General features: G+C 63.0%; 49 protein-coding genes. 7 read left to right on the plus strand and 42 right to left on the minus strand.

What is annotated here, in order from left to right; translation table 11 throughout:
• Window positions 1-158: 158 nt before the first annotated feature.
• From QOL68_RS18320 to QOL68_RS18380, 13 genes are all read right to left on the minus strand, one after another.
• Complete coding sequence (locus QOL68_RS18320; protein WP_051035681.1) at window positions 159-392, minus strand: helix-turn-helix domain-containing protein; 234 nt, start codon at window positions 390-392, stop codon at window positions 159-161.
• Window positions 393-396: 4 nt separating this feature from the next.
• On the minus strand, window positions 397-609 hold the full coding sequence (locus tag QOL68_RS18325; RefSeq protein WP_017499928.1) for a DUF2274 domain-containing protein: 213 nt from the start codon (window positions 607-609) through the stop codon (window positions 397-399).
• Window positions 602-1,840, minus strand: coding sequence for a TraB/TrbI/VirB10 family type IV secretion system protein (locus tag QOL68_RS18330; RefSeq protein WP_017499929.1), 1,239 nt, complete (start codon window positions 1,838-1,840; stop codon window positions 602-604). The genes QOL68_RS18325 and QOL68_RS18330 overlap by 8 nt, the downstream gene beginning before the upstream one ends.
• Window positions 1,837-2,688, minus strand: a complete 852-nt coding sequence (gene trbG / locus QOL68_RS18335; RefSeq protein WP_006635655.1) for a P-type conjugative transfer protein TrbG — start codon at window positions 2,686-2,688, stop codon at window positions 1,837-1,839. Before trbG ends, QOL68_RS18330 begins: the two co-directional genes overlap by 4 nt.
• Window positions 2,685-3,527, minus strand: coding sequence for a conjugal transfer protein TrbF (gene trbF, locus QOL68_RS18340; protein WP_026108910.1), 843 nt, complete (start codon window positions 3,525-3,527; stop codon window positions 2,685-2,687). Before trbF ends, trbG begins: the two co-directional genes overlap by 4 nt.
• Before the next feature lie 3 nt (window positions 3,528-3,530).
• On the minus strand, window positions 3,531-4,838 hold the full coding sequence (gene trbL / locus QOL68_RS18345; RefSeq protein ID WP_017499931.1) for a P-type conjugative transfer protein TrbL: 1,308 nt from the start codon (window positions 4,836-4,838) through the stop codon (window positions 3,531-3,533).
• A 136-nt stretch (window positions 4,839-4,974) separates the two neighbouring features.
• Window positions 4,975-5,727 (minus strand): P-type conjugative transfer protein TrbJ, encoded by a 753-nt coding sequence (gene trbJ / locus QOL68_RS18350; RefSeq protein ID WP_017499932.1) that lies wholly within the window; start codon window positions 5,725-5,727, stop codon window positions 4,975-4,977.
• Between the two features lie 6 nt (window positions 5,728-5,733).
• On the minus strand, window positions 5,734-8,202 hold the full coding sequence (trbE, locus tag QOL68_RS18355; protein ID WP_017499933.1) for a conjugal transfer protein TrbE: 2,469 nt from the start codon (window positions 8,200-8,202) through the stop codon (window positions 5,734-5,736).
• Window positions 8,196-8,426, minus strand: a complete 231-nt coding sequence (locus QOL68_RS18360; RefSeq protein WP_051035683.1) for a VirB3 family type IV secretion system protein — start codon at window positions 8,424-8,426, stop codon at window positions 8,196-8,198. The genes trbE and QOL68_RS18360 overlap by 7 nt, the downstream gene beginning before the upstream one ends.
• A gap of 50 nt (window positions 8,427-8,476) precedes the next feature.
• Complete coding sequence (locus QOL68_RS18365; protein ID WP_017499935.1) at window positions 8,477-8,830, minus strand: TrbC/VirB2 family type IV secretion system protein; 354 nt, start codon at window positions 8,828-8,830, stop codon at window positions 8,477-8,479.
• The gene (trbB, locus tag QOL68_RS18370) at window positions 8,827-9,849 is read right to left on the minus strand and encodes a P-type conjugative transfer ATPase TrbB (RefSeq protein WP_017499936.1); all 1,023 of its coding nucleotides are present in this window, start codon (window positions 9,847-9,849) and stop codon (window positions 8,827-8,829) included. Before trbB ends, QOL68_RS18365 begins: the two co-directional genes overlap by 4 nt.
• Window positions 9,846-10,271 carry a YlcI/YnfO family protein gene (locus QOL68_RS18375; RefSeq protein WP_017499937.1) on the minus strand — a complete coding sequence of 142 codons (426 nt, stop codon included), beginning with the start codon at window positions 10,269-10,271 and terminating at the stop codon, window positions 9,846-9,848. The genes trbB and QOL68_RS18375 overlap by 4 nt, the downstream gene beginning before the upstream one ends.
• A 2-nt stretch (window positions 10,272-10,273) precedes the next feature.
• On the minus strand, window positions 10,274-12,301 hold the full coding sequence (locus tag QOL68_RS18380) for a conjugal transfer protein TraG (RefSeq protein WP_038292469.1): 2,028 nt from the start codon (window positions 12,299-12,301) through the stop codon (window positions 10,274-10,276).
• A 342-nt stretch (window positions 12,302-12,643) separates the two neighbouring features.
• Here QOL68_RS18380 and QOL68_RS18385 point away from each other — a divergent pair, with 342 nt between their 5' ends.
• The 5 genes from QOL68_RS18385 to QOL68_RS18405 are packed head-to-tail and all read left to right on the plus strand — an operon-like array spanning window position 12,644 to window position 15,805.
• A complete protein-coding gene (locus tag QOL68_RS18385) occupies window positions 12,644-12,982 on the plus strand; it encodes a hypothetical protein (RefSeq protein ID WP_017499939.1) in 339 nt (112 codons plus the stop codon).
• On the plus strand, window positions 12,979-13,353 hold the full coding sequence (locus QOL68_RS18390; protein WP_017499940.1) for a helix-turn-helix domain-containing protein: 375 nt from the start codon (window positions 12,979-12,981) through the stop codon (window positions 13,351-13,353). Before QOL68_RS18385 ends, QOL68_RS18390 begins: the two co-directional genes overlap by 4 nt.
• Window positions 13,354-13,356: 3 nt before the next feature.
• A complete protein-coding gene (locus tag QOL68_RS18395) occupies window positions 13,357-14,367 on the plus strand; it encodes an ImmA/IrrE family metallo-endopeptidase (RefSeq protein WP_017499941.1) in 1,011 nt (336 codons plus the stop codon).
• A 6-nt stretch (window positions 14,368-14,373) separates the two neighbouring features.
• A complete protein-coding gene (locus tag QOL68_RS18400) occupies window positions 14,374-15,054 on the plus strand; it encodes a C1 family peptidase (protein WP_017499942.1) in 681 nt (226 codons plus the stop codon).
• Window positions 15,026-15,805 carry a thymidylate synthase family protein gene (locus tag QOL68_RS18405; RefSeq protein ID WP_017499943.1) on the plus strand — a complete coding sequence of 260 codons (780 nt, stop codon included), beginning with the start codon at window positions 15,026-15,028 and terminating at the stop codon, window positions 15,803-15,805. The genes QOL68_RS18400 and QOL68_RS18405 overlap by 29 nt, the downstream gene beginning before the upstream one ends.
• Here QOL68_RS18405 and QOL68_RS18410 read toward each other — a convergent pair.
• The 5 genes from QOL68_RS18410 to QOL68_RS18430 all read right to left on the minus strand — a co-directional run bounded on the left by QOL68_RS18410 (window position 15,772) and on the right by QOL68_RS18430 (window position 21,025).
• Window positions 15,772-16,476 carry a uracil-DNA glycosylase gene (locus QOL68_RS18410; RefSeq protein ID WP_017499944.1) on the minus strand — a complete coding sequence of 235 codons (705 nt, stop codon included), beginning with the start codon at window positions 16,474-16,476 and terminating at the stop codon, window positions 15,772-15,774. The two genes, QOL68_RS18405 and QOL68_RS18410, sit on opposite strands and share 34 nt — an antisense overlap.
• Window positions 16,473-17,651, minus strand: a complete 1,179-nt coding sequence (locus QOL68_RS18415) for a nucleoside triphosphate pyrophosphohydrolase family protein (protein WP_017499945.1) — start codon at window positions 17,649-17,651, stop codon at window positions 16,473-16,475. The genes QOL68_RS18410 and QOL68_RS18415 overlap by 4 nt, the downstream gene beginning before the upstream one ends.
• Window positions 17,648-17,848, minus strand: a complete 201-nt coding sequence (locus tag QOL68_RS18420) for a hypothetical protein (protein ID WP_017499946.1) — start codon at window positions 17,846-17,848, stop codon at window positions 17,648-17,650. Before QOL68_RS18420 ends, QOL68_RS18415 begins: the two co-directional genes overlap by 4 nt.
• 51 nt (window positions 17,849-17,899) lie before the next feature.
• Window positions 17,900-19,864 (minus strand): relaxase/mobilization nuclease RlxS, encoded by a 1,965-nt coding sequence (rlxS, locus tag QOL68_RS18425; protein ID WP_017499947.1) that lies wholly within the window; start codon window positions 19,862-19,864, stop codon window positions 17,900-17,902.
• A gap of 840 nt (window positions 19,865-20,704) precedes the next feature.
• Window positions 20,705-21,025, minus strand: coding sequence for a DUF736 domain-containing protein (locus QOL68_RS18430; protein WP_017499949.1), 321 nt, complete (start codon window positions 21,023-21,025; stop codon window positions 20,705-20,707).
• A gap of 360 nt (window positions 21,026-21,385) precedes the next feature.
• Here QOL68_RS18430 and QOL68_RS18435 point away from each other — a divergent pair, with 360 nt between their 5' ends.
• Entirely contained in the window at window positions 21,386-21,613 is a 228-nt protein-coding gene (locus tag QOL68_RS18435) for a hypothetical protein (protein ID WP_017499950.1), read from the plus strand.
• Window positions 21,614-21,666: 53 nt separating this feature from the next.
• Here the strand turns inward: QOL68_RS18435 and QOL68_RS18440 are convergent, their stop codons facing one another.
• The 14 genes from QOL68_RS18440 to QOL68_RS18505 form a co-directional block, all read right to left on the minus strand.
• Window positions 21,667-22,170, minus strand: a complete 504-nt coding sequence (locus tag QOL68_RS18440; protein WP_017499951.1) for a hypothetical protein — start codon at window positions 22,168-22,170, stop codon at window positions 21,667-21,669.
• On the minus strand, window positions 22,163-22,630 hold the full coding sequence (locus QOL68_RS18445; RefSeq protein WP_017499952.1) for a hypothetical protein: 468 nt from the start codon (window positions 22,628-22,630) through the stop codon (window positions 22,163-22,165). Before QOL68_RS18445 ends, QOL68_RS18440 begins: the two co-directional genes overlap by 8 nt.
• Before the next feature lie 110 nt (window positions 22,631-22,740).
• Window positions 22,741-24,552, minus strand: coding sequence for a ParB/RepB/Spo0J family partition protein (locus QOL68_RS18450; RefSeq protein WP_017499953.1), 1,812 nt, complete (start codon window positions 24,550-24,552; stop codon window positions 22,741-22,743).
• Window positions 24,553-24,637: 85 nt separating this feature from the next.
• Window positions 24,638-25,072: a DUF2958 domain-containing protein gene (locus tag QOL68_RS18455; protein ID WP_017499954.1), complete on the minus strand. Its 435-nt coding sequence runs from the start codon at window positions 25,070-25,072 to the stop codon at window positions 24,638-24,640.
• Window positions 25,069-26,040: an ArdC family protein gene (locus QOL68_RS18460; protein WP_017499955.1), complete on the minus strand. Its 972-nt coding sequence runs from the start codon at window positions 26,038-26,040 to the stop codon at window positions 25,069-25,071. The genes QOL68_RS18455 and QOL68_RS18460 overlap by 4 nt, the downstream gene beginning before the upstream one ends.
• Window positions 26,041-26,555: 515 nt before the next feature.
• Window positions 26,556-26,999 carry a hypothetical protein gene (locus QOL68_RS18465; protein ID WP_136175471.1) on the minus strand — a complete coding sequence of 148 codons (444 nt, stop codon included), beginning with the start codon at window positions 26,997-26,999 and terminating at the stop codon, window positions 26,556-26,558.
• A 66-nt stretch (window positions 27,000-27,065) separates the two neighbouring features.
• Window positions 27,066-27,707: a lytic transglycosylase domain-containing protein gene (locus QOL68_RS18470; protein ID WP_017499957.1), complete on the minus strand. Its 642-nt coding sequence runs from the start codon at window positions 27,705-27,707 to the stop codon at window positions 27,066-27,068.
• Window positions 27,695-28,216: a S26 family signal peptidase gene (locus tag QOL68_RS18475; protein WP_017499958.1), complete on the minus strand. Its 522-nt coding sequence runs from the start codon at window positions 28,214-28,216 to the stop codon at window positions 27,695-27,697. The genes QOL68_RS18470 and QOL68_RS18475 overlap by 13 nt, the downstream gene beginning before the upstream one ends.
• Window positions 28,209-28,520: a helix-turn-helix domain-containing protein gene (locus QOL68_RS18480; protein ID WP_081095412.1), complete on the minus strand. Its 312-nt coding sequence runs from the start codon at window positions 28,518-28,520 to the stop codon at window positions 28,209-28,211. The genes QOL68_RS18475 and QOL68_RS18480 overlap by 8 nt, the downstream gene beginning before the upstream one ends.
• A gap of 30 nt (window positions 28,521-28,550) precedes the next feature.
• Entirely contained in the window at window positions 28,551-29,432 is an 882-nt protein-coding gene (locus QOL68_RS18485) for a phytanoyl-CoA dioxygenase family protein (RefSeq protein WP_017499960.1), read from the minus strand.
• 5 nt (window positions 29,433-29,437) lie between these two features.
• Window positions 29,438-30,052, minus strand: a complete 615-nt coding sequence (locus QOL68_RS18490) for an acyl-homoserine-lactone synthase (RefSeq protein WP_017499961.1) — start codon at window positions 30,050-30,052, stop codon at window positions 29,438-29,440.
• Between the two features lie 92 nt (window positions 30,053-30,144).
• Window positions 30,145-30,891 (minus strand): LuxR family transcriptional regulator, encoded by a 747-nt coding sequence (locus QOL68_RS18495; protein ID WP_017499962.1) that lies wholly within the window; start codon window positions 30,889-30,891, stop codon window positions 30,145-30,147.
• Window positions 30,892-30,977: 86 nt separating this feature from the next.
• On the minus strand, window positions 30,978-31,304 hold the full coding sequence (locus QOL68_RS18500) for a helix-turn-helix domain-containing protein (protein WP_017499963.1): 327 nt from the start codon (window positions 31,302-31,304) through the stop codon (window positions 30,978-30,980).
• 487 nt (window positions 31,305-31,791) lie between these two features.
• Window positions 31,792-32,937, minus strand: coding sequence for a CaiB/BaiF CoA transferase family protein (locus QOL68_RS18505; protein WP_026108913.1), 1,146 nt, complete (start codon window positions 32,935-32,937; stop codon window positions 31,792-31,794).
• Between the two features lie 80 nt (window positions 32,938-33,017).
• Here QOL68_RS18505 and QOL68_RS18510 point away from each other — a divergent pair, with 80 nt between their 5' ends.
• Window positions 33,018-34,019, plus strand: a complete 1,002-nt coding sequence (locus QOL68_RS18510; protein WP_017499965.1) for a LysR family transcriptional regulator — start codon at window positions 33,018-33,020, stop codon at window positions 34,017-34,019.
• A 164-nt stretch (window positions 34,020-34,183) separates the two neighbouring features.
• Here the strand turns inward: QOL68_RS18510 and QOL68_RS18515 are convergent, their stop codons facing one another.
• The 10 genes from QOL68_RS18515 to QOL68_RS18560 form a co-directional block, all read right to left on the minus strand.
• Window positions 34,184-36,331, minus strand: a complete 2,148-nt coding sequence (locus QOL68_RS18515) for a TonB-dependent receptor (protein ID WP_208598043.1) — start codon at window positions 36,329-36,331, stop codon at window positions 34,184-34,186.
• Between the two features lie 197 nt (window positions 36,332-36,528).
• On the minus strand, window positions 36,529-37,431 hold the full coding sequence (locus QOL68_RS18520; RefSeq protein WP_011415065.1) for an SDR family oxidoreductase: 903 nt from the start codon (window positions 37,429-37,431) through the stop codon (window positions 36,529-36,531).
• 105 nt (window positions 37,432-37,536) lie between these two features.
• Entirely contained in the window at window positions 37,537-38,682 is a 1,146-nt protein-coding gene (locus QOL68_RS18525) for an acyl-CoA dehydrogenase family protein (RefSeq protein ID WP_017499968.1), read from the minus strand.
• Between the two features lie 37 nt (window positions 38,683-38,719).
• On the minus strand, window positions 38,720-39,958 hold the full coding sequence (locus QOL68_RS18530) for a thiolase family protein (RefSeq protein WP_011415063.1): 1,239 nt from the start codon (window positions 39,956-39,958) through the stop codon (window positions 38,720-38,722).
• Between the two features lie 43 nt (window positions 39,959-40,001).
• Window positions 40,002-40,796, minus strand: a complete 795-nt coding sequence (locus tag QOL68_RS18535) for an enoyl-CoA hydratase/isomerase family protein (protein WP_011415062.1) — start codon at window positions 40,794-40,796, stop codon at window positions 40,002-40,004.
• Between the two features lie 66 nt (window positions 40,797-40,862).
• On the minus strand, window positions 40,863-42,407 hold the full coding sequence (locus QOL68_RS18540) for a class I adenylate-forming enzyme family protein (RefSeq protein ID WP_026108915.1): 1,545 nt from the start codon (window positions 42,405-42,407) through the stop codon (window positions 40,863-40,865).
• Window positions 42,408-42,536: 129 nt separating this feature from the next.
• On the minus strand, window positions 42,537-44,171 hold the full coding sequence (locus tag QOL68_RS18545; RefSeq protein WP_282950428.1) for a GMC family oxidoreductase: 1,635 nt from the start codon (window positions 44,169-44,171) through the stop codon (window positions 42,537-42,539).
• A 76-nt stretch (window positions 44,172-44,247) separates the two neighbouring features.
• Window positions 44,248-45,672, minus strand: a complete 1,425-nt coding sequence (locus tag QOL68_RS18550) for an aldehyde dehydrogenase family protein (RefSeq protein ID WP_157228455.1) — start codon at window positions 45,670-45,672, stop codon at window positions 44,248-44,250.
• Between the two features lie 231 nt (window positions 45,673-45,903).
• Window positions 45,904-48,579: a TonB-dependent receptor gene (locus QOL68_RS18555; RefSeq protein ID WP_208597935.1), complete on the minus strand. Its 2,676-nt coding sequence runs from the start codon at window positions 48,577-48,579 to the stop codon at window positions 45,904-45,906.
• Between the two features lie 372 nt (window positions 48,580-48,951).
• Entirely contained in the window at window positions 48,952-50,277 is a 1,326-nt protein-coding gene (locus tag QOL68_RS18560; RefSeq protein ID WP_081095415.1) for a tyrosine-type recombinase/integrase, read from the minus strand.
• Between the last annotated feature and the right edge of the window lie 236 nt (window positions 50,278-50,513).

Raw genomic sequence — 50,513 nt, forward strand, 5'->3', positions numbered from 1 at the left:
TGGTAGCGGAGGAGGGATTCACACGAAAAACATAAGATACTGATTTATAACAACGTTCTTGATCGTCGTGCCGATAATTCCGCTCAATCCACCCCCAATTTTACCCCTTCGCGACAGGCCGTGCCGAAATATCGACAGGCCGACATGCGCGATCCCTGCTACGCCCGAGAACGCGGCTGTTTACAGTGTGATCGCAGAAAGGACCGCAGACTATCGACAAACACCACGGTTGCACGGCCGACCTTGGCTGCCTCGATGTCGCCGGAAGCGATGAGCTGGTAGATCTTGGATTTGCTGAGCCCCGTCATCCGTACTGCGTCGGGAATGCGAACGCTTATCGGCCCAATCGGGGGCGCGTCGTCGCCATTCGTTGCAGGCTGCCGGGCCGACATCGGACTATTTCTTACGTGCCCGGCTGAACGAGCGGTCGCTCGCCAGGAAGCCGCTAAGCATGAATGGAATGAGGTCCGGTACGGACTCGCGTCGGCCGTAGGCCGCCTCATAGGCCTCGGCGTAGTCGTTCAGCGCTTCGATGAGATCCGGCATGACGTTGATCGTGATCTTAGCCGGCGTCCGATCGGGCAGCCTTGGCAGCTTCAAATCAGCCATGACGGCCTCCCCAGGGTCCGGGCAATATGATGTCTTTGTGCACGACCACCCGTAGCGGCCAGCCGGGACGCACGCGCAAGGTCGGCTGGATATTGAGATTGCGCGTGACGAGCTGATCGCCGGCGCGCGCGCCGCTCTGCTGCGCTGACTCGCGGATCGCCCGGACAAGGTCGCTTTCGGTGCTGCCGAAGCTCAATTCAGTGCCGACGCCCAGCAGTGTCGACAGGGCGACGCCCTTCAGAAGTTGCCAAGTATGCCGGTCGATCCGGTCGGACAGACCCGCATAGCCCTGCGTATCGGTCGCCGGCACATTGTCGATACGAATCGACGAGCCGTCGGGCAGGATAATCCGCTGCCAGACGACCAGCGCACGGCTCTGCCCAAACGCTACAACGCTGTCGTAGCTGCCGATCAGCCGCGATCCTTGCGGAATGAGCAGACCGCGCCCGGTCACACTGTCATAGACGTTCTCCGTGATCTGCGCGGTGACGAGCCCGGGAAGATCCGAGTTGAGCCCGGTTATGAGGCTCGCGGCAATGATGCTGCCGGCCTGCAAGGTCCAAGGCGATACGGACTGCGCCAGCGCGTGCGGATTGATGTCGTCGTCGCGATTGGCGTGGCCGACCAATTCGTTCTTGCGCCCCTGGGCGTTAGGATCTCGGTCAGGGTCGAGGAGCGGCTTGGCAGTCTCGGCCGATGCTGGCGGAACACTTGCATCGGTAGTCACCGGTGCAGGGGCGGCGGCGCGACCGCCGCCCGCCAATTGCAGCATGACGCCAGACTCGCGTGCGGCCTTCTGCTCAGCGGCGATGCGCTGGCGCTCGGCTTCGGCTTCCTGCGCGGCCCGGCTCACCGCATCGGCAGCGGGGTCAGGGGGAACCATCCCGCCAAGCTGCCGCTGGCGCTCGAGGATCGGCCGCCCGAGATCACCGGGAAGCGGTAGCCCGAGCTTCGGCACGTCGCCATAGCTCGTCGGCGCGCCCGCGAGCGCATCAGGCGGCGCCTTCGCGCCAACCAGCTTTTCATCGCTTCGTGCGATCAGGCTCAGGGTCGCGGGCTTGAGCGCCAGCCAGGCGACGCCGATGATCGCGGTCGAGCCGGCGGCAGCGATGGCGACGATCGCACCGCGGCGAAAACGGGTGACGCGGCCCGGCGCCGCGCGCAGAACGAGCGTTTCGGGGTCGGCTTTGGGCGCCGCGATCGGCGCGGAAGAAGCGGTTGGATCGGTCACGCGCCCCTCCCGGCCTTGCGCTGCCGGCTCTTCGGCTGGGCGGCGGTGATACGGACAATCTGCTGTTTCTTGCCGCCAAGGCGCAGCTCGGCGACACCGAACAGGCGGTCGACCACATAATAGCGGCCGGCGACGCGATAGTTGACGAGCTGGGCCTCGCCATCCTCGCCAATCACGAACAGCGGGGGCGCCTCACCCACGGCGATCGCAGGCGAGAACTCGATGTAGGTCTGCCGCCCATCGTCGAACGCGCGCAGCGGCCGCCAGGCCGGCTTGTCGCCCGAGATCGCATAGTTGAAGTTGAGGCTTTCGACCGAGAGGCCCGACGCGATCGGCGTCGCCGCCACGGCTGCATCGCGCTGACGCCGGAGCGCGATCAGCTCGTCATGTGGATAGGTCCAGGAGATCGCCGCCATCGCGGTCGCGGGCGTGCTTTCGAGCTGGAGATGGTAGGTCCGGCGATCGGTAGCAATGACAAGGTTTGTGCGTAGGCCCGCCGAAAACGGCTTGACGAGGATGTGCACGCGCTTGCTTTCGCCGATGCCGCTGGTGGTATCGCCGACAGTCCAGCGCACGGTGTCGCCGGCGGCGACGGACACAATCGTTTCGCCCGGCTGCAAGGCAATGTCGGTGATGCGCTCGGGCGCGGCATAGAGCCGGTAGAGCACGCCTTCCGCCCAGGGATAGACCTGGACGGCATATATATATCCCGCGCTCGACGGCTCGCGCAGTGCCGCCCGGTTGGCGGCAGTGACGCGCGCGGTGGGTGACGCGGGTTCGCGGCTCTGCGCAGCGACGCCCATGGCAAGCGCCATCGCGCTCGCCGCCAGGATGAGGGCACGGATCATTGGTCGGTCCTTTCGGGGGATGGTGCGGCTGCGGGTTGAGCAAGGGTCGGATCGAGCGGCGAGCCCAGCGGAATGTCGGTGGGCGGCGCGACCGGGAGTGATTGTGCGGGATCGGGCACGGCCGATGGTTGCGGCGAAGGCGGCCGGTCCTGAGGCGTTTCCAGTTCGCGGCTCCAGTCGATCGCGTCAACATAGAGACCGAGCGGGTTTTTTCGGAGCACATCGGCCAAGCGCGGCGGCTTGATCTTCACCGTGAGCATCGCCGTCCAGCGTGACGTGCTGGCGAGGCTTCCCCGCTCATATTGCTGCTCGGTCCATTTGACCTGGAAGCTCGTATCCGACGCGCGGACGACGCTCGTCACCTGCACCGAAACCGTCTTGCGCCCGACATCGGCGAACGGATTGGAGGTGCGGGCATATTCGCCGAGGAACAGTGACGCACGTTCGGTCGCGAAATCATAGGCTGATAGCCAGTTTTCACGCATCAATACCGGATCGAGCGAGCGCGCTCGAACGCCGGTGATGAACCGGCCGAGGAACCATGCGATCTGCGGATCGGTCGGCCGATAGTCCTTGGCGGCAGGCGCGACGGCCTGTGCTTGCCCGAGTGCATCGACCTCGACCACATAGGGCACGACGCGGCTTTGCATCGATTGCCAGACCAGCGCGCCCGACAGACCAGTGGTCAGGAACAGGCCGCCGAAGGCCATCAGCCGCCAGTTCTTCGCCTGTGCGCGAGCCGAGCCGATACGCTCATCCCAAAGCTGGCCCGCTCGTTGGTAGGGTGTCTCGGGTTCGGGCGTTCGCCCATAGCGCTGCAATGCGCGTCGAAATTTCATCGCTCAGTCCCTTTCCTTGATGTCTGGAGTGGCGCCAGCGCCGCCGCGGTCGCCGCCCTGGATTGCGTGGATCGCCATCTGGCGGCGGTGGCGAGCATTCTGGCTGGCATGAAGCTTCTGCGCCCAGGCGGGTGTTCCTTCAGCTGCGCCTATCGGCGCGGCTGCGGGGGCGGCGCCGCCGGCACGGGTGCTTCCTGCTTCCCATGCGGCGCGCTGCCCACGATCGGCGGCAGCGCTAACGCCGAGACCGCCGCTCATCCGGTTGGCAGCCGCGCCGCGCATGGCGGTCGCAACGCCGCCGAGGCCCGCGCCGACGCTGGTCGAGCCCGAGGTTTCCTGCCCGAGCTTGTAGGCAGTGGATGCGGCAGACCCCATCGATGTACCGGCGCGGATCGCGCCGAGACCGGCCCCCGCGAGACCGCGTGCCGCGCCGACGGCGCCAGCGCCTGCCATCGCAAGACCTCCGCCGGCAAGCACGGTAGTGGCGATCACCGATCCGGCGCCGAGCTGCGGCGCGCCGGCGACGAGGCCGGATGCGATTCCCGGGCCGAAGATGGAGAGGCCAAAGATCGCGAGGCTCGCGAGCATCAGCGACACGGCCTGTTCGATCGACACCTCGTCGCCGGTGATCGCACTGGTGAAGTCGGCGAAATAGTTAGAGCCGATGCCGACGATGACCGCGAGCACCATGACCTTGATGCCCGAACTGACGACGTTCCCGAGCACCCGTTCGGCGAGGAACGACGTGCGGTTCCACAGCGCAAAGGGCACGAGCACGAAGCCGGCGAGCGAAGTAAGCTTGAATTCGAGGATTGTGATGAAAAGCTGGATCGCGAGGATGAAAAAGGCGGCGATGACGACGACCCAGGCGATCACCAGCACGGCGATCTCGATGAAATTGTCGAAGAAGGCGATCGGGCCAACCAACTCCTTCGCCTGCTCGAGGAGCGGCCATGCTGCCTCGAAGCCGGTCCCGGCCAGCTTGCCGGGTCGCAATAAATCGTCAGCCGTAATCGCGCTGCCCCCTGCGGTGAGGCCGAGGCCGGCGAAGCTGCGAAAGATGATATCGGACAGTGTCGAGAAGCTGTTGAGGATCAGGGCGAAGACGCCGACATAGAGGATCTTTTTGAGGAACTTGGCGATGACGTCGTCTTCGCCGCCGAGCGCCCAGAACAGCCCGGCGAGCGTGATGTCGATGCCGATCAGGATCGTGGTCAGGAAACCGACGTCACCGCCCAACAGGCCGAACCCGCTGTCGATGTAGGAGGCGAAGGCCTCCATGAACTGATCGATGACATTCAGGTCATCCATATGGGCGGGTTCCTGCTTGAAGTTGAAAGGTGTCGCGGGGACCGGCGGCCATGAGAGGGGCAAGCCCTACGGCCCCCGCGACGAGACAGGTTCGGACCCGGGGGGAGCTGGGGGCGCGGTCCTCGCCTGCCTCAGCTCATTGGCGTGGCGTGTAAGCCTTGCCGTCGCCGAGGAAGCGGCGCGTCGACTCGCGTGCCTCGCGCGCGATCTGGCCCCGCTGCGCCTGCTCGACCGATTCCGCCCGGAACTGCGCCGCCATCATTTGCTGAAGCTGGAGCTGCTGCTTGGCGGTGAGCGCGAGAAGCTGGTTCGTGGCCTGCTGCGCCTGAAGCGAGCCTTCCGCGCCCTGGCTGCGCGCGACGATGTCGGCGAGCGCCTGCGTGTCGCTCCGTACGTTGTCGACGATGCGGTTCTGGACCCCCATCGTCTGGCGAAACGCGGACATCGCGGTATCGAGTTGATCGCGTGCGCGAGCCACACGCTGATCGCGGCGGAACACCTGATCGAACTCCTGCGGGTAGAGCTGGCGGAAGCGCTCGTCGAGCTGATCGATGCGGAAGTCGACGCCCTGCGCCTGGCCCATGAGCTGGTCGATCTGCTGGAGGCGCTGGCGAAGCTCCTGAAGTTGCGGGAAATCGATCCGGGACAGGTTCTTGCCCTGGTTGATCAGCATCTGCGCTTCGTTCTGGAGACTCTGGATCTGGTTGTTGATCTGGGCAAGCGTGCGCGCGGCGGTGAGCAGGTTTTGCGAATAGTTCGATGGATCGAACACACTGAGCTGGGCCGCGACGGGCGTCGAGGTCAACGCGATGCCGATACCGAGCGAGCCGACGGCGCCGAGCGCGAGAGCGGAGAGGCACGCATATTTGCGGATAGGGATACGGGGCACGGGAAATTACTCCTTGTCTTCTGGGGGGCGGGCGGCAGGGTGACGCCCAAGCAGGTCGGCCGCCCAATCGAGGCCGGCTTGGGAGAGAAAGGTCGCGGCGAAGTCGGCCTGGCCCTTTTCGGCCAGCACCGCGTCTATGCGCTTCTGGCTGTCGGGATCGGACGCGCCGCACAACGCCAGCGCGATCGGGCCTAGCCCAAGCTCGAACAGCCGGTTGCCGCGCGCTGATTGCAGATAATATTGCCGCTTGGGCGTCGCGCGGCTGACCAGTTCGATCTGGCGCGCGTTGAGACCGAAGCGGACGTAGACCGTCTGGCCCTGCGGCTCGATCGCCCGATCATTGGGCAGCAAGATGCGCTGCGGACAGCTTTCGATGATGGCCGGCGCGATCGTGCTGTCGGCGATATCGGCTAGGCTCTGTGTCGCGAACACGACGCTGACGTTCTTCTTGCGCAGCACCTTCAGCCACTCACGGATGCGCGCGGCGAACAGCGGGTGGTCGAGGAACACCCAGGCTTCATCCAGTACGAGAAGCGTCGGCCGCCCGGTGAAGCGCTCCTCGAGACGATGGAACAGGTAGGTCAGCACGGGCGCAACGACGCCCGCCTGCCCCATCAGCGCTTCAGTCTCGAAGCACTGCACGTCGGCGATCGCTAGATCGTCTTCGGCGGCGTCGAGCAGGCGGCCGAACGATCCTTCGAGCGTATAGGGCGCGAGCGCCGATCGCAGCGGTGCCGATTGCAGCAGCAGCGACAGGCCGGTGAGCGTGCGTTCCTCGATCGGGGCGGTCGCGAGATTGGTGAGCGCCGACCAGACGGCCTCCTTGATCTCGGGTGTGACCAGTACTTTCTCATGGGCGAGCAGCGCGCCGATCCATTCGGTCGCCCAGGCGCGTGCGTTGGAGCGATCGATGTGGCGCAGCGGCTGGAAGGCGATCGTTCGCCCGCCCACGTCATCGGCATGACCGCTCTCACCGCCAAGCCCGAGCGCGTGATGCGCGCCGCCCATCGCCAGCACGGCCGCGCGCGCCGAAAATCCCTTGTCGAAGACATAGACCTGGGAGTCTGGATATCGCCGGAACTGAAGCGCGAGCATTGCGAGCAGCACCGACTTTCCGGCCCCGGTGGGTCCGACGATCAGCATATGACCGACGTCGCCGACATGCGTGCTGAGACGGAACGGCGTCGAGCCGCTGGTTTCCGCATAAAGCAGCGGCGGACCGTCGAGGTGCGGATTACGCGCCGGTCCTGCCCATACCGAGGACAGCGGCATGAGATGCGCGAGATTCAGGGTGTGGACGATCGGTTGCCGGACGTTCGCATAGACATGGCCCGGCAGGCTCGACAGCCACGCCTCGACCACATTCATGCCCTCGCGGATGCAGGTGAAGCCGAGCCCGTTGACGATGCGCTCGACCGCGCGGACCTTTTCCTCGACGCGGGCGCGGTCGATATCGGCAACGGTGATCGTCGTCGTCAGATAGCCGAACGCGACATGATCGCCGCCGAGCGCCTGCAAGGCGAGGTCGGCATCGACCACCTTGTTGTCGGCATCGCTGTCGAGAAGCTGGACCGGCTGGTTGTAGATGACTTCGCGCAGCAGCGCGGTGATCGACTTGCGCTTGTTGAACCACTGCCGCCGCAGGCGAGTGAGCGCTTTGGTTGCGTCGGTCTTGTCGAGCGCAATGAAGCGCGTCACCCAGCGATAGCCAAAATCCTCATGGTTGAGTCCGTCGAGGATGCCGGGACGGCTCGCGTTCGGAAATCCGAGGATGGTGAGCGTCCGCAGATGCTCGTCGCCGAGCATCGGTTCGAGCCCGCCGGTCAGCGGCGTGTCGGCGAGCAGCCCGTCCAGATAGATGGGCGTTTCGGGCACGGCGACGACATGGCGGCGCGCGGAGATCGCACCGTGGAGAAAGGTCAGCATTTCGCTGTCGCCGAGCGCGCGCACCTCGGGCATGAAGCCTCTGAACAGGTCAAGCGCACGATCCGTCTCGGCGATGAAGCCGGCAAGCGCTTGTCGCCAGTCGCGGCCCTTCGCGTCGTCGCTGCGCTCGATCAGCGCTCGGCCCGCCGTGTCCGCCTGATCGGGCGGAGGCAGGAGGGTGAGCGTCAGATAATAGCGGCTCTCGAAATGCGCGCCCGCGCTTTCGAACGCCGCGCGCCGTTCCTCATCGACCAGCCACGACGCCGCATCGGGAAAGCTGCTGTCGGGATAACCCAGCGCTTCGCGCCGCTCGGCCTCGAAATGGAGTGCCCAGCCCGAGCCGAAGCGCTTCAGGACATTGTTCGCCCGCGCGCAGGCGGCGACAAGCTCGGCTTCGGTGGCGGATTCTAGATCGGGGCCGCGGAACCTGAGGACGCGCAAAAAGCTGCCGTCCTTGTTGAGCACCACGCCGGGCGCGACAAGCGCCGCCCATGGAAGATGATCGGCGAGCCGGTCGGCCTTCTGACGGTATTCGCGCAGATTCAGCATGACAGATGCCCCTTCTGGCGAAGGTGGCGGACAAGGACCGGGGCGAAGTCGGGATCGCGCTTGGCGGCGAACACCGCGAGAGTGTGCCCGAACGCCCACATGGCCAGCCCGGCGATCCACTGCTGGAGACCGAGTCCGAGCGCGGCCGCGATCGTACCATTGACGATCGCGATCGCTCGCGGCGCCCCGCCAAGCAGGATCGGCTCGGCAAGCGCGCGGTGCATCGGCGCCTCGAACCCCTCGATATGGCTGGCGCCATAGGAATTTGGCGCGTTCACGAGATGAGCGCCCCGCCGCCGAAGCTGAAGAAGCTGAGGAAGAAGCTCGACGCCGCAAACGCGATCGACAGGCCGAAGATGATCTGGATGAGGCGCCGGAACCCGCCTGCCGTCTCGCCGAACGCGAGCGTCAAACCGGTGACGATGATGATGATCACCGCGACGATCTTGGCGACAGGACCCTGGACCGATTCGAGGACCTGCTGAAGCGGTTCCTCCCACGGCATGCCCGAGCCGGCGGCCTGCGCGGTGGCGGCGAGCGCAAGCCCGAGGCCGATGGCGGCGCCGGTGAGGAAGATGCTCCGACGATCGGGAATACGGGCAGGAATACGGGACAAGCGCATGGTCATTCTCCTTGGGGTTCGAGGGCGTGGTCGGGAGTAAGGTCGAGGACGGCGTAGCCGCCGTCGGGATCGAGGCCGGCGACGCGCGCGATCGTGTCGACGCGGCGCGCGAGGCCGCGCCCGGCGATGAACACGATCATGTCGATGGCGTCGGCGATCAGCCGGCGCGGAACGGTGACGACGCTTTCCTGCACGAGCTGCTCGAGCCGGTAGAGCGCCGACACTGCCGAATTGGCGTGGACGGTTGCGATGCCGCCCGGATGCCCGGTGTTCCAGGCTTTGAGCATGTCGAGCGCTTCGCGCCCGCGCACCTCGCCAACGACGATGCGATCGGGGCGGAGCCGCAATGTCGAGCGGACAAGATCAGCCATCGTGACGCCGCCGGCTCCGGCAGTGCCAATCGTACGCGTGCGCAGCCCCACCACGTCGGGCGCGGCGCATTGCAACTCACGCGTGTCTTCAATGATGATGACGCGTTCGTCGAGGTGCGCCATCTCGGCGAGCAGCGCGTTGGCAAGCGTCGTCTTGCCCGAACTGGTGCCACCCGCGACCAGGATGTTCTTGCGCTCGACCACGGCCATCGACAGCAGTCGCGCCGTGTCGGCGGGCATGATGCCGTCCCGCACATAGTCGAGCAAAGTGTAGATGCGCGCCGCGGGCTTGCGGATCGAGAAGCACGGCGCGAGGCTGACCGGCGGCAGGATACCCTCGAACCGCTCGCCCGCGCCTTCGCCGTGCGGTGGCAGCTCGGCTGACACGATCGGCGCATTGCCATGAACCTCTGTCCGTGCGTGGCTGGCAACCAGGCGGATGATCCGCTCGACCTGCGCGGGCTCATATTTGGTGCCGGTATCGATCCGGCCTTCGCCGAGTCGATCAAGGCGCAACACGCCGTCCGGGTTCACCATGATCTCGATGACCACCGGATCGGCCAGCGCTGCGGCGATGGTCGGCCCCATCGCGGTGCGCAGCATCGCGCGCCGACGCCCTGCGGAATTATCGGAGCCGAAAAGCGTGTCGCTCATCGCCCACCTCCATTGTCTTTCGCGGAGGCAGCAAGCGTGCGCTGGCCGCTGGCGAGCGCTTCGCCGACGCGGGCAATGAACGCCTCGAAGCGGTCTCGGCCGATCGCACGCGCCGCTTCGTCGGCTTCGGCCAAAGGGGCCTGCACCATCAGTTCATAGCGGATGAACAGCGCCAGGCTCTCGAGCAGCACATGCCCGTCACGCTCGACACGCCCCAGCGCGAGCGACATGCGATCGAGCCGCTGGCTGAACTTGTTCTCCAGCTCGCTCGCCGCCTGCCGGTTGAGCCAGGCGGTGAGCGCGTCGGTGAGGATCGCCGATTTGGACGCGCCGGGCTGGCTCGCCAGCGCCTCGAAGCGGTGGCTCAGATCTTCGGGCAGGAAGAGCTGGTAGCGGACGCGGTTGGGTTTGATCGCGGCCATTGTCAGAAGTCCGGCAGCATGTCGGCGCTGCGACCCTGATTGATCGCGTGAGCGCGGATCAGCGTGCCGGTGGCGCCGGCGCGGTCCATCGCGTGCTTGTCGGCGATCGTGTCGGTGTCGTCGCTGTCCAGGCCGAGCAGGTCGAGCTGCTTTGGCGGCTCGGGTTTTTTGGCGGGTTCTTCGCCGAGGCCGGGGTGGCGCTGCTGTTGCAAGCCGCCGTCCTCATCCGCCTTCGCATCGTCATCGGGCTTGCCGAGCCGGGTATCGGGCGCGCGGACCAGTCCGCTCCAGTCGTTGGGGCGTGCCTGCGGCCGGTCGGGATAGTCTCCGGGCGCGGGCTGCGGCGGCGGTGCGATCCGCTCGCGGAAATTGCGGTCCTCGTAATAGCGCAGCTTCCTCGCGCGGATCGGGGCCATGCCGGAGACAAGGACAAGCTCATCCTTGGGCGGGAGCTGCATCACCTCGCCGGTGGTCAGGAGTGGCCGGGCGGTCTCCTGCCGGCTGACCATGACGTGCGCCAGCCAGGGCGCGAGCCGGTGGCCGGCATAGTTGCGCATCGCGCGCTGTTCGGTGGCGATGCCGAGCGCGTCCGAAATCCGCCGCGCCGTGCGCTCGTCGTTGGTCGCAAACGCGACGCGGACATGGCAGTTGTCGAGGATCGAGTTGTGCTCGCCATAAGCCTTCTCGATCTGGTTCAAGGACTGCGCGATCAGGAAGGCGCGCACTCCATAGCCCGCGAGAAAGGCAAGACTGGTCTCGAAGAAGTCGAGCCGCCCCAATGCCGGGAACTCGTCGAGCATCATCAGGAGCTTGTGCTTGCCCGCCCTGGCGGGATCGGCATCGAGCTTTTCGGTGAGGCGGCGGCCGATCTGGTTGAGCACCAACCGCACCAGCGGCTTGGTGCGGCTGATGTCCGATGGCGGGATGACAAGGTAGAGCGAGACCGGATGGCCGGCCTCGACGAGATCGGCGATCCGCCAGTCGCAGCGCGATGTCACCGCGGCGACGGTCGGGTCGCGATAGAGCCCGAGAAACGACATTGCGGTGGAGAGGACGCCGCTGCGCTCGTTCTCGCTCTTGTTGAGCACCTCGCGCGCCGCCGAGGCGACGACGGGATGGATCTGCGGCGCATCCTTCGTGCCGAGGTGATTGGTGGTCATCATCCGCCGGAGCGTGGCGGTGAACGGCCGCTGCGGGTCCGACAGGAATGTGGCTACCCGTGCGAGCGTCTTTTCTTCCTCCGCATAAAGGACGTGGAGGATCGCGCCGACCAGGAGCGAATGGGAGGTTTTCTCCCAGTGGTTGCGCCGTTCGAGCGCGCCTTCGGGATCGACCAGGATGTCGGCGATGTTCTGGACGTCGCGGACCTCATGCTCGCCGCGCCGGACCTCCAGCAGCGGGTTGTATTTGGCGGAAGCGGGATCGGTCGGATTGAACAGCAGGACGTGGGAGAAGCGCGCGCGCCAGCCGGCGGTGAGCTGCCAGTTCTCGCCCTTGATGTCGTGAACCACGGCGCTGCCGGTCCAGCCAAGCAGTGTCGGTATGACCAGCCCGACGCCCTTGCCCGAACGGGTTGGCGCGAACGCCATGATATGTTCGGGGCCGTCATGCCGGAGATAGCGGCCGCGCGAGCGGCCCAGGAATACGCCGGCATCACCGTAAAGGCCGGCCCGCTCGATCTCGTTCGGCCTGGCCCAGCGCGCCGAACCATAGGTGGTGACGTGACGCGACTGCCGCGCGCGCCAGAGCGAGCCTGCGATCGCCGCGCCGCAGCCGATGAAACCGCTCGCGCCGGCGAGCGCGCCGGCCTTGTCGAAAACATGCGGCGCATAGGCATCGTAGTGATACCACCAGGGGAAGAGCGCCCAGGGACGATAGACCGGCGTGCTTCCAGCCATGAACCAGGCCGGACCAAGTTCGGGCTGGTAGGCGAGCATCGCCGCCGCCCATTGGGTCGCCGCCCAGAGGCCCGCGATCACGATTGCGAACACGACAAGGATCTGGCCGATGAGCAATTTGGTCGGGGTCACGTTGAAGCTCCCGCCCATACCGCCGGATGCGGTCGGGGCGCGGCTTCAAGACTCGGCTATGGGCCGCCCGAAATGAACGGAGCCGCTGGGGGCTGGTGGGTGACCGAAGGAGATCACTCGTCGGCGACTGACTCAATATTCCAGCTCTGTTCTTTTGATCGAGCTATGACCCGAGTTGATGATTCTGCCCTGTCGTTGTCCCTCGAGGTGGCACTGACCACCACACCGCACCGCCGATGACCCGCTACACCCTGCAAAAATCCGAGCTGCAAATTCGGGCTTGCGTGTCGGATTATCAGACATTATATCGCATTTAATGTAGTGAAATCGTGCGAGGCATGCATGGCGACAATCGCTCCTCCGCAGCCCGCGGCAACCGCGTTTCCCAAAGCCGACGCCATTAGGGCGTTGGTCGACGAACTGCTGCAAGTGGCCAGGGCTGAGGCACAGGTGCGCGGAATTGCCCTGCCTCCGGAAAACCCGAAGATCATCCAGGCGCCCGTGCCACTCGACTCCTTGTCCGTGGTCGACACGCTTTGCGCGGTGGAGCAGGTCCTCGACATCGAGCTTCGCGACAGCATCGTCCGCACCGGCGGCTACAATTCGATCGAGAAGGCGATTGACGACCTCCTCCCTAAGATCGAACGCGTCTGGGTTAAGAAGAAAGGGTCGAAGCCATGACCAATCTCGCACTCCGCCAGGAAGGCGACGAGCAGGAGCGGCGGCGCTTGGGCGACCGTCTGCGCGAAGCACGGAAATATCTCGGCCTCAAGCAGGAAGAAGTTGCTGCCTATCTCAAGATTCCCCGGACCGCGCTTACCGATATCGAGAATGGCCAGCGCCGCGTTGAAGCGATCGAACTGACGCGGCTTGCCCGTCTTTACCGCCAGTCGGTGGCCTATTTTACCGGCGAAGACGAGGCCTCCGCGAGCCTTCCCGCCGATGTCGCCCATCTGGCGCGACGCGTTGCGGCCTTGTCGACTGAGGACCGGGCCGAGCTGAGCCGGTTTGCCGAATATCTCCGCTCGCGGTCTGGCGGCGAACGGAGCTGATCGATGGCGTCGGATTATGCGAGCGCGGTTCGCGCTGGTACGATGGCAGCGGGCCGCCTGCATCGCGAACTCGATACGCGCGCACTGATCGAGACCCAAGGCGGCAGCGTCGATGTCTTCGGCGCGATCCATGCCGTGGGTCTACCCTTGCTGCTTCGTCCTCTGAAAGGCCTGCTCGGCGCCTATCTCAGCGCACCTGCTCCTGGCGTTCTCGTCACGACGGAACGACCGATGAGCATCCAGCGCTTCACGGCCGCGCACGAACTCGGGCATTTTTCGATGCGACACGAGCCGAGCCTCGACGATGAGAGCATCCTGCGCCGGATGCCGATGTCGCCCGAACCGGGAAACAACTTCGAGGAAACCGAAGCCGACGCCTTTGCGATCGCCTTCATGATGCCGAAATGGCTGGTGCTCGCGCACAGCGCGCGACAAGGATGGCAGATCGATCATTTCCGGCGCCCCAATGTCGTCTATCAGCTCTCGCTGCGGATCGGCGCCAGCTATGAGGCGACGTGCCGCACCCTGGTTCGCTACAATCTGATTTCGCCATCGGTGATGACCGACCTGCTCCGGACGCAGCCGCGCAGCCTGAAGGTCGATCTCCTCAAGGACTATCGGCCCGACAACTATCGCGGCGACGTCTGGCTGCTGACCGAGCGCGATGCCGGCTCGCGGATCGATGGCAGTCGCAATGATCTTTTCGTGCTGCAGCTCGAAGAACATAGCGGCGGTGGGTATCTCTGGGATCTCGACCAACTGATCGCCAGCGGCTTCGCCGTCGTTCGAGACGAGCGTGAGGCAATCGACGGCGATGGCATCGGTGGTCCCGTTGTCCGCCGTGTCACCGCGGCGCCCGATGCGCCGCGGCGCGGCCGCATGTCGCTCGACGAGCGGCGGCCGTGGCAGCCTGCGCCGGCCCTCACCAGCCTGACGCTCGATTTCGACCTCACCGGCCCGGAACAGACGGGCCTGTCGCGCGCCGAACGGCGGCACCTGCTCGAGGCCGCCTGACGCCCCATGATCGATATCGTCCGTGACCTTCGGCCGCTGTTCGGGCCTGCGCGCGATCAAGGCGCGCGGCCGACATGCCTCGCATTCGCCGCGAGCGACACCCACGCCGGGCTTCGCGACGGCTGGGCACCGCTGTCGTGTGAATTCGCCTTTTATGCCGCGCAGAAACGGGCGGGCAGACCGCCGACGAGCGGCGCACTGCTATCCACAATGCTGGACGCGCTACGGCTCGATGGCCAACCCGACGAGAAAGGCTGGCCGTATCTGGCAGCGGTTCCAGCCGATCATCGACTGTGGACGCCGCCGGCGACCGTTGGCCCGCTCTATGGCCGCAACGGACAGAGGGATGGAACCGACCTGTCATCCATCCTTGCCGCGCTGGATCGTGACACGCCGGTGCTCATGCTGACGATGCTGTCACGGTCTTTCTTCCAGCCGCGCGGTGATGGCGTCGTCGATCCGGCGAACGACGAACTCCCCGAGCCAGCGCAACGGCACGCGGTCGTCGCGGTCGGGCATGGAACCGTGGACGGCACCCCGGCCATTCTCATCCGCAACAGCTGGGGACCAGGTTGGGGCTTGGAAGGCCACGCCTGGCTTACTGAGCGCTTTCTAGCGCCGCGCCTTTTCGCCACGGCAAATTTGACGGAGGAAGTCGATGTATCTTCCCATACCGCCGCAGCCTGACTGCGTTGCTGGCTGGCGCGAGGCGGTCCGGCTCGTCGACCTCGCCACCGGACACCAGGCGCAGAATGTCGTCATCTCCGTGGCCGAGCCGACTGCGCGCGCAACACTCGCCGATCCCGTCGTGGCGGAAGTCGATGCCTTCCTTTCGGGCCATGGCAAGAAGCCCATCGAGACGGTCGCCAACACGATTTTTCCGGCAGCGCTGTACAGGCGCTACGGCGCGCCGCAATTCTTCGACCGGTTTCGCGACAACGTGCTGCCGAAGGTCCGGAGGTCGGGCGCTTGGTCGGGCTATTATTTCGAACGGATGATGGAATTGCCCCGCGCCGACGGCCAGCCAATCAATCAAATCTGGGGCATCGTCGAGCGCCTGCGCAACCCGAACGTCCGAGCGCTCAACAAATTCGAACTGCTGATCTTCGACCCCGCCCGCGACGTGAATGACTCGCCCTACGGCGGTCAGTGCCTGAGCTTTGCCAGTCTCAAGCTGATCGGCAAGGGCGACGATCGTCGCCTCGGCATGACCGCGCTCTACCGCAATCACTACTATATCGAAAAACTGCTCGGCAATCTGATCGGCCTCGGCCGTCTGCTCGAATTCATCGCCAAGGAAGGCGGGGTCGCGCTGGGTCCGCTCACGATCGTCTCGACCAACGCCACGGTCGACACCGCCAACTGGAACCGCGGCGATCTTAAGCAACTCTTTGAACGCTGCGATCAGGCGAGCGCACATCTCCGTGCTGCGGCGTGAGGCGCGCCCAACGGCAGTTCTAGCGGCTCATCGTTGTCATCCGCGACACCGTACAGGCTGAACATGCCCTCGATGAACTCGCGCTGCCCGCCGTAGCTCGGATGGCGGACCGCGGTGGTCGGAATGTCGAGACCGTCCAGCGCCAGGTGAGCGTCGCGCCCGATCGCGACGATCTGGCGGGGCCGGATCATTGACACGAGGGCTTGCAATATCGGCCAGGTCGCCTCGCGCTCGCTTCGCGTGTGGCATCGGTTCGACATCGGATCATCCGCTTCATGGGGATGGAACGGGAAAACGTTCCAGAGCATGACAGGCTGACCGATCCGCTCTAGCACACGCCAGACGATCGCCGCGGTGCGCTCCGCCACGGCGGGTCCCTGCGTCGCACGTTCAAATGCGATGCCGCCCATCAGCGTGCCGGCATGTCCGAGGTGAATTTCGTCGGTCAGCGGTACGCCCGTACGCCGCCCCCCGCGATAGCCGAGATCACGCGCGATCCAGATCGTTTCGACGCGATGATCAAGCGCCGCGGTGAGCAGCATTTCGAGATTGTCGCGGCGCCGGGCGGCGGCGTCGCTGCGGTCATGGACCGTGCAGCGATCGCGCCAGGGATTGAACACTGAGGGAAGTTCGGTCGCCGCCAGGGTGGACACAAAGGATTTCGGGGTCATGACGGCAATTCCTTGATACGCAGGCGGCGATTGGCGAAGTCGATCAGGACGCGGCCGCGCCGATGCTCCTGAAGGAAGCGGAAAGCCGTATAGCCCTGGAGGATCGCTTCCTCCCAAAGCCACAGCGGACAGCGTTCTGATTCGTAGCCGGCGACGAACTGGCGGACATGCTTCAGCATGTCCAGCGGAAGGCCACCGCGCTTCACGTTTTCAAAGTACCGGAGTTGCTGCGCTTGTCCGAAAATCCAGGAAGTTATGCCCTCTTCGATGAGAATCGCCCGAGCACCGTCTTCGGCGTCGTCGAGTTTCGGATCGCTCTTGCGCTTGAGACGGAGCAGCGCACGCAGCACTGGCGACCAGCCAAGCACCGCGACATAAGCGTAGTGAAAGACATCGTGGAAACGATAGTCGTCGGGTTCGAGCGCGTTGTCGGTGAGCCGGTCGCCGACATACACACCGCTTGAGCGTTGATACACGAATGTCTGCCCGCGAACGGTGCGTTCATAGACGTCGATCGCCATCCGCCGCGGCAATTGCTCTTCTGGGTCGAGCGCCGCATCGGTCGGCGCCGGATAGATGCGCTCGCGCGGCCAGCGATCGAAGATCTTGTGAAGATTCTTCACGGCGGCAGCCTCGATGGTAACACCGGATTCGTTTGCCGCCTGGATCAACCGGCGCATGACCGCGACCAGCCGGCCCGCGAGTGCTTCGCGGTCCTTCGCAAGACCGCCCGCCTGGAAATCGTTGATGAGCAGCCCAACGTCGCCTGCCAGCGCGAGCAGGCTATGCTCGAACTGCGGCATCGGTGCCTTGGCAAGCGGAATGTGCTGCGGCTGCAGCGCATGGAAACTGAGCGTTTCGTTGCCGCCCGTCTGCCATTGTCCGCCGTTTGTCGCCGCGGCGGCAGCGATGTCGCTGAGCGCCATGCGGCTGCGCCGTGCGATCGCCGCCAGATACCAAAGGACGTCACCAAGCTCTTCCGCGACGGCGTGAGCGTAACCCAGGTAGGAGGCATCGTCGCGCTGCTTTTTCTTGGCCTCACTGAGCAAGCTGCCGACTTCGCCGAAAAGGCCAAGCATCGAGAAGCCCAGTGCGCGGCCACCGCTGCGTTGATCAGTCCGCGCGGCCTGCTTCGCATAATCCGCAACAGTGAGAGCTTCGAAATCCTCGCTCATCGCCTGCCCTTCCGGCGATCCGATATCGCGTCTGCGGGGACGCTCACGCCATAGGCTTCAAGTGCCCGCAGTACGATCATCCGGATCGGCTCGCGGGAATCGAGCGACCGTTGACCGAGATCGCGTTTCGTAACGGCAGGAATCTGCACCTGAAGATGCTCGTCGCCGACATCGGTTTGCGCTGCGATATTTTTCATGAATCCATGAAAACATAATTTCATGAAAATAGAAAGCCCGAATCCTCCGGATCAGGAGACGCTCGGCCCGCTGCGCTGCCGCCCGAGTGTCCAGTTGATCCCGCCGTCGCGCATGATGCCCGAGACCGATTTACCGACATGGCGATCGAGAACAGAGCGCCACGGCACCAGCGTGAAATCGCGCGACCGTTCGATGAGCGCATGGCGACCACTCGTCATCTCGACTGCGCGCACGAGCCTGCCTTGAACAGCCTCCCCCTCTCTGGCCTCGGCGAACGGAACGCCTAACTTGTCGGAGAGCTGGCGGGCGACACGCAGCAATTCTCGCCGCTGGAGCGCGGCGAGCATCCCTCGCCGATAGACCGTCTGCCCATCCTGTTCGTCTGCAAGCTGTTCGGTGATCAGCCATTGCCGTCGCATCGCCTGCGCTGAACGAACCTCGTGCCCGAACCCAGCATCGCGCACTGGCACCGGCGCTTCGGCGACCAGCTCGCGATCGAGCCAGGTCGCGGCATCGGTTCCCGGTAATTTGTCGAGCGGGATCGCCGACAGGGTTTCAATGGCAACGGGGTGGTCGCGGAACTGCATGGCTTCGAACCTCTCGACCCTGGCGAGATGGTCCGGCGCGATGATCCAGCTTCCGTCGGGCTCGCGCTCGACGACGCCCGAGATTTTTCGCATCGCTTCAAGCCGCCGGACATGCGTTTCGGCGAAGCGTTCGCTGGCGGTCGGATCGTGCTTCAGATGGGCGTCGATCGAATAGCGCCCGCCGTTCGCCGCCGCGATCTCGTCGATCGTCCGATCGACGGCGCGAATGCCGCCCTCGCGTGGCGCGATCCGGACGATGGCATTTTCGGGGATCGTGTCGACCAGCTCGCCCTTGCCGATCTCGGCATAATGGGTGCGCCCGTCGATGCCGTCGACCAGCAGATAATGACGGTCTTCATGTTCGTCGGCGAGCCCGCGCATCACGACGCGGCCGATGATCGGCGTCGCCTCCTTCGCGACCGGGTCGTAGATGACGCGATCGACCGCAGCACGATCGAGCTTCCGCGCGGTCAGCTCGCGCTGCATGGTGCGGATGATGTCGCCGCGCTCGCCGATCTGGCGCAGTGTGTTCGCAAGGTCGGGCTCAAGCCGCCAGGTGCCGTTGCCGACATGCGAGGCGAGTCCCATGCGCCCGAGTTTCTGCAGGCGACCGACGCGAAGCGATTGCTGGAAGGGATCGCCATCGCTCGCGCTGACCAGCCGCGCGGTATCCATGTCGCGGATCAGCCGTCTGTCGATCGCGGTCAGCCGCTCGGCACCCGTATCGCTGCGAAGCCGCTCTTCGATTTCAAGGTCGGTGCGCGGCCCCAGGTCGAGGTTGACGATCTCGATCGCCCGCTGCCGGCTCCCGTGCGAGATATACTCGCGCGCGATCAGCAGATTCTCACCCCGATCGTTTACGCCGCGCACCACGATATGCGTGTGCGGATGGCCGGTATTGAAATGGTCGACCGCCACCCAATCGAGCTTTGTCCCAAGATCCTGCTCCATCTGCGTCATCAGCCGGCGCACGAACGGCTTCAAGTCGGGATACTGGTCGGCGTCCTCGGCCGACACGATGAACCGGAACTGGCGGCGGTCGCCGTCACACCGTTCGAGGAACGCCTTGCCATCGGCGACGTCGCTGTCGGGCGAGTAGAGCGCACCAGCCTCGCCCTCACGGGTCACGCCGTCGCGCTGAATATAGCGAAGGTGCGCCTTCGCACCGCCCATGCCTTTCCCGCCAAGGCCGACAGGCCGTATCTTGACGATCACGCGGCGCGACCGGAACGCGCCCAATCGGTCGCGCGATCTGAGCACCCGCGCAACACTCGCGCCGCGCCCGATCCGGCTGCCGTCGAAACGGCCGCGCCTGCCCGTTTTCATGCCGGCCCGCTTTGCCGCTTTCACGACGCGGCTCAGGTAGCGCTGCTCCTTGCCCCGGCCGCGCATCCGGCCCAGCTGCGGTTCGAACTCATCATCGCGCATAGCGGCGTCCTTCCATGCCGGAATGACGCTCCCCGCCGATAAGAATGGCGCGTCCTCGCCAGAGCGCAAGGAGTCTCGCGATTGGGATCGGAAAAGCCCAGAAAACCGCCACTCCTGGTAACCCTGTCTCGCACTCAAAGGGCGAGTCTCGCAAAAGCCTTCAAAAAACGATGTGCAGACAAACACTTACAAAATCGCGAGATTTTGCCTCTATCTTGCCATCGAGCCCGACTGCCACCTGCCGCCCCAGACGCCCGCTTTGCCTTCCCGCCTTCCCGATCAAAAAAGGGGAGCGGCGCCATGCGGCACCACTCCCGCGAACCTGCCCCTTCAACAGCGCATCGCCTTATTGCCAGCCTGCCTGTTCGGCCTGACGCAGCGCCCGATTGCACCGCTTCAGCCTCTTCTCAGCGGCCCTTAATTCGGCTTCGATCTGCCGCCGTTCTCCCGCGTCATCGCACCATGAAAGCTCCGCGCGAAGCTCCTCGATCTGTTGTTCAACCGACATCTCATCCTCCTGATACAAGCGAAAGATGAGCCATCGCCCGGCGGGGAGCGGGCGGGGTCAACCACCGCGCAGCGGCCGCGAAGCGGGCGACGGGGGAGCCGATTTTCTCGTCGCCGGAGTGGAGCGAAGCGGAACGCAGGTGGCGTGAAAATTGGGGGAACCGTCGATGGTTGAGGCGGTCCGTTCGCCGCCGGATACTCGGTGCTTGCTGAGCGGATTTCTTCCTCTCTGCAGGCCCGCAAGCGCGTTCCGGTGCAGGAAAAGGCCCACGCCAAGCCCTCAAGGCATGAGGAAAGCCCCGCGCCGGGTGACCGGCGCGGGGCCGATCCGGCTCAGTCGCCGGGGTTCCAGATAACGGCGAACGCGTCGTCGTCGTCCTGCCCGGCGGCGCGGCCGAGATTGGCGTAGAGGGTGCGGCCGCCAAGTTCGGGGGCCGACATGGCGAGGCGGACATATTCGCGCTGGCTCACCTCGCCGGTGCGGATCCAGCCGCCGCCCAGTTCGACGCCGTTCGACAGCACGCGGTAGTCGGGCTGGTCCCCGGTCTTACTGCGGTTGGGGATGATGGCGATCTCGGCATTGACCGAAAGCGTCTTCAAGGCGCCCCGGAACGAACCGTCGTTCTGGCGCTGGACATGACCGATTGAGGGCATTTCTCGTCTCCTTGCACATTCGCCCGACCCGATGCCGGGCGATGGGCGGACCGAAGGGACGGCCCTTGAGCGCGCTGCGAACCGCAGGCCGAAGCGAAGCGGAGGACCGGAAGCGCGGGGCTGATTTGGAGCGAAGCGGCCGCGAGGAGCGCCGCCAAAGCGGCGCGGGGAAATCAGTTCCGCGCGATGGTTTCGCGAGGCGCGCGGCCGTCCCAGGTCATGCGCCCAAGGAGCCGGCGACGGGTTGGTGAGACACGAAAGGACGAGATGCGCGCGCGGACAGGAAGCCCAGTCCGGCGTCTTTCCGGGAAGCCATGATTGCTTTCGCGGCCACGAGGCCGCGGCTATAGCCTCACGGCGATGAACGAAGGAACGACGATTGCGGGGCAGATCGAACGGCTGATCGTGCGGCTGGACGGCGCGGCGGTGTGCGATGCCTGCGTGACTGACCGGCTCAACCTGTCGGTTACCGCACAGGCCAATGTCGTCACCTGCGCGCTCGGCGGCACGCGCGGATTCGAGCGGCAGAAGGACGAATGCACGTTATGCGGAAGCGCCCGGACGGTGATCCGCCGCACCGCCCGGTAGGTCAGGCGGCAGGGGTTTTCGGCACGCGAGCGCGCAGTGCGGCGCGATTTGGGCTAGTTGCCGTCGCCCGCGAGCGCGCGCGACAGCGCCTCGTTGGTCGCGTCGATCTCGATGCGGTCTGCGAAAATCGCGCACCAGCCGCCACCGAACTCCCCGATGCGGGGCTTGGAACAGGTCATGGCCCATTCAAAGCCGATCGGCCCCTTGGCGAGCGTTTCGGGGCAACATCGCTGGATCACCACCGCGATGGCAGCGGCATCGAAATCGTCCATGCTGGCGAAACACACGATCCGCGCGGATGGATCGTCGGGGCAGGTTTCAGCGATGAAATCGGCTCCGATGGTGGGAAATTCGGGATCGTTGAACGCCTCGCGAAACCCGCTCCACCGCGCGTTCGCATCGTCCGGCGGAAAGGCTGCGAGCAGCGCCGCGCTCGGCGGATCGGGCGCGTCGTCATTCGCTAGCGCGTAGCCAGCGTTTGCGACTTCCTCGATCAGCGCGCACTCGGCGGCGGTGCAGCGAAAGGCGAAGCTGCCCTGAATCCAGATGTCAGCCATTGCTCGCCTCCTCCCGTTCGGGCGTGATGACAAGCGGGGGCACCGCGAAGTCGGCCGCATCGAAATGCGCGATGATCGCCGCATAGCTGCCCAATCGCTCGGCGGTGCAGCGCCCCATGAGGATATAGTCGTCCTCGTCGGCAGCGTAGCTTTGCGGTTCGCCGCTGCCGGTGAACACGGTGCGTTCCGCACCCCACTGGCAGGCATAGGCGCCCGACCAGCGCGCGAAGAAAAGCCCATGCGCGATGCAGAAGGCTTCGAGTCCCTCGAACCGCCCCCAGGCGACCTCGTGCGCCATGAGCGCCAAGGGCTCGCCCTCGGGCAGATCGCCGAGCGCGAAGGGTTCGCCGTCCCATTCGGTGGACAGCCCTTCGTTCGCGATGGCCTCGGCGAAGGCGGGAAGCTGGCTGGCGGGGAGCGTCCCGCCGATGGTGATGGATGCCGAAACACGGTCGGCCATGACAAGTCTCCTGTCTGAAATCCGCGCCGCGAGGGCCGCTTGCGGCCGAGCGGCGCGGCGATTTTATGGGGGACGGAACGGGCGGCGGGTGCGCCGCCGCCCGTCCAGTTTCATGCGGCTTCGCGCTCGGGCTGTTCCTGCGGCTCGGCCTTGGCAGGGGCCGGAAGCGCAATCACCGCGCCGGGGCCGGTCGGTTCCGGCTCGCGGTCGGGGCGCGCCGCGAGCACCTTGGCATGAGCCGCGACGGTGCCGACGCCGCCGCGCGCCGTATAGGTAGCGGGCGGGAACGCCATCCATTTCGGCACCCAACCCTCGACCTTGGGCCGCCCGTTCGCACCCTCCAGATGGTCGCGGACGATGCGCTTCAAGACCTTGCCCGGTTCCTTCGCATTGGCGGCGGCGACAGGTTCGCCCGCCACCTCGGCGACGATGCGGGTCAGCACCTCCTTGTCGCGGACACACTCGAAAAAGGCGTCGTCGGCCTGCCAGTAGCGGGCCATATCGACGCCGATCTCGCCGCCGACCGCCTCGATGGCGGCGCTGCCGCTGGCGAGCGTTTCGCCCATGACGATGACGATCACGTCCATTACGGCGCGGTCGGGCACGTCGAGCAAGCGCAGGAACACGCCGACCAGTCCGAAGTCGTCGCCGTTGCCGCCTGTGACGGTCGGTTCCTCGGGCGAGAAGCCGAGAAGGTCCAATACGGCGCGGCGCTTCGCGTCGAAGTCGGTTTCCGCGCGGCAAGTTTCGACGCTTTCGCGCACATCGTCGTTGCGCGCGGTCTGCGGCTCGGGCTTGACCGTCCACAGTGGCGACCCGACGATGACATGGGCGACCATCAAGCGCAGCGCGACCTTGGGATGACGGGTCAGCGAGGCGCGGACAGCGGCATGACGGTGCAGGTTGATATAGGTCTGCATCGTGCTCGTCACTTCGGGGCGCGGCACTTTGGGGCCGGTTTCGATTGCCTCGCCGCGTTCGAGCCGCTTGGCCTCCTTGCTCGTCACATAGCCTTCGTGGACCTCGACCTCGCCGCTTTCGCGCACATCTATATACACGCGCCCGCCCTTGCGCTTGGGTGCCTTGGCGAACTCATAGCGGTAGAAATATTCGCCGGGCGGGACGATCACCACGTCGAACCATCCGGCATCCAGATAGTCCTCCTTGCGCGCGTCGATTACGGCGTTCTGCGCGGTCCAGAACGCGTCGGCATCTGCAAAATAGCGGTCTTCGCCGAACAGATCGGCGACGATCGCAAGGCCGCTCGCATCGACGTCGAACAGGGCATGTTCGACCTTGATCGACTGCCCGCCGAACAGCCATGCCTTCAATTGCTGGCCGGTCGGGCAATAGGCGTCGTCATCGTCGTAGAGCGCCAGCCATGCCTTCTGCTGCTGCTTGCTCGCCAGCGTCAGATGCCGGACGGTCGCCGCGTTGATCTTCTCCTTGCGGTAAAGATCGCGGATGCGCGGAAGCAGGTTGCCGAGCGCTAGGATACGCTTCACGCCAAGCTCGGGAATGCCGAACGTCGCGGAGATATCCGCAATGTCGCGGCCCTCCTTGACCAGCCGTGCGAAGGTTTCCCATCGCGTCACCTCGTCGGGATCGAGCCGGGTGTTCTCGAGAAGCGATGCCTCGATGGCGTCGGCGTCGTCCCCGGCGTCGAGGATGGCGACGGGAAGCGGGCCGTGGTCGATGCCCTCGACAAGCGCGATGGCGTTCGCCGTCCAGCGCCGCCGCCCGGCGACGATTTCGTGGACGCCATTATCGTTGCCCGCCTGCGGGCGCACGATCAGCGGCACGATGACACCGCGCTTGCGGATCGAGGGCAGAATGTCGCCCACGTCCGGGGGCTTGGGTCCGTGCCGCATGTTCACCTTGGACGGAACCAGCTTGCTATGGTCGATAAAGTCGAGTTTCATTGGTCTGCTCCTTCTGGAGCGCCGGTCCCGTTTGTCTTGCTGGATGGGCGGGACCGGCACTCAATGCGGCGAAACGCGCCGCGCGTCATCCGGCCCCTCGATCATCAAGAGGCGGCGGAAGCTCGTTGCCGTTCCGGCTATCGGTGATGCGGCGAAGTTCGGCTTCGGCCAGAACGATTGCACCCATGCGCCGCGCGGTATCGGACCATAGCGAAAGCGGGGCCAGCGGCTCGAAATGCTCGTCGCGCTCGATGAACAGGCCGAAGGGCAAGCGGACGCCCGCAATCTCGGTAAGCGAGAACACGCCCATTTCCGGGCATCCGAACCCCAAGTCGGCGAGGCCGAACAGCGTGTCTCCATCGTCGTAAAGCTCGGTGGCGATCCACGTCGCCGCGCCGACCGGATTGAAGAATTTGACCACCGGGAACGGGTCGAACCGTTCGTCGCGCTGCTCGTGGAGGCGGCTGGCGCGCGCATTCGCGCGCAGCGCCGAAAGGATCGCATGGGGGAGCGTAATCATGCCGCTTCCCTCCCTTCGTCCTGCGTCTCGGCGTAGCGGGCAAGCAGCCAATCGGCGGCCTTGCTCGCCTGACTGGCCGCGCGAAAGATCGCGCGATTGTCCTCGCGCAGCACGTCGAGCCATGATGCCAGATAATCGGCGTGACGAACGGTCGGCACGATGCCGAGCGCGGCGCAAAGGAAGGCCGATCCCATCTCGGCGATCAATTCTTCGCGCGCATAGTCCTTGCTGCCGAACGCATTGCGCAGATTGCGATTGAGGCGCGACGGGTGGCCGCTGGCATGACAGAGTTCGTGCAGCGCCGTCCGGTAGAAATTGATCTGTTCGTGGAAGGCCGGTTGCGGGGGCACCTGCACATAGTCGGCGCTCGGGACATAGTAGGCCTTGTCCCCACCGATGCGGAAATCGACGCCCGATGCCGCAATGACCGCTTCGGCGATCGGCACGACTTGGCGTTCGGGAAGCGGTGCGGGGTCGGTGGCAAGGCCGGGGCGCAAGCCTTCGCACTGTGCGACGTTGAACACGGTGAAGCGTTTGAGGAACGGCACCGCGCGGGCTTCGCCGCCGGTCTGGCGCGCGCGTTCCTTCTCGGCTTCGGGGGTGAAGCGGTCGGCATAGACAACCCTTGTCCCGCGCTCGCCTTTCCTGACATTGCCGCCCGCCTCCAAGGCTTGGCGGAAGGTCAGCCACGATTGCGACGGATAGCCGTTCTCGATCACTGCTCCCCACAGGATCAGGACATTGACGCCGCTGTAATTGCGGCTGGTGAGCCCGTTGCGCGGGAGGCCGGGGGCGGCGGAGAAGCCTTGACCATTGGGGCGGCCCCAAGGCTGGACCCAAGGGAAGCGGCCCGCCTCAAGTTCGGAAACAATGCGGCCCGTCACCTCGTCGTAAAGATTGGCGCGCTCCGCCGGGGGCTGGCGTTTGCTGCCCTCTGCGCGCGCGCGTTGGCTGCCGGTCTGGTGCATGGCTATCCTCCAATGCCGCCCCAAAAACCCCAGGGCCTCCCCCGGAGCGGGGGTGGGCGGCGAATTGCGACCTGCCGGGCGCGGCCAGGAGGCGGTCCGCACCCGCAGGGCCGAAATGCAATGGAGGAGCCGGACCCGAGCGCAGTCGAAGGCCGGCTTGCGGGACGCCGGGCCGGGCCCAGAAGGGAGCGCCGCCCACCCGCGCGACGAGGGGAAGGCCCAACGAAAAATGCCGCCGCGCCGGTCAGGCGCGGCGACGACAGGCCGGAGCAAGGCTCCGGCATCCCGCCAGTCCGATCGTCACCTTTGGCCGGGACGCGCGAAGCGTGGCCCGGTGGAGCTTGGCGAACGGATGTGAGCCTAGCGGAATAGAGCGGCGGTCGCGCCGCAGGCGCGAGGCGCCTGAAAACCCGGATGCGTCAGGTCAGACCCTGCCGTCTTGAAGCACTCTCGTCGTGGTCGCCATGCGCGCGGTGACACGAGGAGCGAGCACTCGGCCCACTGGCCCCAACAGATCAACCGTGCAGCGGGGATCCGTTCGAACCGGTGCAAGCGGTCATCGCGGGCAACAGGCTCATCATGGCGGCACCGGCGATGATGATCGCGCCGACCGCCGCGGCGATGCCGGTCGCGGTCGGCCCCGCACCGCCGAGCTGCATCAGGCTGGAGACGACACTGCCGCCGGCGATCCCGGCGGGCACGGCGAAGAGAAGCGCGATCGCTCCGCGAAGCGGAACGGGCAACCGCGACGCGATGAGCATGCGTCCGATCAGCAAGACCGCGACGCCGACGACGAGGCCGAGAAGCAGACCGAGCAACGGCCCCAGTTCGCCACCCCCCGCCCACAGAAATGCGGCCGCACCGAGCCCGACCGGGAGTGCGAAGACGGCGAGCCGGAACATCGCCCAGGCGAAGAGGACGATGCCGGTGGCGGACAGGATCAGACCGAGCAACATCACGACCAACTCCATAGGCTCGGAACATAGCAGAAACACGATTCGGCATGAAGCCCCGATCGGCTCGCACTATGGGCGGTCTGGCGCGTTCTTCTCGGGCGACGTCGATCGCAGCGCGACGAACAGCGTGGCCGCACCGGCTTCGCTCCGGCCGGCAGGGGGCCGGTCGCCGATCGCGAAGAAGATGGCATTGACGGTACGCGGCGTTGCACTGGCGGCCGTGACAGCCGACCGGGAATTGACGGGCACTCCGGCGACGCTCGCGAGATAGGCGCGGGTCTCACCGGGCAGCGCGCGGCCGGTCCGCACGTGCTCGGCATAGCGTGCCGGTCCCGCGTTATAGGCTGCGAACAGTCCGGGATAACCGAAGCGGTCATACATCAGACGAAGATAGAGCGTCCCCGCCAATATGTTGTCGCGCGGGCTATGGGGATCACGTCCGAGCCCGAGCCGCGCGCGCATTTCGGACCAGGTGCCGGGCATGAGCTGCATCAGTCCCATCGCGCCGGCGTGGCTGGTAATCGGGCGCCCGTCCAGCACCGTGCGCCCGCCGCTCTCGGCGCGCATGACGCGCTCGATCCATTCTACCGGCACGCCGAAACGCGCCGAGGCTGCCTCGATATAGGGCCGCCAGTGAACGACCGACTGCGCGTCAGCCGGTGCCGCCGCCAGCAGCGCCAGGGCGGTGATGGCGACCCTCAGCCCAGCCACAGCAGTCGCACCTCGCCGATGACGTCGCCGCGCGATGTCGGTCCGAAATAACGCCCATCGAACGAATCCGGGCTGTCCATCAGCAGGAACAATGCGCCCGAACGCAACATCACGCAGCCATTCCACCACGGCATCGGACGGTCGCGGCCATCGGCTTCGCGGCGTTCGGCCACCGGGTGGCCGTTGACATAGATCTCCCGCCCGCGCGCACAGACGCGATCGCCGGGCGCGGCCGCGACGCGCTTGACCAGCGGGATATTGATCGGAATGTAGCGCCGCTCGGCGGCGAGCCGGCGCCAGCGGTCGGGCACCCGGACCAGCACCATGTCGCCCGATGCGATGTCCTGCCGTCCGCTGACGGCATAGAGACCGATCGGCGCGCTGGCCGATGCGTTCCAGACCAGCCACGGCGTTGGCGGCAGCGCGATCGTGGTCGCCAGCGCGGCCGCGCCGAGACCGATCAGCGCGGTGGGTTTAGCCGGCAGACGGGAGGGTAGCAGCCTAGCCATTGCCTCCCTCCCGCATGTTCGCGCGCGACCAGGCCTCGATATCGTCGATATGGTAGCGCCAGACGGTGCCATGCTTTCGGCACGGCGGGCCGCGCCGCTCCCGGCGCATCTTCTTGAGCGTGTCCCCCGCGAGACCGAGATGGAACGCGGCCTGCTTGGTTGTCAGAAACGGGCAATGCTCGCGTGCCCGCCGAGCGCGCTCCGCGGCCGACGACGCCGTGGCTCCACCGTCCACAGCGGATGAATCCGCCTCGATCCGTGTTCGCGCGCCGCCGCCTGCTTCGGGGTTTGGATCGTGTGTCATGAGTGCAGCGCCCGGTCCGACGAACCCGCGTTACCCGCCGATCAGGCCCGCACGCGCGGCTTCCTGTTCGGCGACATAGGCATCCAGCATGTCGGCCTGGCCGGGGAGCAGCGCGTCGATCGCAGGGAGGCCGTCGATATCGTCCCGGTGAAGCAGCACGGACGGGCACTGGCCTTCGACATTGCCGAGATTGGGGCGATGCTGGGCATAGCCGATGAGCGCGGCCAGATCGGGATCGAACGCTCGAGCGATGGCGGGCGGATAGACGAGATACTGATTCTCGAACGTCCGCAGCCATCCGAGGCAATAGGAGGTGATGACCGCGCGGCGCACATGATCGGACTGGTTAGCGCCGGCACCATGCAGGATCGATCCGAGGAACAGCAGCGCGGAGCCGGGTGGCATTTCGGCGGCGACCGGACGTGCATCGCCCGGTTGCGATGCCGCATCGTGATGGCTGCCCGGCCAGACCAGCGTCGCGCCACTCTCCAGCGTGAACGGATCGATCGGCCAGATGACGTTGATCTGATAGTGCATCCCGGTCTTGACGCCGCCCCAGAGATCCTGGTCGCGGTGCGGCACCTGCGCGAGCGCGCCGGGATGGATTTCGATCGCCTGGGTGAGGTTGAGAACGATACGATCGCACCATTCCCCGAGCACCGTTTCGGCGATACCGCGGATGATCGGGTGCAGCACAAGGCCGGCGATATGCCGTGAACGCCGCAACAACGCGCCAAAGCGCTTGGTGCGGGCTCCGTAGAATCCGCCTTCGCAAAAGGGCGTGGCGACGAAGCGCGGTGCGAGTTCGGCTTCGAGCGCGGTGATTAGCTCGGTCGGCACGGCGTTATCGACAATGACATAACCGTCGGCGAGCAGCATCGCGGCGAGGCGGGCGGGGTCGTGCATCGCCATTCCCTTCACGCGGCTCTTGCCGCCGCATCGGGAGTGATCGCACCCGGTACATAGATGCCGTTCGACGCCAGCAGCGCAGGCGTACCGGCGCAGATCTCGATGCGGAACGCTCCAAGGAACGCGCCATCGATGCGGCGCGCGGGGCCGAGCGGCGCTGCGCGCCAGCCCATCGCCAAAACCTCCTCGCGAAAAGCAGCGGTCACGACGCCGGTTAGCATGGTGATTCCGCTGCCGAGCGCATGATCGACCATCGCCGAGATGAGCCGGTTGCGGACACGCAGGCGTCCGGGGGCGCCCAATCGTTGCGGCAGGCAAAGTCGCGTAATCTCGCGAACCTGCTCCCCCCGGGGCGCATCGCACTCGCAGAGCGACGCGAAACGATCGGCGAGAAGATGTGCGCCCTCTGTCGATAGCAGCCGCATCGACCCCTGGTGAATGCAGCCATCGTCGGTGGCGATCAGATAGACCGCCTTGTCGCCGTCATAGCTGTCGATTTCATAGCGGCCGCCGACGACCGGAACATCCCAGCCCAGCAGATCGACGAACAGGGTCTTGCGGTCCTCGAACATCGAGGCGGCGCGCGCATCGGTAAGCGAGCACCCTTTGACAATATGGATCATGGCAGTAGCTCCCGTTCAAATTGAACAGTCGCGAAGGGAGCAGAGATGAAGGGCTCAAACAGTCGTCAATATTGAGGATGCGGCGATCCCGCTCAGAACCGCGGGACGATCTCCTCGATGCAGACGATTCCGCAGGCGAGCGCGATCGCCGGGAGCTGCGCGCGGGAATAGATTCCGAAATGTTCGCGCAGGTCACGCATGTAGGTGCGCACTGTCGTCGGGGCGATGTTCATCATGATCCCGATCTCGACGTCGCTCTTGCCCATCGCCGCCAAGCGAAAGCATTCGAGCCGCTTTGGGCTGAGATGGGGTAATTTCAGCGGGCGCGCCGGAAAGCCGTGCAAGCGCCGCGCCTCGGTAAACGCCTCGCTCGCCATCAGCGTCGCGATCCGGCAGATATGCGATGGCGGCAATTGCCCGTCGCGCGTTGCGAACGTACAGCATCCGGGCGGCTCGCCGGCGACGCCAATCGGAACGGTGAGGCCGTTGCGCAGGCCATGACGCGCGGCTTCGCGCACGATGCGCGCCTGTCGCCGCGTGAAGCCGCCCAGCAGTCGCTCCATTTCGTGCCAGCAGAACGCCCGGCTTGTCGAGCGCGCCGCGAGCAAGGCGGGATCGTCGCGGTAATAGCCTTCGGCGACGAAAACGTCGCCCCAGCTCTGGAAATTGTCCATGCGGAAATATCGCCCACCGGGCTGAAAGAAGGCCATGCTCTGGACGATCGCGAGCCATGGGAGGCCGAGCTGGCGTGCGGCGGCCTCGCTGCAACTGAACAGCTCGCGATCACTGTTCGCGCGCCTGGCCTGCTTAATATAGGCATCGAGGTCGCGAAACGGCACCGAGGGGCACTCCTTTCGACGCGCGCGTTGCGGGCGCGTCTATCGGGCGCGTGGTTCCAGCCCACGCGCGTGCAGCCCCCGATGATTTACTTGGTCTTGCTCGGCCGCCCCGTCGGCTTGTGCGGATGGCGCCGGAGCGTCACCGCCGGGCGCGCCAGTATCGCGCCGATTTCCAGTTCGTCGTCCGAAACGATCGAGATCGATATCCGGCCGGACAAGAGATAGACGGCATTAACGCCGAGTGCCTTCGCGAGCCGCTCCATTGCTTTCAGCGTCGGGCTCGACCGGCCATTTTCGATCGCACTCAGATAAGAGCTGCTCGTGCCCGCATCATGGGCGAGCGCTTCTTGCGTGATGCGCATCGCAAGCCGCAATTTCCTGAGATTCAAACTGAAGGACTTCGACGCATCCATAAGGGCGTAAGTTCACGCCCTGCGACCATTACTCCACACTGGATACAGGTTGGAGTTATTATCTATATTATTACGTTTTTACAAATATTTAAATGAGATTCCCGAACAACGCGCACTCAACTCTGATGCGGATTCTCAGGCGCGCCAAAAGACCGCATTCGGACGGTCGAATCGGTCGATGACCGAAGCCCTCACGCCAGGACATTGGCCGTGGACGCCGCAGTGGAAATCCCATCGGCGTCGTCACATCCGGGGCGAGCATTGATTTCAAGCGCCGAGCGAATCACGATGCGAACAACGTCCCGTGGACACGTCCGCAATCGCCGTTCCGGCGTGGCGTACAGGAATCATCGGATAGTTTGACGTGCCTGTGTGTCGTTGTCTCCTTTGATTTGAATGCAGCGCAGCGAAGCGGAGCGTCGCATTGGTTCATAGTTATGAAATCACCGTTCGTGTCGGGCCGCTGGCCGCCCACCATGCCAACCGACTACTCGCAACAGTCGGTTCTGGCGGTAATCCCGCAGCGGTCCGGTTTGCTCCAGCCCCGCCGAATTGTACTCGGATCTTCATGATGCAGCGGGATCGGTCCGGGGATCGGTAGTGACGAGCCCGAAAAACGTGGCGCCGGCATTGCCTGGAGGATATTGTCGATCTCCCGATAGACGCCTCGCGCTGCCATATGAGGATGGCGCGCCGCTTCGTCCGGATCAAGCACGGGGGCAAAGCAGGCATCGCTGCCTTCCAGCAGTGTGCGCCATTCTTCCCGTGTCCGCATGGCGAATATCTCGCTAAAACGCTGCTTGAGCTCGGGCCAGGCATCACGATCATAGCCGTCGTCAAAACTGCTATCGCCGGCCAACCCCAGCTTTTTGCAAAGCAGCGCATAGAACTTGGGCTCGAGTGATCCGACTGAGATGAAATTCCCGTCGGCGCACCGATAGGTCGAGTACCAGTGAGGGCCGTCAAGGATGCTGCAGCCGCGTATGCTGGCAACCTGGCCGGCGGCCTTCAGGCTCAGGAGCAAGTTCATCATGTGAGCGCTCCCATCGACGATCGCGGCGTCAACCACTTGCCCATTCCCGGTATCCCGCGCGTGCATTGCCGCTGCGAGGACGCCGATGGCCAAATAGAGCGCTCCACCCCCAATATCGCCTACCAGGCTTGGCGGCGCCATTGGCGGTTCACCGGGATGCCCAGCATACCAAAGGGCTCCTGACAGCGCGATATAGTTGATGTCATGGCCGGCCGCTTGGGCGAGAGGTCCCTGCTGCCCCCAACCCGTCATGCGACCGAATACAAGGCGGGGGTTACGCGCTAGGCAAACCTCGGGACCAAGGCCGAGCCTCTCCATCACCCCAGGCCGCATGCCTTCGATCAGTACATCGCCCCTTTGGACGAGATCCAGGACATGCGCGACGCCTTCGGGGGACTTCAGATCCAAGGCAATTACACGTTTCCCGCGGTTCACAATGGCGCCGCTGCCAAGATCGATATTTTCGGAGTTAGGGCTTACGCGTTCAATGACGACGACATCGGCGCCAAGGTCGGCCAACAGCATTCCGCAAAACGGCGCCGGGCCGATGCCCGCAATTTCGAGTATTTTGAGGCCTGCAAGCGGACCAGTTTTCGTCATTCAGGCATACCTGCGTCTGAGACCTTGGCGCTTTGATCCAGGCCGTTTCGCCGCTCCAGATTTCGAGACGGGTTGCAGTCGTGCTGGGCGGCAGTGTCGAAAGTAAGATTGGCAAAATGACCTTGATTCGCCTAATTCATTCTCTGGAGCAATTATTCCTGTGGGGCATGTCCATGCTCGATTCTCGCCTCAAGCATGCCGTCGCGGTTGGTCAGCTTCGTTCCTTCTCCAGGGCAGCGGATGCGGTTGGTGTCACGCAGTCGGCGGTGACCAAGAGTGTCGCTGAACTCGAACGGCATCTTGGCTATTCCCTTTTCCATCGGACCTCACGGGGCGCGATGCCGACAGAGGAGGGACGCGAATTTATTGATCGCGCAGCGCGCTTGCTTGCCGACGCAGCTGAACTACTCGGAGATACAGCCCGCCGCGCCGACGCCTATGCGGGCCCGCTTCGAATCGGACTGTTCCCAGGGTCAATCGACTGGTTGCTCACCCAACCTCTGGTTTCTTTGCTGCGGCGCCATCCGGCAGTGCGCGTCGAAGTCGTTTCGGGCAACAGCGAAAGGGGCGTGCGACTCCTGTCGCGCGGCGATATCGATGTCGCCTTTGGACTTGAAGCGGCCTTTGCACGCTGGCCGGAATTCAAGTGCGAGCGGGTCGCCTCGATCGAAATACTGCCTTTTGTGCGGAACAATCATCCCATTCTGGGGATAAACCCGACCAGCAAGGAGCCGCTGGTCCAGTTCGAATTCGTAGTGCCCTCATCTTCCGAACCCTACACATCGATCATTCAGCAGATGTACGAAAAAAGCGGTAAGCGTCCCGCTGACTGGATCCACATGACAGACTATTTTCAATTGGTTCGACGGATCGTTGCCACATCCGATGCTATCGGGATGGTTGCAAAACAGTTCACCGAGAACTCATGGTTTCGCGCCAATTTCGTGGCCTTGGAGGGAATCGGTTTATTCGATCCATTGACGCTTTGTTATGCTGTGCGTAGCCGCTGGCAGGTAAAACCGGCTGGCCGTGCGCTCGTCAGCCTTGTTCGTCAGGCATGGCGCACCGCATCATCGGATTAACGGCAAGGGGGCGGGGTGCGATCGGAAATCCGCTGCATCCGTCGCGATCAGCTAGAGCATTTCGCGCAGAAGTGGGAACCGGCTTTCCGGCAGGAAATGCTCTAGCAAATTGATCTTGGGCATTTTCCGAGTTGGCGGGTGATTCCACTCGCCTCGAAAATGGCCTAGAAGCTAATCGCCACTTCTCCGCCGATGACGCGCCCCCTGTTTAGCGGTGAAAGGCTTGCACCCGTGCCCCCGAAGGCCGCCGGCAAAGGTGTATCGCCGCCAATCGTCACCTCATTCAGGAGGTTTCGGCCATAGATGGAGAAGCGCCAGTGCTTGTTGTCGGTCGCCAATGTGAGGCTCGCATCGAGCATATCGGCGCCCTGAAGGAAGCCGACGTTGTTGTCGGTGAATGCCGCCTTGTCGCGATGCGTGAAGCTGACACGCGCCGTTGCTGTCCCCAATTCGCCAAGCTGCTGATCATAAGTCAGCCCCACGCCATAGGTCCATGGCGACAGCCTTGGCAATTTGAGCGCACGATCCACATCGTTGATGACGCCATCACCGCTGAGGTCGAACTGGACGTTGCGATACTGGCCATTCACGTAGCCGAGCTGACCCGAAATCACGAGGTTGGACAAAAGAAAAAACTGCCCCTCGGCCTCGACGCCTTTGATTGTGGCGTCGGCGGTGTTCCGTATGACCTGGCTGACGCCAAGCGGTCCGGGCAGGTTGATCTCGCGCTGCAGGTCCTTCATGCGATTGTAGAAGGCCGCCAGGTTGATCCGGTGGCGCCCGAATTGCTTCTTGGCGCCGAGTTCGAAACTGTCCTGGGTCTCTTGATTGAATGGCCCCGGCGGCACAGCGGGATCGGTGTTGCGCAAATTATATCCGCCGCTGCGGAACCCGCGCGTGTAAAGGCCATAAATCTGCGTGTCGTCATCCGGCTTCCACTGAAGGCCGATTTTCGGCGTAAACCCTCGCCATTTTGCCGCGTCGGCGAAATTGGTTGCACAGATCAGCGTGTCTAGATTGCAACCATTTGCGCGTAAGGCCGAGACCCGAACGGCTTTGCGTTCCCAACTATACCGCGCGCCGAGATTCAAGGTCAGCGTATCGGTGAAATGCCAGTCGGTCGAAGCAAAAATGCCCCATGTTGTCTGGTCTTGCGTACCCCCACCGGAAACGATCCGAGCACCGCCCAAAAGATTCCGCAGCTCGGCGTAACGAAGATCCTGGGAAAAATAGTATAGACCGGTTGTCAATTCGACGTCACCGAACCTTCCGGCATAACGAAGTTCGTCGCTGAGTTGATCCTGGTCGATTTCGAAAAAGGCATGAAAGAAGGACTGTGGTGTTCCATCGATATCAGCGCCCGCGGAGGATCGGAATTTCCGATAGCCAGCGATGTTGGTGAAGACGCCTTCGCCCAGACCGACATCGATGTTGGTTTCCACGATCGCCTGGTCCCATTTGGCATCATAGAAACCTGGGAAATTGATCGAAAACCTGAAGCTGTCGCGGGGAAACAGCGCGTGACTCTGGACAGGGGCTCCATCGCTTTCGACATCGCCATGCTCATAGCGGAGATCCATTCGGAAGCGGTCGCCACCCTTGAGCGAAAGTGCCGGGCGAATGATAAGGTCATGTGATTTACCGAAGCTGCGATTGTCGAAGCGGTTGCGAAACCAGCCATTGTCGTCGCTGTAGTAGACGGCCAATTTGGCAGCCAAAACGTCATCGACGATAGGTCCGGTAACCGTGCCGCTTACGGTCTTTTTCAGTCCCGTTTCAATGGATAGCTTGGCTTTGGCTCCAAAATCGAAGCTGGGCCGCGTGGTCCGCACAACCACGGCACCGCCGGTAACGTTGCGACCGAAAAGCAAGCCTTGCGGTCCACGCAGAACTTCGATCCCCTCAAGGTCGAAGTTGTCCAGCACGACACCAGCGTTGATGCCGAGGTAAATACCGTCAGTGAAAACGCCTACGGTGGGGTCGATCGATGGGATCGTGCTGTTGATGCCGAGGCCCCGGATAGTGAAATTGGCATAGCCCGGTGCCGTACCCACATCCTCGAGCTGGACGTTGGGAACGTCGTAGCTCAGACTTTGAAGATTCTGGACGAACTTGGCATCCAGCTGCGCTTCACCAAAAGCCGTGACCGCCATCGGTACTTTCTGCACGCTTTCGCCATAGCCCTTTTTGGTGGCGGTAACGACAATGTCCTCAGCCAGCGCTTCCGTGGCGCTCCCGGTTTGGTCGTTCGCCTGGGGCGTTGCTTCCTGGGCAAATGCTGTTCCCGAGCACAACAACGCGGCAGAAGCCAATAGACATCCTCTCATGGCTGATCCTCTCTTCCCAGGAGATATTGTGTAGTTCATGCCGTTTGGCGGCATTTGAGGGCCGTCGTCCAATTCAATTCGCTGCAGAACTATTCCTGCTGCTCATCGATATCTGGCGGCAGCACGACGCCATCGGCAGCCCGACGGCCGCTCAAAAATATCATGGTAATTCATCGGGTTGATTACGCTCTCAGCGCCCGTTCTACCGCCTCAAGGCTGTCATTCAGCCCGAGCGGGTGCTCGGCATCCGTGAAGTCGACAATTCTACCCCAGTGCCGGGCGACATCATCGAGCGTGAACGCCCTGTCCGCTCCGAAGGCGTGCCCAAGCGCGCGCTCCCACCTAAGCTTGGCGATATAGCCGGCTCCAACTTCAAAAAGCCCTTTGGTTTCGCTGCAATTCTCGTGCGCAAGCCAACCGACCAATGGACTGATCGCTTCCGCTCTGAGATTGGCGAGAAACTCTTGTGGAAAGGCAGTCGCGGTCATACGCGATGCGGCGATTGGGGCGATCGTATTAACCTGGATGTTTCTGGACCGCCCCTCCTCCGCCAGCGCGTTCGCAAGCCCCAATATTCCGAGCTTGGCTGCGGCATAGTTGGCCTGACCGAAGTTGCCGTAGATTGCGGCTGCAGACGTGGTCATGACGATGCGGCCATAGCCCTTGTCGCGCAGTATCGGCCATGCTGCCTGCGTCACTGCCCGCGTCCCATTCAGATGGACCCGCTGAAGCAGTGTCCAGTCTTCGTCGGTCATTTTGTGGAAGCTCACATCGCGCAGGATGCCGGCATTGTTGATGACGACGTCAACGGTTCCGAAGTTGTCAACCGCGGCTTGGATGATCAGCGCGCCCTCCTCGACCGACGCATAATTTGCCACCGCCTGACCGCCCGTGGCTCGAATTTCGTCGACCACATTGTCAGCGGCTGTGGAGCAGCTGCCGCTCCCTTTCTCGTCGCCACCCAGATCATTCACCACCACCTTGGCTCCGCGCCCGCCAAACATCAGCGCGTACTGGCGCCCAAGTCCGCCTCCGGCTCCGGTCACAACCACTACCCTGCCATCGAAACGAAGCTCTTCGTCCATCGCTTGTCTGCCTCTTTTACCTGAGCGACGCATCTGCGCATTTGATCCTGTGCGAGTCAGGCACGCGGCTCCATTTCCGTCGACGCTGTCGTTTTCGTCTGAGCCTTACCGAAAGGCTTGAATGCCGGTCAGGGCGCGCGAAACAACAAGCTTTTGAATCTCCGTCGTGCCATCGGGGATGGGGCAAATGATCGCCTCACGCACCAGCCGCTCAACGATGAATTCGCGGGTGACGCCGTTGCCGCCATGGATCTGAAGCGCATCGCGCGTCGCTTCGATCGCCATTTCGGTGGCGTACCACTTGGCCATCGAGCATTCCGTCTCTGCGCGCGTGCCCGCCTGGACGAGGGATATTGCCCGGTGCGTCAACAGACGGGCTGCGTCGATCTTGGTCGCCATGATGGCGATCTTGTCGGCGATCAGCTGATGGCCGGCGATCTTCTTGCCATGCTGCGCGCGATCGCGAGCGTACGCGATCGCCTCATCCATTGCTCGCCGTGCGATGCCGATACTCCACATCGCCATATGGCAGCGGGCAATCTCGAACACTTGCAACGTATTGCGCAATCCATCGCCGACCCGGCCGATCGTGTTTGCCACCGGTACGCGGCAATCGGACAGGAATATCTGTGCAGTCGATTGGCCGTTGAGCGCCATCTTCTGGATATCGCGCACCTCATACTCACTCTCGTCACGATCGACCAGGATGTGAGTGACTTCATTTTCGCCAGTCTTGCACGTACAGATGAAGATGTCCGAGTAGGCTCCGTTGGTGATCCAGGTCTTTTCGCCATTGATGACCCAGAAATCGCCGTCTCGTACGGCGCGTGTCTTGATGGCGGCGACGTCCGAGCCGACATCGGGCTCCGAGATGCCGAGCGAAACGAACTTCTCGGCCGCGACGAGGTCGGCAAGATAGCGTTGCTTGATCGTCTCCGGGGCGAAGCGGCGGATGAGTTCTGCGCCAACCGCGTTGATGAAGCCGGGTATGGCCACATCGAGCGAGGAATAGGCGATCTCCTCGAAAATGAGCAGATGAGTGAGCCATCCCATATCAAGCCCGCCCCATTGCTCCTGATGCGGTGCGGTAATATGGCCATAGCCGGTCAGTGCTTGAGTCCATTCCTTCATGAGCGGTTTGGGGATGAATCGCTCCCCATGCCGGCGGATTTCCGGCTCAAGCTTGTTGTCGAGAAAGCGGCGGACGGTTTCCACCGCCATGCGTTGTTCATCGGACAGCTCAAAGTTCATATCGTGACCCCGTGTTTCCCTAGGCGCGCTCTGACAACTACCGGCCCAGGATCGTGACGGCGACCACCGCCTCTTCCACCCCGATGACACCTCCGCCGTTCTGCGCGATCGCGAACCGGGCATTCGGAACCTGTCGATCTTCCGCCTCGCCGCGCAATTGCAGCGCAAGCTCGTAGATTTGGCCGAGCCCGGTGGCGCCGATCGGATGTCCCTTGCATTCAAGCCCGCCCGACGTGTTTACCGGAATACGCCCACCCAGCGCCGTCTCACCGCGCTCTGCCGCGAGTCCGCCCTCGCCAGGCGGCGTCAGGCCGAGCGCCTCGATTTCAATGATCTCGCCAACCGCCGTGGCGTCATGCACCTCCGCGACGCCAATATCTTCTGGCCCCACGCCGGCCATCGCATAGGCCCGGTTCGCCGCAAGGCGGCTGACATGGTGGTCATAATCAAAGGGATCGCGCGCGGCGCCGGTTTGCAGCACAGACGCCAGGATTCTTAGCGCCCTGTCCGGGGCTGCCGACAGTTTGCGCCGACCGGCTTCGCTGCAGATGATCGCAGCGGCGGCGCCGTCGCTGATCGGGGAGCACATCGGCAGTGTGAACGGGTAAACGATCGGAGGCGCAGCGAGTACACTTTCGACGGTATATGGGAGGCGATACTGGGCAAGCAGATTGCGCGTCGAATGCATGTGATTTTTCGCCGAGACGGCCGCGATTTGCGCTTGCGTCGAGCCGTAGGTCTTCATGTGCGCGCGTGCCATCGCGGCGTATACATCCATGAAAACGCTGTAAGGCTGACTCGATGTCGTTCCTTCCGGAACATCGACGCCATTGCCCATGGCCAGCAGCTGCGCGCGGCCCGACTCGGTTTCATGCACGTCCCAAGCGCCATCGAATGCACTGAACATGAGCGCCTTGTCGGGCGAGTACATCTTCTCCGCGCCGAGCGCGAGTACGACATCCGCTGCCCCCGATCGAACATAGGCGGCGGCCATGTGCAAGGCCGTGGAAGCCGTCGCACATGCGTTTTCGACATTCACCACGGGAACGCTTGAGATGCCCATCGCTCGCGCCACGATTTCGCCGCGGATCATGTCCTGGCCCTCCATATGCCCCTGGACGCAATTGCCGAAGAAGATGGCTTCGACATCGCCGGCGGTGCATCCTGCGTCGGAAAAGGCCTGCGACGAAGCTTCGGCGCAGAGCATTTTCAGGCTCTTGTCGAACTGTTTTCCGAACGGGGTCATCCCAACCCCCATGACGAATATGTCGGTCATTCGTTGATCCATTCTTCCAATGTGTTCCGCATCCGATCAGGTCTCACCGGTCGGAAAAATCGGGCTTCCGCTTCTCCCGGAATGCCGCCAGTCCTTCGACAATGTCGTTGGACAAGGCGTAAGCAGCCATGGTTTCGAGTTCCTGACGCAGCCCGACTTCGAGCGAGCTATCCTGCGCAGCGCGGACTAGCTGCTTCATGTAGGCGAGCCCTGGCCGGCTCTTTTCTGCAAGAGATTCTACCAGCGCTTGCGCTGCCGCAATGAGATCCTCGGGAGCAACCAGTTGGGTCACGAGTCCGGCTTCCTTCATCTCGGCAGCCGAGATGGTCCCGCCGGTCATCATCAGATGTTTCGCACGCGCTTCGCCGATCTTCCTAGGGAGTCGAACCGACCCTCCACCGCCGGGCAACAGGCCGTAATTTGCATGGGCGTCGCCAAATCTGGCCGGGTGCGCGGCAATGACGAGATCACAGCACAACACCAGTTCCAAGCCGCCGGCGAGCGTAAGGCCGTTGACCGCCGCAATTATCGGAAGGCGCGACGTCTCGATCCTGTTAAAAGCCTGACCGAGCGGCGGCAGAAACAGATTTAAGCGTTCGGCGAGAGTTTGTCCGCCTGTTCCATCGCCAATTGCGAGCAGATCCGCGCCAGCGCAAAACGCCCGTCCGGCGCCGGTAAGAATGCAAGCGCGCACCGTCGCATCTGCTTCCGCTGCCTCGATCGCTGCGGCGAGTTCCTCGGCCAAAGCCAACGACAGACTGTTCAACGCTGCCGGCCGGTTGAGGGTCACCCAAAGCGCTGGGCCGCGTTGCTCAACCAGGATGTATTCATAGTCCATTGCAGTCTCCCGCGCGCCGGCAGGCGGTCACCGGAATAGAGGATGTGGCTAGGATGGCTGCGTCGGTCATGCCCCCGAAATGCGCCGGTCCTGGCCCGCCCAATAGGGCTCTCGAAGCTTTGAACGAAGCACCTTTCCGACATTGCTCAACGGCAGTGGCTCGGCGGTAAAAACGACCTTGCTTGGCTTTTTTGCGGAGCCCAGACGCTGGCGCACCAAATCTATTATCTCGGTCTCCGTGATTTGTGCTCCGGGCTTGACACGCACCATTGCAAGCGGCGTTTCACCCCATTTTTCATGGGGCACGCCAAAGACCGCGACCTCGAGTACACCGGGATGGTCGGCAATTACGTTTTCGATTTCGGTGGGATAGATATTGAAGCCGCCTGACACGATCATGTCGTTGTTGCGATCGAGCAGATACAAAAATCCGTTTGTGTCGATCATGCCGACATCGCCGGTTTTGACCCAGCCATCTTCCATGCGCCGGGCGGTTTCCTCCGGATCGTTCCAGAATTCCTCCATCTGGCCATTTTCGAACCGTGCGACGATCTCGCCGGGCTCGTTTGGTCCCAGCACCTTTCCGTCCTCGTTACGGATTTCGATATCGGCGCCACTCATGGGACGTCCGACCGCCCGAATTGGGGCAGAACCTTCAAATTCGCCGAACCACTCGTTGGGCCCCATAGACGCGATGGGCAGGATTTCGGTCTGTCCATAGCCCGAATGAAGAACATGATTCCCGAATATCTGGCACGACTTGCGAAGCGTCGGCTCGGAGATCGGCGCTGAAGCACTCAGCAGAAACTTCAAATTCGGAAAGTGGCGGCCATATGCCCCGTCGTGATGCACTATGGCATTGAGCATGGTGGGGGCTACAAAGGCATGGCTGATCCGTTCCTGCTCGAGAGTGTCAAGAAAGGACGCTGGATCGAAGCCGTCCATCATCACGTTGCGGGCGCCGCAATACCAGGCCGGCACGAACAGGAAGCCCGATGCATGGGACAACGGGCCGACATGCAGAATGGCATCCCCTGGGGCCACTTGGGGGCCGATGCTGAAAAATGCGGCGGAGATCGTCATCCATGAACGGTGCCGATAGGCAACGCCCTTGGGTTTGCCCGTCGTGCCGCCGGTGTGGCGGATGACACAATAGTCCTCCGGCGCGACGACGGGATCAGGATCCCGGTCCGAGGCTGTCGCCAACCAATTCTCATAGTTGTGATCGCGGATAATGATCCGCTCAAGCGTCGGAGCTTGGGCATCCAGCCCCGCCAACTCCGAAGCCAATGCCTCATCGACCAGCGCCAACCGAGATCCGGTACTCGCGATCATATGGGCGTGCGCTTCACATCGGTTGCGCGCATAGAGAGGAACACGCGTATAGTTTCCAATGGCAGCCGCCAGTATGATGTCGGCGGCCTCGATGGAGTTCTTCTCCAGCGTAGCAATCCGGTCACCCGGTTGAAGGCCGCACTCCGCAAGAGCATTTGCGAGCTTCACGCCGCGCAACCAGGCTTCCGAGAAAGTCAACCGCCTGTGGCCGTGAACGAGAGCCTCTTGCTGGGCGAAATAACGTGCGGCGCGACGTATTTGCGTACGGACGTCCATCAGCCGCGCTCCTCTAAGGCGCTCGCCCACAATGGCGCAGTCGACACATAATAAACTGACATGCGATAGGCCTCTCCGGACTTCTTTTCGTAAGCATCTGTGTCTGCAGCATTGATCCAATCGTCCAATTCAATATTCTGCGATGCTATTCTTGCTGCTCATATTATCGTGCCGGATCATGTCGGCGGCTTTCTCGCCGATCATGATGCAGGTTGCATTGGTGTTGCCGTTGACGACTGATGGCATGATCGAGGCATCGGCCACGCGGATATTTGCGAGGCCGTGAACGCGCAGGCGGTTGTCGACCACCGCCATCTCGTCGGTGCCCATCTTGCATGTTCCCACCGGATGATAAGCATGATTGGCTTCTGCCCGGATATAGGCGTCGATCTCTTCATCAGTTTCAAGGTAGCGGTCAGGATAGAGAGGCCGTTTCATCATCGCCTTCATGCGATCCGAATGCAGGATCTCCTGCACGACACGGAAGGCATTGCGCAACGTCTTGAGGTCGTCGGGATGACTCAAGAGATTGAGGTCCATCTTGGGATCGGATTCGGGGTTTGAGTCATGTAAGGCAACCCAGCCGCGGCTCTTTGGGCGCCCAATATTGAGAATGATCGTATAGCCCCATTTCGTCATCAGCTTGTAGTCGCGCGCATGGTCGCGATAGGCGAGCGGCACGACATGGACCTGGCAGTCCGCCCGGTTCTGCCCCGGCGCGGATCGCAAGAAACCGCCTGCAGCCGTGGGCGGCGATGCCAGCCAGCTTTTCCTTTGCGTGAGATACTGGAATAGGTCTCGCACGGTCTTGAGCGCGCCAACGACATTGAGTGCGATCCCGAGCCGCTTCTTCGACTGGTAGATCAGCATCAGGTCAGGATGGTCGTGAAGATTCTGGCCGACACCGGGAATATCATGAATCACTTCGATTCCATGCTTCTCCAACTCATCACGCGGTCCGATACCGGAAAGCATCAACAGTTGGGGCGAATTATAGGCGCCGCCGCTGACAATGACTTCCTTTTCGCACGGGATCGTCTTCAACTGCCCGTCCTGGGAATACTCGACTGCCACCGCGCGGTTGCCCTCAAACCTGATACGATGGACGCGGGCATGTACTTCGACGCGGAGGTTGCCGCGCCTGCCCATCACCGGATCAAGGTAACACGCCTTCACGCTGGCGCGCTTCCCGTCCTTCACGGTAAACTGATAGATGCCGACACCTTCCTGGCTGGCACCATTGAAGTCCGGATTGGCTTGATGGTCCAGTCCAGTCGCCGCCTCGATGAAAGCATCATAGACATCGAATTCGCGCTTGCCGTTGGATACGTGAAGCGGTCCCGACGAGCCGTGAAACTCATCCTCACCGCGCTCATTATTCTCAGCCTTGCGGAAATAGGACAGGACATCGTTGTAACCCCAGCCGTCGTTGCCGAGTTCGGCCCAGTGGTCGAAATCCGACCGGTCGCCGCGGATATAGACCATCCCGTTCATACCGCTCGATCCACCCAGCATCTTCCCGCGCGGATTGTAGAGGCGGCGGTCGTTGAGCGCCTTTGAAGGGTCGGTGTTGAACCGCCAGTTGAGCGTATTGATCCGATAGTCTTGGATCAGCGCCGCAAAAGCGCCGGGCGTGGACACAAGCGGCGAGGTGCCTGGGCCGCCTGCCTCGAGCAGGCAAACGGTGACATCGGGGTCCTCGGACAACCGGCTGGCGATAACGCCGCCCGACGACCCACCTCCAATAATTACATAGTCAGCCATTTGCTTCCCTTGTCATTCGACCCATGCTGGCGACCCGGCGTCATGCAACATGCCAGCATCAACCGCCGCAGCCACGTCAGAGGATCTTTTCGAAGATGTTGAGTAGTCCTTCGGTCTTGCTCGAATAGGGTGGCAGAAGTTGACCAAGCAGGCTGAGTTTCGGCTGAGAGAACACCGGCTTGTAATGAGTGAAGCGCTCGAAACTGGCGACGCCGGTATAGGCACCGATGCCGCTCTGTCCGATGCCACCGAAAGGCAGCCGGCGCTGGAAGACGTGCATGACCGTGCCGTTGAGAGTCACGCCGCCAGCGTGCGTTTCGGAAATGATCTTGCGCCGTTCCTCACTTTCGTCGCCAAAATAATAGAGCGCCAGCGGGCGCTCATGCCGGTTTACGTAGCGAATGAGCTCGTCTTCGGAGCGATATGGCATGATCGGCAGGATCGGTCCGAAAATCTCCTCCTGCATCATCGCCATGTCATCGGTAACGTCGAGAACCGCCAACGGCACGATCCGATGCCGTTCAGGAAGCGTTCCATCGCCGTTGTCCGAGAGGTTGAGCACCGTCGCGCCCTTGGCTTCGGCATCATCGAGCAAACCTTGGAGCCGCGCGAACTGTCGGTCATTGATGATACTGGTGAAATCGGGGTTGCTTGCCGCGTTGGGGTAGCATTTGGCAACCTGAGCGCGGAGTGCGGCGACGAAGCTTTCCATCTGATCGACATGGACGAAGGCATAGTCAGCGGCGATGCAGGTCTGGCCGGCGTTGAGCAGCTTGCCGAACACTAAGCTTTCACAGACTTGTGCAAGCGATGCACCCTTGCCCACGATGGCAGGGCATTTGCCGCCAAGTTCCAGAGTAACAGGTGTAAGGTTGGCAGCCGCCGCTTCATAGACTTTGCGGCCAACCGCGGGTGAACCGGTGAAGAGAATATGGTCGAAAGGTAGGGCCGTCATCGCCTGTGCCATGTCGGGCCCGCCCTGGACAATCGCGAATTCCTCTTCGGCGAAATACCGGCGCACAAGCCGCTCGCTGGCTTCGGCGGCGTTGGCGGAAACTTCGCTCGGCTTTGCGATCACGCGGTTGCCGGCCGCCAATGCACCGGCCGCGCCAACGAATATGGTGCCGAGCGGATAGTTCCACGTGCCGAGAACGCCCACCACACCTAGGGGCTGGGGGACCAGGCGCGATGAACCGGGAAGGCCGAAGATGTCAGTCTTCACCCGCCGCGGCCTCAGCCACGTCTTCAGATTGCGGCGCGCAAATTTAATTTCCGATATGCCAAGCATCAGGTCGAGCAGGATAGTCTCGTAGCGGGATCGAATGCCGAAATCGGCGGCAACGGCATCGACCAATTCGTCTCTGTGCTGCTCAAATATCCGGCCAAGGCGCCCGAGCAGGTCCATGCGTTCTTCGTAGCTGCGCGAAACCTGCTCACGCGTCCCTTCGCGTTGGGTCGCGAAAATTCGTTCCAGCTCAGTTCTGTTCCGAGACGCATCCACGTTAAATCGTCCGGAGGCGCGCTGGCCGCTCGGCGCTGCTCGCCTGGGCGGTGCTTTCAGCTGCGCCGATCTCAGTGATCACAGCGCGCTCGATTCTGTACGCCGTGCCGATGAATGAGGGACCGTTGCCGGTGGAACGCATCATGGATGCTCCTCGGTCTGAAAGTCAGGTCGAAAAAATCGGGGGCAGCGGGCGGGAGAGGATGCCCGCCGCCCCCGTCGCAGCAGCGATCAGAACTTGACTGTCGCTTCGACGCCATAAGTGCGCGGCATGCCGCGGTTCAGATAATCGTAGCCGAACACGTTGATGTTGAGGCCGTAGGTGTAGTAATATTTGTCGAACAGATTCTTCGCCCACAAGCTAACCGACATATTGTCGTGCGCATAGGTTAATCGCGCATTGGCGAGCCAGTAGCCCGGATTTGCGCATGTAATCGCCTTACCCGCGAGCGTTATGTTCGATCCCGCTGGGGGTGTATCGCACGGTGTCTGCCCATAATTCTTGAACGGATCAAAATAGTACTTGCCCATGTAGGACGCATCACCGCGCAAGGTCAGCTTGTTGGTGCCGTCATCGATCATATCCCAGTCGAATCCGGCCTGGAACGTAACCTCCGGCGCGTTCGGGAAGGGATTGCCGTTGACGTTCAATGTCGGGCTGGCCGGGTTTGCCGGATCGATCACATTGCCTTTGTACTTGCTGTTGAGATAGCCCAGCGAAGCATCGAAACGCAACGTATCGGCCACCTGCCAGGCGAGTTCGGCCTCGCCACCGAACAGGCGACCATTGGCGCTGCGCGTGAAGGTTGTAGCGCCGACCACCTGCGTTACTTGGTGATTCGAATACTCGTAGTAGAAGCCCGCGAGGTTAAGTTGGACGCGGCGATCGAACAGCCGGGTTTTGAGCCCCGCCTCATATGCATTCACCTTTTCAGGCTGGATATAATAGACTTGATTGACGCCCTGATAGGCAAGCCCGTTGAAGCTGCCGCTGCGGTAACCGCGACTGTACTGGAGATAGCCCATGATATCATCGGCGAACTCATAGCTGACATTGATACGGCCGGTTAGCCTGTTTGCCTTTTCGCGCTGCTCAAGCGGCGCGAGATTGGGGTTGTATGGATTGCTGTAGGGGATCAGGTTGACAACCGGCGTCGTACCGTCGAGCGCATAGAGGAAAGTGCTGCCGTTAAGGTAATTGACCTTATCCTGGGTGTAGCGTGCACCCACCGCCACGGTCAGCCGCTCGGTCGCTTTCCAGGTTACGTCGCCGTAGATCGCCTTCGAGGGGCGCGACACGTCAAAACGCTGTTCGCCGAGGATCGGGGTGAACGGAGGCGCGCCTGCCCCGGCGCAGCCCGCCGAAAAGCTACCCCCCATGCCGCCATTGCCCGTATTATTGATCGCGATGTCGGTCTGGAGTGCAATCAGCGAGCGTGCATCAAGGAAGCCGTTGGGATTGATCTCGATCGCGTCGCAGAATCCGGCATCGCCAGGCCCCAACGCCGGATTGGCGGCAAAGGCTGGGATATAGCGGATCGCGTCGGGCGTTCCGATTGCGGCGTTATTGTAGCTGCCCGGAAGACCGGCGCCAAGCAGCAGCGGCCTCAGCGCCCCGAAAAAGTCCGGGTAGTTGACCGTCTTGACCTTGTCCCTGCCATAATAAAGGCCGGCAATGATATCGAGGCGGTCGTTCGAATAGCTGAAACGCAGGTCCTGGTTGAAATTCTTGCTCGTCGACGTGAGGCCGATCGAGCAGAGATCGGCTGGGCCGCCATCGCAATCATCAGGATTGTTGATATAGTCGCCGGTGTCGTAGCCGGTAATCGAGGTGACGGAGAATTGGTCGCTGACATCCCATTTGATGTTGAGGGCTATCCCTTTCGACTTGCTGATGTTCTTACCTACCCGATCAACTGCGACCTCATTGTCACGCAGCAACCGCCCGCCTAGGAAAGGTTGCGGATCGTAACGCGAATAGCCGAGCGCATCCTGCCCGCCCGCGAGTTGACCACCTGCATAGGGCGCGGTGCCCCATGGATCGTCCTTCGCGGCATAGAGCTTCAAATTGATGTCGAGATCGGGATCGGGCCGGAAGCGGATCGAGATGCGACCGCCGATCGTATCGGTGGTCCCTAGGTCGCGCTCATTCCCAGGCAGTACATTGCGCTGCCAACCATCCCCTTTTGCAAAAGTACCGGCGACGCGGACGCCCAAGATGTCGGGAACCAGCGTCGCTTCAGCGGCGCCCTGCACCGTGAAAGTGTCGTAATTGGCATAGCCGGCGGTCAGATAGCCATTGGCCTCTCCCAGATCCGGCTTGCGCGTGAAGAAGCTGATCGCGCCACCCGTGGTGTTGCGACCGTAGAGTGTTCCTTGCGGTCCGCGCAGTACCTCGACCCGGTCGATGTCATAGAGTTGCAGGCCATGGCTCGCCCGGAAGCTCTGATAGACTTCATCGACATAGACGCCAACCGGCGACGCAGTGGAGGCGGAAAATTCGTTCGCCACTGAAATCCCGCGCAGCGAGAAATTCGGTTGGGTGCGACCATAGGGAGTGGTGACTTGCAGGCTGGGGATCGCGCCCATCAAGTCTGAGGTCTCCGTGATGCCGCGCGTGCGCAGCGTCTCGCCGCCTATGGCGGAAACGGCGGCTGGAACATCCTGCAAATTCTGTTCGCGCTTCTGCGCCGTGACGACGATTGTCTCAAGGCCACCTTCCTGCGCCTCGGGCTTTTCGCCCTGCGATGCAGCGTCCTGGGCATGTGCCGGCACTGCAAGCGCACACGCGATCGATAGCGCGGTGGCACAAAGCAAATTTGTCCTAAAGGCTGTGACCATGACTGTCCTCCCCACGGCATTTTTTGATTTGGCGCCATTTGCCGCGCCTTGGGGCTCATCGTCCAATTCAATTTGTTGGCGAACTATTCCTCCCACTCATTGATTAAGGACTGATGAGCCTGCACCGCTGACGCTTCGTGGCGACGCAAATAACCCCATATATTTCATTGAATTAGTCACGCTGAGCGCGTCCATCGGGACGGATGCGCGCGTTCTGCTCGCCCCAATCGAGCCCTTCCAGACGATGTATCGGCGTAATTGGCGGTCCCGGCGGTTTCCCTTGTCGAGTTGCAAGGGGAATCAGCTATGATGAGATGTAGTGAGATACGGTTTCTTGGAGTTCATTCTACTATTCGCGGATGCATCTAAGTAGCTGATATTTCTAACAACTATGGCAGAAAACCGCGCCTCTAAATCGGCGGTTCTGACTTTTGAGGCTCATCGCGAAGCCGCCCGAAGGGGGCGTTGCCAATACGGCTGTCTCTGGTCGCTTGGTGGCAGGTGCTGGATGGGAGCGGAACAGCGCATGAATTGTGAGAACTCGATAGGATTCTTCTCGACATTCGACACTGCGGTTGCCGCGTCGATCACGTCGGCCCAGTCTTGGAGCATCCGCCTTCGCGGTGTGAGATAGAGCGCACTGTTGTAAGCGCCGCGCACCTCATCCTCGTCCTCGTGAGCGAGCGCCATCTCGATCCAATCCGGCTTGTAGCGTTCGGCTTCGTTCGCCCAGGTCGAGCCGAGCCCCCTAAACCCATGTACCGTCTGCCGATGGAGATACCCCATCCGATAACAGGCATAGATCATGGTGTTCTCGGAAATAGACTTTCCAGGCTTGGCTCCGGGAAAGAGGAACGCATCGTTCGTCGCCTGCAAGCGGCGCTGAACGATCATTGCGGCCTGGCGGGACAGCGGAACAAGATGCTCACGTTCCATCTTCATGCGCTCCGGCGACAGACGCCATAGCGGGTTCGGTCCATAGAGATCCTCGAACTCGTCCCTGGCCGCGAAGCGGGTTTCGCTGGTTCGGACCCATGTGAGCAAGGTGAACAGCAGCGCGTCACGGGTGATCTCGCGGCGGCGCGGCGTGTCCTCGCCGTCATAGGCGAAGATCGCTCGCACCAGCTTCGGAAACTCCGCGAGCGGCACGCGCGCCATGTGCCTGACGGGCGGCTTGGGCTTGAGCGCATCGTTGAGGCCGAGCGTCGGATCGATGGTCGCCCAGCCGCTCGCGATCGCGAAGCGATAGATCTGGCTGACGTTCTGCTTGAGGCGACGGGCGATATCGAGGGCGCCGCGCGCTTCGACCGCGCGGATCATCTCGAGAATCTCGGGCGGGTCGATTTCCGTGATCGGACGCTTCCCGATGACCGGAAAGACGTCGCGCTCCATCCGGTTGATGACGCGCAGGGCATGGGCCGAGTCCAGCCCTTCAATACGATTGGCGTGCCAGGCCCGCGCAATCTCTTCGAACAGCTTGAGCGCGGCCCTCTGCTTCTTCGCCCGCTTCCTGGCCTCGGCGGGGTCCTCACCCTGATCGAGCAGCCGCTTGGCTTCGGTCCGCTTCTCGCGGGCGATCGCCAGCGTGACGGTCGGATATTTGCCGAAGCTCAGCAGTTTTTCCTTGCCGTCGAAGCGGTATTTCAGGCGCCAGAGCTTCGATCCGTTCGGCTGGACGAGCAGGTGCAGGCCTTCTCCATCGGACAGCTTGTAGGGGCGCTGCCGCTTGGTGGCGTATTTGACCTCAAGTTCTTTCAAAGCCATCTGGGGGTATCGCCTGTTTTGGGGACAGCCGAAAAATACCCCCAAAATACCCCCAATCCAAATCGCCGTGGGTGGCCGCAGCCGGTCGCACCGGGACGCCGGCGTACGCAACGGGACGCGAAAAATATTTGATTTTCCTCGAAAAATGTCTGCCAGTGGCCTCAGTGGGTCACTGGTGGACAATCCGGGTTGGTAGCGGAGGAGGGACTCGAACCCCCGACACGCGGATTATGATT

The sequence above is a fragment of the Sphingopyxis sp. Geo25 genome (genome assembly GCF_949769135.1).
Lineage (GTDB): Bacteria > Pseudomonadota > Alphaproteobacteria > Sphingomonadales > Sphingomonadaceae > Sphingopyxis.

Bases quoted from the DNA above. Each gene is read 5' to 3' on its own strand.
- QOL68_RS18530 (WP_011415063.1), bottom strand. From the start codon at position 39,958: ATGACCGACATATTCGTCATGGGGGTTGGGATGACCCCGTTCGGAAAA.
- QOL68_RS18390 (WP_017499940.1), top strand. From the start codon at position 12,979: ATGACCAATCTCGCACTCCGCCAGGAAGGCGACGAGCAGGAGCGGCGG.
- trbF (WP_026108910.1), bottom strand. From the start codon at position 3,527: ATGAAATTTCGACGCGCATTGCAGCGCTATGGGCGAACGCCCGAACCC.
- QOL68_RS18540 (WP_026108915.1), bottom strand. From the start codon at position 42,407: ATGGACGTCCGTACGCAAATACGTCGCGCCGCACGTTATTTCGCCCAG.
- QOL68_RS18415 (WP_017499945.1), bottom strand. From the start codon at position 17,651: ATGAGCGAGGATTTCGAAGCTCTCACTGTTGCGGATTATGCGAAGCAG.
- trbG (WP_006635655.1), bottom strand. From the start codon at position 2,688: ATGATCCGTGCCCTCATCCTGGCGGCGAGCGCGATGGCGCTTGCCATG.
- trbB (WP_017499936.1), bottom strand. From the start codon at position 9,849: ATGAGCGACACGCTTTTCGGCTCCGATAATTCCGCAGGGCGTCGGCGC.
- QOL68_RS18445 (WP_017499952.1), bottom strand. From the start codon at position 22,630: ATGGCCGACCGTGTTTCGGCATCCATCACCATCGGCGGGACGCTCCCC.
- QOL68_RS18505 (WP_026108913.1), bottom strand. From the start codon at position 32,937: ATGACGAAAACTGGTCCGCTTGCAGGCCTCAAAATACTCGAAATTGCG.
- QOL68_RS18375 (WP_017499937.1), bottom strand. From the start codon at position 10,271: ATGGCCGCGATCAAACCCAACCGCGTCCGCTACCAGCTCTTCCTGCCC.
- QOL68_RS18475 (WP_017499958.1), bottom strand. From the start codon at position 28,216: ATGGCTAGGCTGCTACCCTCCCGTCTGCCGGCTAAACCCACCGCGCTG.
- QOL68_RS18400 (WP_017499942.1), top strand. From the start codon at position 14,374: ATGATCGATATCGTCCGTGACCTTCGGCCGCTGTTCGGGCCTGCGCGC.
- QOL68_RS18365 (WP_017499935.1), bottom strand. From the start codon at position 8,830: ATGACCATGCGCTTGTCCCGTATTCCTGCCCGTATTCCCGATCGTCGG.
- trbE (WP_017499933.1), bottom strand. From the start codon at position 8,202: ATGCTGAATCTGCGCGAATACCGTCAGAAGGCCGACCGGCTCGCCGAT.
- QOL68_RS18535 (WP_011415062.1), bottom strand. From the start codon at position 40,796: ATGGACTATGAATACATCCTGGTTGAGCAACGCGGCCCAGCGCTTTGG.
- QOL68_RS18480 (WP_081095412.1), bottom strand. From the start codon at position 28,520: ATGACACACGATCCAAACCCCGAAGCAGGCGGCGGCGCGCGAACACGG.
- QOL68_RS18460 (WP_017499955.1), bottom strand. From the start codon at position 26,040: ATGCACCAGACCGGCAGCCAACGCGCGCGCGCAGAGGGCAGCAAACGC.
- QOL68_RS18360 (WP_051035683.1), bottom strand. From the start codon at position 8,426: ATGCACCGCGCGCTTGCCGAGCCGATCCTGCTTGGCGGGGCGCCGCGA.
- QOL68_RS18405 (WP_017499943.1), top strand. From the start codon at position 15,026: ATGTATCTTCCCATACCGCCGCAGCCTGACTGCGTTGCTGGCTGGCGC.
- QOL68_RS18440 (WP_017499951.1), bottom strand. From the start codon at position 22,170: ATGGCTGACATCTGGATTCAGGGCAGCTTCGCCTTTCGCTGCACCGCC.
- QOL68_RS18455 (WP_017499954.1), bottom strand. From the start codon at position 25,072: ATGATTACGCTCCCCCATGCGATCCTTTCGGCGCTGCGCGCGAATGCG.
- QOL68_RS18545 (WP_282950428.1), bottom strand. From the start codon at position 44,171: ATGGCTGACTATGTAATTATTGGAGGTGGGTCGTCGGGCGGCGTTATC.
- QOL68_RS18450 (WP_017499953.1), bottom strand. From the start codon at position 24,552: ATGAAACTCGACTTTATCGACCATAGCAAGCTGGTTCCGTCCAAGGTG.
- QOL68_RS18500 (WP_017499963.1), bottom strand. From the start codon at position 31,304: ATGGATGCGTCGAAGTCCTTCAGTTTGAATCTCAGGAAATTGCGGCTT.
- QOL68_RS18485 (WP_017499960.1), bottom strand. From the start codon at position 29,432: ATGGCGATGCACGACCCCGCCCGCCTCGCCGCGATGCTGCTCGCCGAC.
- QOL68_RS18435 (WP_017499950.1), top strand. From the start codon at position 21,386: ATGAACGAAGGAACGACGATTGCGGGGCAGATCGAACGGCTGATCGTG.
- QOL68_RS18410 (WP_017499944.1), bottom strand. From the start codon at position 16,476: ATGACCCCGAAATCCTTTGTGTCCACCCTGGCGGCGACCGAACTTCCC.
- QOL68_RS18490 (WP_017499961.1), bottom strand. From the start codon at position 30,052: ATGATCCATATTGTCAAAGGGTGCTCGCTTACCGATGCGCGCGCCGCC.
- rlxS (WP_017499947.1), bottom strand. From the start codon at position 19,864: ATGCGCGATGATGAGTTCGAACCGCAGCTGGGCCGGATGCGCGGCCGG.
- QOL68_RS18560 (WP_081095415.1), bottom strand. From the start codon at position 50,277: ATGGCTTTGAAAGAACTTGAGGTCAAATACGCCACCAAGCGGCAGCGC.
- QOL68_RS18385 (WP_017499939.1), top strand. From the start codon at position 12,644: ATGGCGACAATCGCTCCTCCGCAGCCCGCGGCAACCGCGTTTCCCAAA.
- QOL68_RS18325 (WP_017499928.1), bottom strand. From the start codon at position 609: ATGGCTGATTTGAAGCTGCCAAGGCTGCCCGATCGGACGCCGGCTAAG.
- QOL68_RS18395 (WP_017499941.1), top strand. From the start codon at position 13,357: ATGGCGTCGGATTATGCGAGCGCGGTTCGCGCTGGTACGATGGCAGCG.
- QOL68_RS18420 (WP_017499946.1), bottom strand. From the start codon at position 17,848: ATGAAAAATATCGCAGCGCAAACCGATGTCGGCGACGAGCATCTTCAG.
- trbL (WP_017499931.1), bottom strand. From the start codon at position 4,838: ATGGATGACCTGAATGTCATCGATCAGTTCATGGAGGCCTTCGCCTCC.
- QOL68_RS18520 (WP_011415065.1), bottom strand. From the start codon at position 37,431: ATGGACGAAGAGCTTCGTTTCGATGGCAGGGTAGTGGTTGTGACCGGA.
- QOL68_RS18525 (WP_017499968.1), bottom strand. From the start codon at position 38,682: ATGAACTTTGAGCTGTCCGATGAACAACGCATGGCGGTGGAAACCGTC.
- QOL68_RS18430 (WP_017499949.1), bottom strand. From the start codon at position 21,025: ATGCCCTCAATCGGTCATGTCCAGCGCCAGAACGACGGTTCGTTCCGG.
- QOL68_RS18320 (WP_051035681.1), bottom strand. From the start codon at position 392: ATGTCGGCCCGGCAGCCTGCAACGAATGGCGACGACGCGCCCCCGATT.